Genomic DNA, 56,965 nt, shown 5'->3' with positions numbered 1-56,965 from the left:
CAAGTTAATGTGCTTTCTTCTTTTTTGGCAACAGGTCTGGTATGTCTGTTATTCGTTTTTAACAGGAATAAAACAGAACAGAAAACGATATTACGTTATTATTATGGTTTTAGTATCGCATTACTGGCGGGCATAATCGTCGTGCTTCAATCCCGAGCCGCTTTTATTGGTGTCATTGGCGGTGCAGGTATTGTTCTGTGGAAGGGGTTCACAGAAAAACGTACCAGATCTTATACTGCTCTTATACTGTTGCTGACAGGCACTGGATGCGGGCTTTTCATCCTGTATGTTTTACCCATTTTTTTCCCTGGCCCGCTTCTGCCCGTTATCGTTAAAACCTCATCGAATAGCGCCCGTTTTTATATGATGCGGTTGACAACAGAATTAATCATGCAGTCACCTATTACAGGGCAGGGTTATGGCAGCTTTGAGGCGGTTTTTGGTCAACTGGCCTCGACTGTCTGGCCCGGTCTTGAAGCCGCTACGGTAACGCATCCTCACAACGAATTACTTTTTGCCTGGGTAGAAGGTGGAGTCATCGCTCTGTGTGGGGGAGTGCTAATCGTTGCTGGTGTCATCAGGCAACTATGGGAACGAGGGGCACTAAAGTGGTATGGTGTGGCGTTTTTATTGCCTGTAGCAGTACATATGAATCTGGAATATCCTCTTTATCAGTCGGCAGCTTATGCTCTGGTAATAGTGCTATTACTGCTCGCTGCTGGCGTTGCTGCATCACCTGTTAAAGAAGAAATAATGAAGAATGGAGTGCAAATAAAACCGAGATTTTTACGGGCAAGAATTTTTTGGGGATCATTGTCCCTTTTTATGATTTATTTTTCGTTCACCGGTTTGATAACGCAGCAAAAGTTGACACAAATTGAAAAAAATGGCCTGCAGGCATTTGTGGTAGAGCCCGAAAAAACGATGTCGGCCTTTCCAAATCGCTATAGCCAGCGAGCACGCGTTGATTTTGATTATCATGTGGCTCTGCTTTTAAGATTTAATAAAGATCGCGATCTCACACTGCTGTATGCTTTTCAAAAATGGGCAGACGATTTCTTAAAAACTCATAATGATCCAAATATTTATAACAGCATGATTAGAATAGCGCTTCTTCAGCAGCCTTCGCAGTACCGTTATCTCTGTAATGAGGCTTATGGACGCTGGCCGAAAGATAAAAGATTTATTTGTGATCATTCGGGTGGGAAATGAAAAAAATCTCTTTCATAATTAATTTATCAAAAACTATGGGCCTTAAATGCTTAGTGATGTTGAGGGAATCAGATTCCAACCTCTTGTTGCTCTCAAAACTGGAGAGATTATTGCTTGTGAAGTATTGTCAAGCATCAAAAACAGTAATCCTGAAAAATGGTTCTCACAACTGTCTTCTGGTAAGGTTTTTTCTTTATTTCTATGGCAGATGGAATATTTAGCAAAATTTCCTGGTGAGTACTGGCTTAATTTACCCGTGAAGATATTTTGTAATACCCATAAGATTAAGCAACTTGTAAACATAAATCATGATAATCGTATTATTTTGGAGGTTCAGGATCCCGAAAACCTGCCCCACCTTTCCTGGGATGAGCTTACCGCTTTTAAAAAAGGCGTTGATGTTCTCAGACAGGCAGGATGGCGTATCTGGTTGGATGATGTCACTTCTACGCTTATCCCTTTAATCAGCAGGATGCCTTTACAAGTAAATGGGATAAAAATTGACCGAAATGAAATTAAAGATTCAGGCAGAATCGTTGCCCTCATCTCAAAAGCTTCTGTAATTTACCCACAGATTCTGGTTGAAGGTATTGAAACGCAGCAAGAAAGACAACGTATTCTGCTTACACATGCGCAGTACGGGCAAGGTTTCCTGTGGCCGGAAAGAAAGGTATTACTCAATGCGCCCAAAAAAATGTATTAATTCAAAATCAGAAAATGTGCCGATGACTTCGTTAACTGTTTTCATTCATGTATTGCAATGTCTGGCATACTTCGGACAGGTCTTAAGCTGTCTTCAGACATGTTTAATACTCAGTAAACTTGCATGAACAGTTTTGACTGGCAGCCGGTGGACCTGGCATCTCCCCCTTTTATCCATCGACGAATCTACACGTTACCCTCTTTTGTCGTTTATCTGAAAACTCAACGTAACAGACGTGTAGCGGCGTTTAGGTAGTAATCAGTCAGTAAGTGTTAATAAAAAAAGCTTTATTAAACTGCTACAAAAACTTACGATTGATAAGAATTTTTTTAGGATAAAACCCATATGAAAAAAGCAATCGCAGTCGTTTTGTTAGCATTCGTCCTCACTGGATGTGGAGAGCCTAAGATCGATGGTTCTTCCGAAGAGGCTTTTCAGACATCGCTTCAAAAAGTTCGGGAGTCACTTGCAGAGGATAAGCGCGCCGCGTTTAACGATGCTATTCAGGTTGTCGCCTTCAGCCAGGTCAGCATGAAAGAGCTGATGCAGGCGGGCAGCGGTGATGAAGGTGGACGCGCGCTGATTGATAAAAAGATCAAAGGCGCACTGGCCGGTAAGACCGGCGAAGAAGTTATTGAGTACGCAGATAAGATTAAAAAAGAGCGCGCAGCCAACTAATCTCAGCGTGTTTGTTTCTTAGCCCGGCTTATTTACGGTCTGATTAACCTGTTACTACACTATGAGGCATACTTAGTATGCCTCTTTTTTACGCCATCTTTACAGGAATCTTGATGCCGACGGTCTACAGGCGTTTTGTTGGCATTGAACTGCCAACCGCGTCGGGCAAAAAGCGGTAAGTATTCGGGTAAGGGCAATCCGCACCAATAAGATGACGGGCTGCACTAACTGGAAGCCTTGTGGCACACAAGCGTTGCATGATCCCACCACGAATTCTGATTAACTGAAAAATAACGGATGTTAAAACCGGCTGCTGTGATTTCTGCGGTCAGGTCGTCCAGCGGTTTCAGCGTGCGCCAGGGAATGCCGTCTTTCAGTAACAGGTGCTGTCCAGGGTCATAACGCAGAGATTCGCTTATTTGTTTAGGCGAACCACACATGCTGCTGATAATTAACGCGCCGTCACAGGCCAGTACACGGCGCACGGCTTTAAGGCAATGTGTACGTTGTGTTCCCACCAGACAATGAAAGCAGCTGCCGTCAACGATGACATCGAACTGAGCATCGTTATAGAGAGAAAGGTCGCATACGTTGCCTTGGTTAAAATGACCGACCAGACCTGCTTCCCTGAAGCGTTCCCGGGCCCAGCAAATCGCCACGTCTGAGATATCGACCCCGTAAACGACGAATGATTGTCGGGCAAAATAATGTGATGCCATGGCACCATTGCCACATCCGAGCTCAAGAACAGTCCCTTTGTCAGGAAGCCATGCTGCTTCTTCAAGCTCATAAAGCACCTCGCTGAGCCGCTGACGGGCTCGCGAAAAGCCGCTTCCTGTCCAGGATTCATAGCCCTCATTTTTGAGGCGCCGATAGATATCGTCATAGCTTTCCACGACCGCCCATCTCCTCCTGCCGTCACTGAATCCTCTTCTGACGCATTTTCTACAGGCTATGCGTGACCCGTATCTGACTTTTCGGTCGTTGTGTCGTTTCTCACATGATGAAATGCCGCCATGGCCAGGTGCGGATTAAACGGGTTTCATTTCTCAGCAGGAATAATCGAAATCTGCCCGTTACTTTCCAGAATGGCATAGCGAATTTCATCGAGTTCGCACAGCCCATGATTTTGTCGCGCGACCAGCAAAATATCATCCTCGCTGACGTTCACTTTTTTCATCTTATCGGGAAAAGGCTGGCCGTTTTCAACCAGAATGGCCGGGCTGCCATCAATTAGTTGTTCAAACCCTTTGTGTTTCCTCTTGATGTAACCAAACAGCATATCCATTACTATCAGTGTGATAATGGTGATCATTGCGCCGGTGACGGAGAAATCGCTTCCCAGCAGCGCCTGTTGAGTTGCCTCACTGATGATGAGGAGCAGGATCAGATCAAAACTGGTCATCTGAAGCAGGGCTCTTCGCCCGGCTATTTTGAACACAAGGAGGAGGATCAGGTATATCGCAGCGGCTCTGAGGACCATTTCCATAAAGGTTACCTACGGATAAATAAACTGGCTGAAATGGATTTCGGGTTCATTGTTGACCTGCAGGGTATTACTAAAAGCGCCCGGCTTCCTTGGGGTAAGGGCCAGCCAGACTGAGAAGGTCGGCTGTTTGTCGGCGTGGTTATAGACCAGGTAGACATAACCCTTTTCGCTGTACATCCGGTCAGGCTGAGGTTTAATGCTGCCAATCTGAAATTCGTCCAGAAACGTTTTTCCAAAGCTGAGAATATAGTCCGGTGCGTTGAGCTCTTTGATGGAGACTTTGATTTCGTTTTCGCTGGTCAGGCGGCCAAACCGATCGTAATCGAGACGTAAGGTGTGCGTTTTATTCTGCAGGTGCTGCTCGCTAAACAGGCCGTTAGAAAATAACCCCAGCACTGCCGCCACAACAATACTTGTCAGTAAAATAAACCCTGCACGACTAAACTGATATTCAAAATTAAGGTTTTTTATATTTTCCTTAATACGGGGTTTTCTGAGCATCATGCATCAATACCTCAGCGTTTAATGGCCGCCCGGCCTCGCGAAGGCCGCCAAAAATCAGTCGGTTATATGACAAGAAGCGTAGCACTGGCCCTGGTGCTGTCAAACCCATCCCTTGGGCGAATAAAGGTCAAAATCCTCTGTATCCAGGCTGTGGACGGCGGCATTTCAAAGGGGAAAACGAAGCCATCCCGCTTTTATTTCGCTGACCCCTGCGCATCAATTTAACATTTTGACCACTTCCGGCGACGGGCTCATTTTTCTGCTTTACCTGCCAGGAAGGACTTGCGTATTGTGAAGGCCTGTCCCTCTGTCGCCCCTTTCACTATGACCGACCCGATTGTGACGATGTATCGCTCTCCCTTTGTTCTGTTAGCCATGATTGTTGGCCTGGCGATCAGTTTTACTGCTCAGGCACAAATGGGCGATCGACGAACGGTAACACAACCGGTTTATCCGCCGGTCTGCCAGCGTATCCCGGCCATGGATCAATATAATGTCAGTCAGACTATTCAACAGGCGCTGGATAGCTGCCCGCCCGGCAAAATGGTGCTGTTAGTACCCTCAACCCGTGCGAAGGTATTTTATAGCGGGCCACTGTCTTTGCCTTCGGGTGTCAGTCTGGGCATTGATAAGGGAGCGGTGTTGCGCGCGCTTCCGGATCCACGATTGTATGATAACGGGCGCGGAAGCTGTGGCACGCTGGATTCGCAGGGCAACGGTTGCAGGGCGTTTATTACTCTCAGTCATGTCCGCGGTAGCGGAATATACGGGCAGGGCATGATCGACGGGCAGGGTGGAGCCTCTGTCACCGGTAAGACGCAAACCTGGTGGCAACTGGCGGCCAGCGCCAAAAGTGATGACGCAAAGCAAAATGCGCCGCGGCTGATCCAGGTTGATCACGCCCGGGATATCACGCTGTATCAGATCACCCTGAAGAATGCGCCAAACTTTCACGTGGCTGTCAGTGACAGTGAGGGCATTACGCTATGGGGCATCACCATCGACACGCCCGCGACCGCACGAAACACCGACGGTGTGGATCCCATGGGGTCCAGCGATGTTACGTTAATCAACAGTCGGATCAGTACCGGTGATGACAATGTGGCGATTAAAGCCGGAAACGCACCGGCCTCGCATATTTCCATCGTGAATAACCAGTTTGGCTCTGGTCATGGTATGTCGATTGGCAGTGAAATAAACCGAGGCGTCAGCGATGTGCTGGTGAACGGGCTGACGTTAACCGGCACGACCAATGGCCTGCGCATCAAAAGCGACCGCTCGCGCGGTGGGCAGGTGCGGGCGGTTCGCTACCAAAACATTTGTATGCAGGATGTGGACAATCCCGTGGTCATTGATACGCATTATGATCCGCACGCCAGCGGCACGATGATCCCCGATTACCGGGATATCACCTTCGACAACGTCAGGACAGGCAACGGAAAAATTACGCTGGACGGGTACAGCGAGACGTTTCCGCTTGAGATGACGATAAAAAATGTCTCTATCGCTGAGCAGGCCACGGTAGTACAACGCTTTGCCATTATTCATGGTCAATTTACGCGGGCGCCTCAGACTGCGTGCCGTTAAACAGGTCGAGGGTTGCGCTATTCCCTGAGCGCTTTTTTCTCTGCCGCAGTGCCAGCATCGCTGCTATCCGGCTCACCGTACAACTGGTTTGCCGTATCATTCGGCCAGGACTCAATGGCACCGCAGGAATAGGTGTAACTGCCTAACGCCAGTGTATAGCGCAGCACGTTCTTATCGTCTTTTGCTGCGCCCCAGATCACCTCCAGCACAGCGTTATGCGTTTCGATAAAGTGCTTCGACAACTGATCGAACTTCACGGGCACGAAGCGGGAATAGCTATTGTCTGCAGTAAACGGGCTGCTGGACATGAACAGATCGGTTTCGCCACTTTCCCGGTTTTTCAGGCCCATAAGCATGATGTTATCGGTCGTTTTCAGCAGTTGCAGTGTGATGTCCTGTCTACAGCGCTGGTGCGCGCTGGCCTGCAAATTTCCCAGCAGCGGTGCGCGTAACGGCTGAGCGAGCACATTGCCAGCCAGCCATCCTGTCGCTGTTAACGTCAGTAATGCTTTAGAAATCGGTTTCATACTCTTAATAAATGAGTCGGTGGACAAAGCGCAAAGCATGAAGCGTTGCGCAGCGTGGTACCTTGATCTGCCACAGAGTAGGGTGCAACTGGCTGAAAAGTGAGGCGCTTACTGTTTTAGCGAGGGGTTTTATCGCGGCGTTCGGATCTGACGAGATAACATATGCTCTCCTGACGGTGTGCCCTGATGCTGTTGCTATGAACAGCGTGAAGCGGGGCAGCAGAGGCCAACACAACAGACGCGAACACAGCCTGATAAGGTGCGGCATTGTTGTCGAAACAGTCTCTCTATGGCGGTAAGTAGCAGAACAGAGGGAGACAGGCCACGCCAGCCGAAAAGGCCATCCGGCTTCGCGCCGAATGACACAGTAATAGCTTCTACCGTCTCGTGAAACAGAGTCAGGCAGACGGAGGTCTACGTCGCTGAATTAGCGCTTGTTTCCTTAACGAACTCAGCGAATGATAGAGCCAATCGCATCGTATCTGAGTGAACATTATGTTGATCAGCACGGAAACCGAACGGACGCATATCGCGGACAGCCGTCTTGCCTGCACGCTTGCCGCTGTCGCCGGCGCGTTAAACACGGCTGCCTTTGAGATAGTCGGTTTCTTCTCGGCCAATATGACAGGCAACGTATCCTCACTGTCGGATTATCTGGCCAAAGCCAATGTGCATCAGGGCATCTTTTTCCTGCTGATTGTCTTCATGTTCATTTTTGGCGCGATGGTATCGACGCTGATTATTAATGCCGGACGCCGACGGCAGATTCGCACAATCTACGCTGTGAATATTCTGCTGGAAGGTGCGGCGCTGGTGGCGCTGGGCATAACCGAAGCCCATTACACGCTGGCGTCGTCCGGCGCGCTGTTGATTCTGAGCCTGAGTTTTTTGATGGGACTGCAAAATGCGGTGGTGACCCGCATCTCCAATGCGCGCGTCAGAACGACACATGTCTCCGGCACCTCCACCGACATTGGAATCGAACTGGCGATGCTGTTTGATGTGCTTCGGCGTAAGGCGTCGCCAAAAGACGCGCCGCTGTATGTTGAGCGCCTGCGGCTGCATACTTACACGATCCTCTCTTTCCTGGCGGGCGGGATCGCCGGCATCGGGCTCTGGCATTTACTCAATTACTACTTCCTGGTGCTGATTGGGCTGGGACTGGTCATCCTGGCGCTGAGCGCTATGCGCAAGCGCCCCGCACTACCTGTAAGCTCTTAAGGCTTTTCCCTGCTGGAGGGGGCGGGAGCCAGCACCCTCAACGCATCATTAAGCAGGCGGAAATGGGCTGGCGTTTGCCCGATGATCTCACCATCTGCATTAATAAAGTGTGGCCGACGCGTTTGCAGTGTCAGGGCGGTCGTGCTGAACGTGCGGACATTGCGCCAGCGGCCATGAGTGCCGCGTCGCAGCGAAGGAAACAGCAACAGCAGTTGCCAGCTGCGTTTGATTTCGAGGCTGTAGACGTCCAGCAAGCCATCGTCAGGCGCGGCGCTTTGCTGTACGGTCATTCCGCCACCATAAAAGCGCCCATTGCCAACCGACACCTGCACGGTTTTAATGGCGGTTGCCTTGCCGCCATGAATCAGCGTGGCGCGGAAAGGCCGACTTTGCCGCAGAATGCGCAACGCGGCAAAGGCATAACCCAGCACGCCCCAGCGCTTTTTCGCCTGTGCCGTAAGATTACGAGCCAACTCAGCCGAGAAACCAATACTGGAGACGTTGAGAAACAGGTGACCATTGACCTCACCGAGATCCACAGAGCGCGTATGGCCCTGGCAAATGACACTGACCGCCTGTTCCAGTTGAGTGGGAATCCCCAGCGTTCGCGCAAAATCATTGGCGGTGCCCAGCGGAAGAATCCCCAGCGGCAGCCCGGTGCGCATCAGTCCCGGCGCTGCCGCATTGAGCGTGCCGTCGCCGCCGCCCACAATCACCCAATCGATTTGGCCGGCGTAAGCAGAAATAAGATCGGGGTAACTACGTCGATCGCCCGGGGCGGGCAGGATTAGATCAATGCCCGCCTGCTGCAGCAGTTCTGTGGCGCGGGCGGCATCAATGCGGCCCTTGCGTGAACGTTGATTGATCAATAACAGCGCAGTCTTTACCCTGTGCGGCATGCTTAATCCGTTTAAGAGATGACGTGTTAACGAGACGATTAGCAGAAAGTACACATGCGGGATTCTCTGTTACAACCTTGCTTGCGCTACTTTACGTAACGGCAAAAAAACACGCGAGTGACTACACTGCCAGTAAACCCAATGACAGACGAGGATGCCGATGACAGAACATCAATTCAGAACGCTGCTGGCTGAGAAAGGCTTTGCAGAACCGGTCATTGTCGAACGTGAAGCCCACAGTGAACTGGACCAGCACGATCATCCTTTTGAGGCGATGGCGCTGATTCTTGAAGGGGATATCACCCTGTTTACCGAAGACGGTGTCCGTACCTACCAGGTAGGCGACATTTTTCATTTGCAGGCCGGGCAACCGCACCGCGAGACGTTTGGCGCGCAGGGCGTACGTTATCTGGCAGGAAGAAAGTTGTCGTGATCGTTGAGATAGAAAAAACAATGTTTGAGGACCTGTTTGCGCGCCTGTCGCGCTCGCCTTTTCGCCAGCGTTTTCGTCTGGGTCGTAAAGAATACGATTACTGTCTTGCGAAAGGGCAGGCCGGGGTGCAACAGCACGCCGCCGGGTTTATCCACCAGCGTCTGTCCGCCGCCCATCCGGTGAATGACGGCAAGCAAACGCCGATGCGCGGTCATCCGGTCTTTATTGCTCAGCATGCGACGGCGACCTGCTGTCGCGGATGCCTGGCAAAGTGGCACGGTATTGCGCAACATCAGACGCTGACTGATAATCAGCAGGCTTATGTGGTAGCCGTGATCATGGACTGGATTCACCAGGCTATGCAGCAACCCCCGCCTCCACGTCGCGTGCGCAAACCTGCGGCACCGGACCCGTCGCCTCAGCAACTCGATTTGTTATAGGCAACGATTATACCTCTGGTGTCCTTTTAACCAGTCAGGTTCGCTATATTTCATTTCAGGTCTATTCTTAAATCGTTCTTTGGTCTCCTGTGCCAGGATAATTACGCAAGACGACAAATTTCACACAAGAGGGAATTACGATGAAGAAAGCAATTATTGCACTGTCTGCTGTTTTACTGGCCTCGCCAGTTTTCGCTGCTACCACAACGGATGAAACTGTCGCTGAAGCGCATAAAGGCGCAGATACCGCTAAAGAAAAACTGCATCAGACGCAGCACAAAGGCCAGGAGCTGAAGCTGAAGTCTGAGCATGCAGCGGAAGGTAAGAGCAACGCCACCTCAAGCAAAATCTCTGAAGGTGCGCAGAAAGGCTGGCACAAAACCAAAGAAGGCACCGAGAAAGGCTGGGATAAAACCAAGCAGGGTGCCGAAGACCTGAAAAACAAAGCGACCAACTAAGCCGCTTTTGTGTAGAAAAAACCCACCGCTGGTGGGTTTTTTTATTCCCTATTTCTGTTCGGGGTCGGCCGGAACGGTCTTAGCCTGTAAGGCTTCGGCCTTTGCCGCCTCTGCTTCTGCGGCATCCTGCTGCGCCGTATCAGACTGTTTTTTCCCCTCTTCGATAAACTCTTCATCGATTTCCTCAATGTTTTCGCGGTTATCGCGTCCGGACAGTAAATTCCAGCAGGCAATGAACAGGGCAGCAATCACCGGGCCGATGACGAAACCGTTGATGCCGTAGATTTCCATTCCGCCCAGGGTGGCGATCAGGATCAGGTAATCAGGCATTTTGGTGTCTTTGCCGACCAGCAGTGGGCGCAGGATGTTATCCACCAGCCCGACGATGACTACAAAGAAGCCCACAAGAAACAGCCCCTTCCACAACGCCCCGGTTGCGAAGAAGAAAATCGCAGCGGGCACCCAGATAATAGCGGAGCCGACGGCAGGAATAAGCGACAGGAAACCCATCAAGGCCCCCCAGAGCAGGCTGCCATCAATATCGGTAATCCAGAAGGAGAGCCCACCTAAAATCCCCTGTACCACACCGACCACGACCGTGCCTTTTACCGTCGCGCGCGACACGGCGGCAAACTTCTTAAACAGATGGTGTTTTACATAGGTAGACAGCGGCAGCGCTTCCAGAATCAGATGGACCAGGTACGATCCATCTTTCAACAGGAAGAACAGCAGATAGAGCATGATGCCGAAGCCGACGGTGAAGCTGAATGTCCCCTTACCGATGATAAAGGCGCTACCGGCCAGGTACTGGCCGCCTTTGAGGGCAAAGGCCGACAGCTTTTGCTGAATCTGCGTAGCATTGTCCAGGTTGTTTTCTGCAAGGTAATGTTTGGCCCAGCCTGGCAGATGTTGCAGCAGATCGGCGAAAACGACCGGGAACTGGGCCGAGTTGGTTTGCAGCTTGTGGTAAACCGTATTTACTTCGACCACCAGCGATGACGCAATAATCGCTAAAGGCGTAAAGACGATCAGACAGATGCACAACAGCGTCAGCAGGGCGGCAAGCCCGTTACGATCGCCCAGCTTGCCTCGCAAATACGTTTTCAGCGGATGGAAGATCACGGCCAGCACGGCAGCCCAGAGAATCGGCGAGAAGTAAGGCGCTAATACCTCGAAAAAAGCCACCGTCGCGATGGCCAGTATCAGCAGGAAAAACCCGATAGTAAGTCCTTTAAAGCGCATAGGATAACCTCATGTAAACATCCCTTGATAAGCACGTATGCCGATGCGGGCATTGGCCACCCGAAAGTGTATGAATGTGGCATCGGGAATCAACGATCAATTCTGTTTTTATTTTCTCCTCACGCTGCGTTGGCCAGCGCATTCTTCAGTCGCAGACAACCGACGAGAGACAGGCCATGTCGCGCCCCCGGCCGCGGCCGCGAACGATGCCTACCTTAGCGTAGCGGGTTCGGGCGGTTTTGCTGGCGCAGCGCGACAGATTTCTGAGATAAGCCTGCCACTGACGGCTGACGCGCGGCCCAGGCTTGCGAAATAAAACTGTCATACAGCAATGCTAGCGTGACAACCGGCAAGGTCAGAGAAAAAAGGAATAATAATGAAAATACACATTACCCTGATTGCGGCGGCGCTGTTCGTGACGCAACAGGCGCAGGCAATCCCGTTGTCTGAAGCCAGTGCGCTGGCGAACAAAACGTCTCAGGGCTCATCCAGTCCGGTATTCAATGCGCTTGAACTGCAGGCGCTGGCGGCAGAGCGCACGGCCATCCAGAACGGTGCACCTACGCTCAGCCGTGACCAGCTAAAACAGGCGAAACAAAGTGACAAACTCGCCGACTATCGCTGGCTGAAAGCCAGTGGCTACAATTTCCAGACCCAACCCCTGCAACAGGCGGGCATTGCGCTGTTATCGGGATTCAGTACGCTGCCGGATAACGTGATGAACGCTAACCGGGCCACAGTGACATCAATTAATCTTAATGCCACGCAGGGCGAACGCCGTCAGGCGCTGGCGGACGCCGAAGGGATTAGTTATCTGTATTTCCTTGCCGATGCCCTGGGACCGCGCTTAGGTAAAGCTTTTCTTGCGGCCTATGAAAAAGGCGAGCTGAGTAAAGCTGCCGCGCTGATAAAAGCCAGTGAAGTCAGCACCAGCGCGGCAAAAAAACACTTCGACTATCCACGTCCTTTCCTGCACAAAGGCAATACGATTCATCTGGTGCCGGATGACACGGTGATCAAAGATAACCAGCCTTATACGGCCGATGGGGGTTCTTTTCCCAGCGGACATACCAATACCGGCTACACCGATGCGTTATTGCTGGCTGAGATGATCCCGGAACGTTTTGATGCGTTGCTGCAACGGGGCGCGCGTTACGGGTATTCGCGGCTGGTTCTGGGCGTACATTATCCGCTGGACGTGATGGGATCGCGCATGGTGGCCCAATATAACGTTGCACATTATCTGAATGATGCTGCTTACCGGACGTTATTCGCAGAGGCTCGCCAGCAACTGCGCAGTGCGCTGGAAAAAGAGTGTGGTACCACATTAGCGGTGTGCGCAAAACCTGCGGGACAGGATGATCCCTATGGCACTGGCAGCATGAAGCCGTTTTACCGTTTCACCATGAGCTATAACCTGCCGAAGGTGGCAGGCAATAAGGCCAGGTTAACGGTTCCCGACGGCGCAGAGGTGTTGCTGGAAACCGCCTTGCCTCAACTGTCGGCGAAGCAGCGCCGTGCGCTGATGGTGAAAAGCGCGTTACCCGCCGGTTACCCACTGGGTGGGCCGGGCGCGGATCAGGCATTCTGGCAGCGGCTGGATTTAGATGCGGCCTACGCCCAGGCGAAGCACCGTTAACCTGTAACGGGCGGGAAACCCCGCCCGTGTTTGCTACAGCGTCGCCTGGGTTGGCGTCATGCCCGGCACCAGAATTACTTTTCGGCACGCTTCTTCCCGTTTTTCAAAGATGGCATAGCCCCGTGCCGCATCCTCCAGCGGCATATGGTGCGTCACAATCTCTTCCGGGGTTAAATGCCCTTTTTCGATGAGGCTGAGCAGGTCGGGCAGATAAGCATGAACATGCGTCTGGCCCATTTTGAAGGTCAGGCCCTTGTCAAACGCATCGCCGAACAGGAAGCCGTGAATAAAGCCGGCGTACACACCGGGCACGCTGACAATCCCGCCCCGGCGAACGGCCGCAATACACTGACGTAACGCTTTCCCGCTGCTGCCTTCCAGTTTCAGGTTAGTTAATACCGTTTCTGTCAGGCTGCCCTTGGCTTCAAAACCAACGGCGTCAATGACCGCATCCACGCCGCGATGGCCCGCACTGTGCTCAATGATCCAGGCGGCGGGATCGTCAGTTTTATCGAAATTAATCGGAATCACACCATAACGTTCCCGGGCAAAGTCCAGCCGGTAGTCATTATGATCGATCATATAGATCTGTTCTGCGCCCTCCAGGCGGGCGCAGGCGGCGCTGAGTAAGCCGACGGGGCCAGCACCAAAGATCGCGACGCTTGAACCCGGCTTGATTTCAGCGTTTTTGACCGCCTGCCAGGCGGTCGGCAGGATATCAGACAGAAACAGCACTTTCTCGTCCGGGAGCGTTGCAGGCACTTTAAACGGACCGGTATTCGCTTTGGGAACACGGACATATTCCGCCTGACCGCCGGGGATACCGCCGTACAGTTTGCTGTAGCCAAACAGGGCCGCGGGTGGCGTAATTTTTTTGCGGTTTAAGATCGCGCCTCTTCCGCTGTTGGTGTTTTCGCACGCGGCGTACTGATGCAGATGACAAAAAAAGCAGTCGCCGCAGGCAATCACAAACGGAATCACCACCCGATCACCTTTTGCCACGGCGGTCACTGCGCGACCGGCTTCCACCACTTCGCCCATGAACTCGTGGCCAAAAATGTCGCCATGATCCGTACCCGGGATTTTTCCCCGGTACAGGTGCAGATCTGAGCCACAAATAGCCGTGGCGGTAACGCGAAGAATAATATCATCGGCCGCTTCCAGACCGGGATCGGCAACATTATCAACGCTGACTTTATGCGGACCATGCCAGGTTAAGGCTTTCATGTAGTTGACTCCTGTAAACCGGTGAAGGACAGCAACGGCGCGGTCGGCGATACCAGCCCGACAACAGTCGTCGCCAAAATTTGTAAGGGTGCTTGAAGTGTAGTGAGGGAAAAACGGGTAAGCAGAGCGGTGGGGTGAAACCATGAAACAACCACGGCCTGTAAAGCCTTTCCTGTAGGGGATGATGCGCATAACCCGCCCGGAATCTGCACGATATGACGCATTACTTGAACTCAGGTCGTCAGATAGTGTAAAAAAACGCACGCGCAATCGATTACGCAGCGGCAGCCTGAGGCATTCCTGTCGCCCGCGTTTACCTGTTCCCTCTGAGAACGGCCACACTTTTACCCGCAACTGGCCGCCTTTGCGGCTGATGCATACTCTGGAAAAGCTAATGAAAACCTCGCACACCCGCCCCCTGGAATCTGCCCGCATTACAGAAGAAACGGGCTGGCGTAAAACGGATACCGTCTGGATGCTGGGGCTTTACGGCACCGCAATCGGCGCAGGCGTCCTGTTTCTGCCCATCAATGCGGGGATGGGCGGTCTGTTGCCGCTGATAATTATGGCGCTGCTGGCTTTTCCGCTGACATTTTTTGCCCATCGCGCCTTAACGCGTTTCGTGCTGTCAGGCAGTCATCCGGCGGGCGACATCACGGATGTGGTGGAGGAGCATTTTGGGGCTGGCGCAGGCAGGTTGATCACGCTGCTCTATTTCTTTGCTATCTACCCCATTTTGCTGATGTACAGCGTGGCGATGACGAATACGGTCGAAAGCCTGATGGTCAATCAACTTGGGTTGACTGCGCCCCCGCGCGCCTTACTGGCGCTGCTGTTAATTGTGGGCATGATGACGGTGGTGCGCTTCGGCCAGACCATGATTGTCAAGGCGATGAGCGTGCTGGTTTATCCCTTCGTCGCGGTGCTGATGTTGATGGCCGTCTGCCTGATTCCTCACTGGCACGGCGCCGCACTACAAACGTTGCACAGCGGCGGCGGCAACCTGTGGAGCACGTTGTGGCTGGCCCTGCCGGTGATGGTCTTTTCTTTTAATCACTCGCCGATTATCTCATCATTTGCGGTGGCCAAACGTCAGGAATACGGCGCGCAGGCTGAGCAAAAATGCTCACGGATTCTGGCCTGCGCGCACCTGTTAATGGTGCTGACCGTCATGTTCTTTGTGTTCAGCTGTGTGCTGAGCCTGTCCCCTGATGACCTGCGGTCAGCGAAAGCTCAGAACATTACGATATTGTCCTATCTGGCGAACCATTTTAATGCGCCGCTGATCGCCTGGACGGGGCCGGTAATCGTCATGGTCGCAATCGCTAAATCCTTTCTCGGGCACTACTTAGGGGCACGCGAAGGGTTTAACGGCATCGTTAACAAAGCGCTGCGTAGCCGGGGCAAGACGATTGCGCCTCAGCGGCTGAATCGCCTGACGGCAGGCTTTATGCTGCTGACGACCTGGTTGGTGGCGACGCTCGATCCTAATATTCTGAGCATGATTGAAACCCTGGGCGGCCCGGTGATTGCGGTCATTCTGTTTTTAATGCCGATGTACGCTATTCATCGTGTTCCTGCCATGCGCCAATACAGCGGCAAGCTCAGTAATGTCTTTGTGGTGGCCAGTGGGCTGATTGCCATTTCCGCTATTTTCTATTCGCTTTTGCAGGCGTGACTGACGGGCGGCTGGCAACGCCGCCCTGTGTTTCTGCCGGACAGCGATCCTCCGTTCACGGCTTCAGACGTATTCGTTAAAAAAAGTTTTAAATTTTTTACGAATTTGCATGTTAAAGTTAACGAGAATAATTCTTATTCCTTAACAGGGTTACTAAACATGAAATTCGGTATTTTTGCAGCAACATTGTTGGCCTCAACCGTCTGTTCGGCAACGACGTATCCTGTCACCGTCACCGACATGGATGGCCAGCGTATCACGCTGCAGAAAGAGCCCCGGCACATCATTTTGCAGGACGGGCGCGACATTATGGCGCTGGCGTTGCTGGATCGTGATAATCCGTTCAAACGCGTCGTGGCCTGGAACAATCTGCCCAAAAAGCAGGACACGCAAACGTGGGCGCTGCTGGAGAAAACCTGGCCGCAGGCTGCCAGTATTGTGGATATGGGATTCAACGATCAGGGACAGGTGAACCTTGAAAGCGTGCTGGCGCAGAAGCCGGATCTGATGATTGCGCAACTGCGTGCCAAACCGGCGCTGATGCAATCTGGGGTACTGACCACGTTGAAAAGCCTGAATATCCCGGTCGTGTTTGTCGATGACGAACTGCATCCTAAGCAAAACACGGTGCCAGGGATAACGTTGCTGGGCAGCGTGCTGAACCGTGAAGCGGAGGCGAAAGCCTATACAGATTTTTATCAACAGCGCTGGCATGCGCTGCAAACGAAAATCGATCAGGTCAAAAACAAGCCTACCGTCTTTATTGAACCTATCGCCGGTAACAGCGACAGCTGCTGTTTTACCCACGCTCACAGCGGCTGGGGCGGGCTGGTTGAGGCGGTCGGCGGCAAAAATATTGGCTCGTCACTGCTGCCCGGTAATGCCGGTTTTGTGTCGCTGGAGAAGATCATCGCCATGAAGCCGGACGTTTACATCATGACTGGCTCGAAACGGTCCAACAGCAACGTGTTGCCGCTGGGCTACGGGGCGAATAAACAGGATGTCGCCACCACTTTTACCACATTACTAAAACGCACAGGGCTGGCGCAGATTGAGCCGGTGAAACAGGGAAAGACCTACGGGATTTATCACCACTTTTATAACCATCCCTACAACATTATTGGTATGGAAATTCTGGCAAAAGATCTTTATCCAAAGCAGTTTAGTGACCTGGATCCTACCGCGGATTACCACAACATTATCCGCCAGTTTACTAAATTACCGGATGCGCCCGTCATGCTGAGTTATCCCTGATACCTTTCCCTGAGGCGCGAACCTGTTGACCGCCGCGTGCAGGCTGAATTATGTGTTGAGTCAGCCTGCATAACGCGCTGCGGTTGAGGCTGATCCGCTTATCGGAAAGGATTCCGTTACGTTGCCGATGACCGCGCGCCTCTGGCTGACGCGCTTTCGTGCCGTTTAACATCATGGTCGGGCTGACCCTGCTCGCCTGATTACGCGTGAGTCTCTGCTGTCACCCTGTTGTTCTTCCACCTGCGGCGTCGTTCAGCGCGTCCTGAGACACGGCGCTTTCATCTGCTGACTTTTAAGAGTTTTGGCGATACTTATTGTGACGCCTCATGCCGATAGTAGTCATAACGGCGCGTCGTCGCCGTTACACTGGAGGCAGTACCATGAAAAAAATAAAATCAGTTTTAGTGAGTGTCCTTTTAGCATACAGCACCCTGTACAGCCTGCCGGGACTGGCGGATGGCCCCGGTGGTCCTGGTGGCCCATGGCATCATCCGGGACGCGGTCCTGATGGTTTCGGCCCGCCGGGCCTGCGACGCGAAGGACCGCCGGGACCGGGTGGACCGCCACCGCCTGATGCGCGTCGTGACTACGACCACGATCGGTTTGCGTGGGAAGGGCATGAATTCCGGCGCGGCCGACCCGTTCCACGGGAATATTGCGGCGACAGATACCGGATCGATGACTGGCGTGAGCGCGGGTTGAGAGAGCCACCGGAAGGGCAGCACTGGGCGGATATCGATGGTAACTATGTGCTGATTGCAGCGGCCACCGGCATTATCACCTCACTCATCCTCAACAACGCGTTTCATTGATCACCATACAGGGATGGCAGATGCCATCCCTTTTTTATGCCACATGCGCTGCATTATCAGGCTATTCTGACAGTGAATCCTGAACGTTTCCCTGCTAAGGAGTTCTGATGACCACGGTAAAAATGGTTGCCGTTGATATGGATGGCACCTTTCTGGATGACAAAAAGCAGTACAACCGCGCCCGTTTTCTTGCCTGTTACCACCAGCTCAGCCAGCGAAACATCAGGTTTGTGGTCGCCAGTGGCAATCAATACCACCAACTGCGGTCGTTTTTTCCTGAGATCGCCAGCGAGATCGCGTTCGTCGCTGAAAATGGCGCACTGATTATCGACAGGGATGAAGAGCTGTTCTGTGGCGCGTTCTCACGCAGCGACATCGATGCCGTGCTCGATACGTTGAAAAACGGACACTATCCCGACCTGCGTTATCTGCTTTGTGGACGAAACAGCGCCTATTATTTTGAGGGAATGGATGAAACGTGGCTGGTGAAGATGCGTCACTACTGTCACCGGCTTAAGCCAATACGTACGCTTGATGAGGTGGCTGACGATCGGATACTGAAATTTGCGCTGAATCTGTCAGACGATTACGTCGAGCCTTTAATGGCGGATATTGGTCGCCTGCACACAGGATCGGCAGCAGCCACATCCAGCGGTCACGGCTCGGTAGATTTAATCGTGCCCGGTCAGCATAAAGCCAATGGCCTGAACCTGCTGGCACAGCGCTGGGACATTTCCCACGATCAGGTGCTGGCCTTTGGTGATGGCGGTAACGATCTGGAAATGCTCCAGCAGTCCGGGTACAGCTTCGCCATGCGCAATGCGCCGCAACGGGTAAAGCAAACGGCGCGTTTTTTGGCTCCCGGAAACAATGAGGAAGGTGTCCTGCAGGTGATTGAACAGATGCTGGCAGGGGAAGCGCCGTTCAATACAGCGGCAGCGCAGCAGAGGTAGTGGCCTGATGCGGGCGGGCAAAACGCCCGCCCGTGGGCTACGCGGTGACGGCCCAGGCACGAACAAGCATGTCGTGCATCTCATCTTTACTGTAGCTGATCAGACTGTTTTTACTGTTCGCGCGGGCCAGAATCCAGGCCACGTCCGCTTCGCTCAGCGTCGGGCCATCCAGCCAGAATGCGGTAATCGCGGTACGTTGCAGCCAGGCTTTCAGGTCACGTGCCGGAGAGTCCGTGTGCGTGCCAAACAGCTGCTGATGCATGTCGGCCATCAACTGACGTTGTTCAGGATGCTGGCTCACGGCCAGATGGTCCAGAAACGTGAATAACAGCCTGCCGCAGACTTCGCCATGATGGAAAGGCTTTATCGCCCCCAACTCGCCCGCAATACCGTGAATCACGCCCAGACCGGCAGTGCTCAGGCTGACACCGCCCAGCCAGGAAGCCATCATCATCGCCTCACGCGCCCGATCGCCTGTTTCATCCAACTGGTTCAAGGCCGGCCAGGCCTGGATAAACTGACGCAGCCCGCTCAAGGCCATCTGACGGGTAAAGTGGTTGCCCTTGCCAGACAGGTAGGCTTCAAACAGATGTGTGAAGGCATCGATCCCGCAGGTCGCCAGCACAGTATCGGGGGCGCCTTTGAGTAAGTCGGGATCCAGGATGGCGACCTGCGGCACAAATACCGGATGACGCAGCGACGCTTTGATCTGGATATCCTGCTGGTCGGTCACCACCGCGTTTTGGGTAACTTCGCTGCCGGTGCCCGCCGTGGTCGGAACGGCGATGAGGGGAAGGGTAACCGGGTTGACCGCCGTATCGCCGACTTTTTCCAGATAACGGGCCGTGGAGAGTGGATGCTGAATCATGGCGCTAAAGGCTTTAGCCGCATCCAGTACGCTTCCGCCGCCTATCGCGACGACCCGATCAACATGCCCTCGCCAGCGGGTGACCCAGCCATCAATATCCGCCGGGGAAGCCTCATGGCTGACAATTTCATAACCCACAATATGATCGTTCAGGGTGGTTTTGATACGTGCATAAGCTTCCCCCTGCAAAAATGACCGGCCGCAAAAGAGCAGAGTGGCCTGGGGTTGGGCAGCCAGCAGAGGAATCAGCTTGCTGAGGCTTCCCCGGCCAAAAAGAGTATGTTGATTGCTGTACAGCTCACTCAGATTGTCACTCACCCGCGCATCCTTTTGTCTCTTCGCTAAGCTTTGAGTGTAACGAAAACCCAACGTCAGGCCTCAAGAAACTTTCTGATAGCGGTCGGTTAAAAAGTTGATCACCTTCGCAAAACGTAAATTCATCCCTGGCGGGGTGATGCGCGAGTCGGGATGTTACCCTTAACATGTTATCGGTAACAGGGTGTGTCAAAACATAAATGTCACGACATTTCCCTGATTTTAAGCGTCCTCCGGGATCACGATAACCAAGCGGCACTGACATCATTCAGGGCATCAGGTGGAGAAAAATTATGCCATTACTCTATGTGGCGATTGGCGTGGCATTACTGTTACTGCTGATGATTCGCTTTAAACTTAATGGTTTTATCGCGTTGATTCTGGTTGCGCTGGCGGTGGGCGTGATGCAGGGCATGCCGGTCAACAAAGTGATTATTTCAATTAAAAATGGCGTGGGCGGCACGCTGGGCGGTCTGGCGCTGATTATGGGCTTTGGCGCGATGCTCGGTAAACTGCTGGCCGACTGCGGCGGTGCGCAGCGTATTGCCACTACGTTGATTGCGAAGTTTGGCACGCGGCATATTCAGTGGGCGCTTGTGCTGACCGGTTTCATCGTGGGGTTTGCGCTGTTTTATGAAGTCGGTTTTGTCTTAATGCTGCCGCTGGTGTTTAGCGTCGCCGCATCAGCACGTGTCCCGCTGCTGTTTGTGGGCGTGCCGATGGCCGCGGCACTGTCCGTAACCCACGGTTTTCTGCCTCCCCATCCGGGCCCGACCGCCATTGCGACGCTGTTCAACGCAGATATGGGGAAAACGCTGCTGTTTGGCACCTTACTGGGCATTCCAACGGTGATTCTTGCGGGGCCGGTTTATGCCCGTTTCCTGAAAGGCATTGATAAACCGATTCCGGAAGGCCTGTACAACCCCAAAACATTCACGGAAGCGGAAATGCCGGGCTTTGGGGTCAGCGTCTGGACATCGCTTGTGCCTGTAATACTGATGGCGCTGCGCGCGGTGGCCGAAATGGTTCTGCCTAAAGGGCATGCCTTGCTCCCTTATGCTGAGTTCTTTGGCGATCCCATCATGGCGACACTGATTGCTGTGCTGATTGCTATCTTCACCTTCGGTCTGAATCGTGGTCGCAGTATGGAACAGGTCATGGATACCCTGAGCGACTCCATCAAGATTATCGCCATGATGCTGCTCATCATTGGCGGCGGCGGTGCCTTTAAACAGGTCCTGGTGGACAGCGGCGTGGATAAATACATCGCCGGTATGATGCATGCAACTAATCTGTCGCCTCTCTTCATGGCATGGTCAATCGCTGCTGTGTTACGTATTGCACTCGGATCCGCTACCGTTGCGGCCATTACGGCAGGCGGCATTGTGGCACCACTGATTGCGACCAGCGGTGCCAGCCCTGAACTGATGGTCATTGCGGTGGGCTCGGGCAGTGTGATTTTTTCACACGTTAACGATCCGGGGTTCTGGTTATTTAAAGAGTATTTTAACCTGACGATAGGCGAGACGCTTCGCTCCTGGTCTGCGCTGGAAACCATTATTTCGGTGTGTGGGCTGGTGGGCTGTTTGTTGCTCTCTTACGTGGTATAGAAATCAGAGCGTAGAAAACAAAAGGGCCGCACAGAACGGGCGGCCCAAAAGGTTAATCTGCATCTTCAAAACCCGCTTTCACCATTTCTTCTCGCAGTGCGCGGGCAATCTCACGGTTACCGCCTGTAACCGGATAAATCACATTGTTGACCACATCATCAAGGTAATGCTCCGCAAACTCTTGTCGGGTCAGTTGCGTGCCGCCTTCATCATTGATGGCGAAAAAACCTTTGATTTTGTCGCCGCTGTACTTTGCCTTAAGGCTGTAGCGGCCCATACTGGTATTAATACTGCTCATAAGGTCTCTCCCTGCTCTGCATTTGGACTGTCAACATTCTCGGGCTTTCCTGTCGGCATAAATTTTAGCCAGGAATAATCTGCAAAACGAAACGGCAGGCCGCACTAAAGCCACGCGATGCGATACTTCTCACAGAAAGAAACCGCTAAAACCGATTATTGCCTTCCGGTATGCGATCACGGCTGGCAAAAAGCAAACGGCAAAATCTCGCCTATACTGTCAGGGGATTGTTTTATTAGGTAAGGGATATGAAATGAAAATAATTTTGTGGATCATCGCCATCATTTTTATCGTCGGACTGCTGACGCTGACAGGCGTGTTTAAGCTCATCTTCTGATCGTGTTTTTACGGGCATCCAGACGGGTGCCCGATGCCTAAAATTTTCCTGTGTGTTGTTTCTCTCCCCTTCGTATTTCAGCCTGCATCTCTGCGTCATCCCGACCGGCTGTGCCATCCCCAGGTACGTTGTGGCCGCAATCGCTGTTCTTCTCATCAAGGCCCTCGTACGCCCGCACAAGCAGGATCAGCGCCCGGTTTCATAGAGGAGTAGGACAGGGACACACCATATTTTAGCGGGCTTCTCAGTAAGCCCGGTTGCCTGTAAGTTGCTGTTTCGCTAGCTGAAGGGCAGGTAAGCGGCTATTTGCCCTTGCCGTTTGGGATGTGTTCAGATTTTTTACGTTAAAATTTCCCCACTTTTCCGTAACATGAATGATAATTACATGCTGAAAATACCCGGAGAGGGACACGTATCCGGGATTGAGGCGTTTTTCCGTTACTGAGTTTCAGTGTGGAATACTGAATTTAATCGAAACGATACAGGTAGCATTGACGTGAATAAATCTCTTTTTTCAGGCCCCTTTTTGGCCCTGTTTGTCTCTTTTTCCCTCCAGGCCGCCACATTTACCCAGCAAATCAAATCCGGCTGGAACACCTTTAGCGATAATGTTCAGCAAACCTGGGAACAACCGCAGAGCATCGATCTTTATGTGCCTGCCATCACCTGGCACAACCGTTGGACCTATGACAGAGAGCATATTGATCGCTACAACGAACGTCCCTGGGGAGCGGGCGGTGGCGTTTCCCGTTACGACGAGAAAGGGAACTGGCATGGCCTTTATGCGATGGCGTTCAAAGACTCCTTTAATCATTGGGAACCCTTTACAGGCTATGGCTGGGAAGCGACCTGGCGCCCGCTCACTAATCAGGCATTTCATTATGGACTGGGCTATACGGTTGGGGTAACGGCAAGGGATAACTGGGGATATTATCCCATCCCGGCTATATTACCTCTGGCATCAGTAGGTTACGGCCCGGTGAACTTTCAAATGACTTACATTCCAGGGACTTATAACAACGGGAACGTGTATTTTGCCTGGGTGCGCTGGCAGTTTTAACTGTCCGCGCCAGTGAATAAGTCACCGAAGGGTAAATAAAATGGATATTTATCACTTTTTCATCAAATCAGGCTGGACAAAACCTTCAGCAATTGCTGTACTAGATGACGACACAGTTTAGTGTCCATTTTTCATGTAAAGGTAATATAGATGTCTAAGATTAAAGGTAACGTTAAGTGGTTTAATGAATCTAAAGGATTCGGTTTCATTACTCCTGAAGATGGCAGCAAAGATGTATTCGTACACTTCTCTGCGATCCAGAGCAATGGCTTCAAAACTCTGGCTGAAGGTCAGCGTGTAGAGTTTGAAATCACTGACGGCGCAAAAGGCCCATCTGCTGCTAACGTTATCAGTCTGTAAGTTAACAGTCAGAATTCTAAAAACCCGCCTTCTGGCGGGTTTTTTTATGCCTGCGTTAATCTGATTTTTGCTGCGGCGAGAATCCTGCTTGCGGTGTTGCTCACTTTAACCTCACGAACGGCTGCTTTCCTGCTGCCTTTCTTAATCCAGCCAGCCGCTTATCCGCCGTCAGGACGGTATTTCAGCGCATAAATTGCGCTACCAGTCACAGATAGCTCCTGTAACATAATTATAACAACCTCCCGAGGCAGCATTTTCGGGCTGATCGGGTTATAACTACCTTTCTACATCGCAGAGGAAGAGGTGACAGGATGAATATTCGCCCCGCCCAGGCCAGGGACAGTTTCGTGTTGAGCGCGCTGTTAAGTGAATTAGGTTATGGCGGCACAGAGTCGTTTATTGAACAGCGCCTTGCCCAGTTGATAACCGATCCCAGTGAAACGCTGCTGGTGGCCGAACACGGTAATCAGGTGCTGGGTTTTCTCTCTATGCACTTCATCCCACAACTGGCCCTGGCCGGTGATTTTGCCCGCATCAGCTATTTTTGTATTGCCGATGGTGAGCGCAGCAAAGGGGTGGGACAGACGCTGCTTAAGCAGGCTGAAGCGCTGGCGGCGCAACATGGCTGTGATCGCATGGAAGTACATTGTCATGCGTCACGCCTTAAAGCCAACCAGTTTTATGGCCGCGAAGGGTATGTTGAATCACCGCGCTACCATGTGAAAGCCTTACAGCCATTATAAGCGCCACAGCAGGGCTGCTGTCGGCAGGGAGGATGACGAATGAAAGTCGCGCTGGGTCAGTTTGTCGTTAAACGGGAATGGCAGGAGAATGCGCAAGCCTGTATAAACATGATGGCACAAGCCCGGGAAGCCAGCGCCGATCTGCTGGTGCTACCGGAGGCCGTGCTGGCCACAGATATGACCCACCCTGACTGGATACGGGAAGCGGCCCAACCGCTGAACGGCCCGTTTCTGACCCAGTTACTGACCACCAGCCAGGGGCAGGCGCTGACGACTGTGTTCGGGATGCATGTGCCGGGCGACAGCCATAAAGTCTTTAACGTTCTGGTGGCCATTCGCGACGGCAAGATTCTGGCGGAATACCGCAAGCTGCATCTGTACGACGCCTTTTCAATGCAGGAATCGGCGCGGGTTGAGGCCGGTCAGGACGTGCCGCCGTTGGTGCCCGTGGCGGGCATGAACGTTGGGCTGATGACCTGCTATGACGTGCGGTTTCCGGAAATGGCACGACGTCTGGTGCTGGATGGTGCTGACGTGCTGGTCGTGCCATCAGCGTGGGTCAGAGGACCGCTAAAAGAGATGCACTGGGATTTACTCACCCGAACGCGAGCGCTGGAAAATACCTGTTATGTATTGGCGGTGGGCGAGTGCGGCGCACGTAATATTGGCAACAGTATGGTGATCGATCCGCTGGGCGTACCCATAAGTCGCGCCGCGGAGTCGCCTGCTTTGATCGTTGCCGATCTGGACCCACAGCGCATTGCGGCGGCGCGGGCTCTGCTGCCGGTACTGGAGAACCGTCGCTTTGCCCGGCCAGAGCTGGATCAGGCGCGTTGATCCCCAAGGCGCAGGAGAACGGGCAAGGCGTAGCGCATAAAATGCGTCGGGCGTTTTCTTACTCTGTTACAGATTCCGCTTGAGGTTGCCCCTAAACTGCGCCTAAATAGTCATTACCGTTATTCGTCAGATTATAAGGTTAAATATGGAAGGTATCAGTATTGCCAAGCTGCTGATTATCGGTGCGCTTATCGTACTGCTTTTTGGCACCAACAAGTTACGCTCGCTGGGTGGCGATCTGGGCTCCGCAATCAAAGGCTTTAAAAAGGCTATGAAAGACGAAGATTCCAGTGCAGCACGTACCTCAGCGGAAGAAACCCCTGCAGAACGCGTTTCTCATAAAGAGTAAGACCGCGTCAGAATGACAGAAGTGTTACTTTTTATTTCTGACTGCAGAAAAAAACCAGATTGCGGACAATCTGGTTTTTGTTTTTTCTGCACCTGACACAACGGCAAATGCTTATTTCACTTCCAGCCCTTTTGCCTGCATATCCGCATGATAAGAAGAACGCACAAAGGGTCCACAGGCCGCGTGGGTAAAGCCCATCGCCAGCGCTTCTTCTTTCATTTCATCGAACTCCGCCGGGCTGACATAACGCTGAACAGGTAAATGGTGACGGCTGGGCTGCAAGTACTGTCCCAGAGTAAGCATTGTCACACCGTGACGACGCAGATCGCGCATAACCTCAATGATTTCAGCATTGGTTTCACCCAGACCAACCATTAAACCGGATTTCGTCGGTACATCAGGATGCGCCTCTTTAAAACGCTCCAGCAGCTTCAGCGACCATTCATAGTTGGCACCCGGACGCACCTGACGGTATACACGCGGCACGTTCTCAAGGTTGTGGTTAAACACATCCGGTGGGGTGGCGGTCAGAATCTCGAGCGCACGATCCATGCGACCACGGAAGTCGGGTACCAGCGTTTCGATCTTGATATTAGGGCTTTTTTCGCGGATGGCGGTAATACAGTCCGCAAAGTGCTGAGCACCGCCGTCGCGCAGATCGTCGCGGTCCACGGAGGTGATTACCACATAGCGCAATGCCATGTCGGCAATGGTCTGTGCCAGCTTACCGGGTTCATTCGCGTCGGGCGCGTTGGGGCGACCGTGTGCCACATCGCAGAACGGGCAACGTCGGGTACAAATTGCACCCAGAATCATAAAGGTGGCGGTACCGTGGTTAAAGCATTCGGCAAGGTTAGGGCAGGAGGCTTCTTCACAAACAGAGTGCAGACCGTTTTTACGCATCGCCGCTTTAATGCCCTGAATACGACTGGAGTCCGCAGGCAGTTTGATTTTCATCCACTCCGGCTTGCGTAAGATTTCTTGCCGGTCAACGGCCACGGTTTTCACCGGGATCAGCGCCATTTTGTCTGCGTCACGGTATTTGACGCCGCGTTCCATCTGAATTGGTTTACTCATAAATCAGCAGGTTCCGGTCGGATTGCGATTTGAAAGCTGTCTCACTCAACCCGAGAAGGCGGCTTTCAACTTTATTTGAAAAAAGTGCAAAAATTATATCATCTCAGCGGCCAGGAAGCAGCCACAGACGTGCGTGATAAGTTACATATTTGTAAATACGCACGCACCGTCAAGGTAAGGCCGGTTCCGCCTCATGCCATTCCACCTGCTGATAACCTAACTGGCGGGCGAAGGTCTCGGCAAGCCGTGGGCGGACATCCGCCAGCGTGACCTCCGGGCAAAAATGTTTTAACTGCGTCATGTGCATGCCCGCGTAACCGCAGGGGTTGATACGCAAAAACGGGCTGAGATCCATATCGACATTGAGAGCCAGCCCATGAAACGAGCACCCTTTGCGAATGCGCAGGCCCAGCGAGCAGATTTTTTCTTCTCCGACATAAACGCCGGGTGCATCGGCGCGCGCCCGAGCCGCCACACCAAAGCTGTCCAGTACGGCGATCACCGTTTCTTCTAACGCGGTGACAAGCTGACGCACGCCGGTTTTGCGACGTTTAACATCGATCAGCACATACATGATCTGCTGGCCCGGACCGTGATAGGTCACCTGGCCGCCGCGATCGCTCTGTACCACCGGAATCGAGCCGGGCATCAACAGGTGCTCGGCTTTGCCTGCCTGGCCCTGGGTAAAGACCGGCGGGTGTTCAACCAGCCAGACTTCATCACGGCTTTCGGCGTCGCGCTGGTCGGTGTAGCGATGCATCGCGTCTGAGGTTAACTGCCAGTCACATAAACCAGGCTGGCGAATAAGGAGCGTTTCAGCTGACAAAACGAATATCCGTTAAGAGGGCAGAGGCTGAGTATAACGCCGGCCGCGCGGAAGTGAAATGATGAGCGTAAAAGGAAGGCTGAGACATTTTCCGCCGCACCGGCGCGGTCTGCAAACAAAAACGGGCCAGCCGGTAGCACCGACATGGCCCGTTGGCAGTATGACTGACAGTGTTACAACACCATGCGCACGATTTCAATTTTGCCCAGTTCTTCATACAGGGTTTCAACCTGTTCGATATGTGTCGCATTAATGGTGACGTTGACCGAGTGATAGTTACCCTTGCTGCTCGGTTTCACCTCAGGGCTGTAATCGCCGGGAGCATGGCGCTGCACCACTTCAAGCACCAAATCAACCAGCTCCGGTTGTGCCAGCCCCATCACTTTATAGGTAAACGGGGTCGGGAATTCGAGCAGTTCATTCAGTTTGGTTTTCATAATCACTCCGGTACTTAAAAAACAGGCTCCCGCCGAAGCGGGAGCATCATATTAACCTGTAATGGGGGCGAAGTGGCGGTTTTTCAACCGCCGCCATGCACCTTTAACCAAACCAGTGATGGAACATCAGTTTGATGTAGTCAACGATACGGCTAAAGAAGCCGCCTTCAGAGACTTCGTTCAGCACCACCAGAGGGCGTTGATCGATGGTTTTGCCATCTAACTGGAAGTTGATGCTGCCCACAACCTGATTTTTCTTCAACGGTGCATGCAGTTCAGTATTGCTCAGCACATAGCTGGCTTTCAGGTCTTTCATACGGCCACGAGGAATGGTCAGATACGCATCTTTTTCCACGCCCAGCTGTACGCGATCGCTGTTACCAAACCACACGGGCTCAGAGGCAAACTCTTTGCCGGCTTTCAACGGTGCAACCGTTTCAAAGAAGCGGAAGCCCCAGGTCAGCAGCTTTTTGCTTTCGGTTTCACGGCCCTTAAAGGTATGTCCACCCATTACGGCGGAAATCAGGCGCATCTGACCTTCTGTCGCAGAGGCGACCAGGTTATAGCCCGCCGCTGCGGTGTGGCCGGTTTTGATCCCGTCGACCGACAGACTGGTATCCCACAGCAGACCATTACGGTTCATCTGGCGAATGTTGTTGAAGGTAAACTCTTTTTCTTTGTAAACCGCATACTCTTCCGGCACATCACGGATAAGCGCCTGACCAATCAACGCCATATCACGGGCGGAGCTGTATTGGCCTTCGGCGTCCAGGCCATGGACGGTCTGGAAGTGCGTGTTCTGCAGACCCAGCGCTTTCACGTAGTTGTTCATCAGCCCTACGAAAGCATCCTGGCTGCCGGCAACATAGTCCGCCATCGCGACGCAGGCATCATTACCAGACTGCAGGACGATACCGCGCGTTAACTGAGAAACCGGTACGCGATCGCCGGGTTTCAGGAACATCAGTGATGATCCTTTAAAGACCGGATTGCCCGTTGCCCAGGCATCCTGACCAACAGTCACCATGTCGTCCTGATGAATTTTCCCGGCTTTCACTGCCTGACCGATCACGTAGCTGGTCATCATCTTTGTCAGACTGGCAGGATCGCGGCGTGCATCGGCGTTCTTTTCAGCCAGCACTTTGCCTGAGTTGTAGTCGATAAGAACGTAGGCTTCCGCATCAATATCCGGAACGCCCGGAATCATGGTCTTAAGATTGACATCATCAGCAATGGCGGCATGGCTGAGAGAGAAAGCGATCAGTGATCCCACTGTCAGGCGTTTTAACAAACGAGAAGGTTTCAGCGTGTTCATGTGTGGGACGACAACATCCATGGGTTTAGGGTTAAAAAAAGTCATTCATCATAACAAATGCCTGATTAACAGGCATCCGGCTTGATAACTGGGTTGTTAACAGACGTTACCAGTCATGAGTAAAGCTGTTGTTTAACGACCTGCGGTGGTCACAAAAGCCGCGCTCTGACCCTCACGGCTCAGGCGCTGCTGTAGCGCCACAGCTTCGGCACGGGTTTTGTAACCGCCGAGCTGTACGCGATAAACGTTGTTCCCCGCGTTTTCCACTGCGCCGGGTACGCCGAAGCGCTGGCGCAGACTGCTGAGCAGCTGGCGCGCACGTGCTGCATCATTGATAGCGCTGACCTGGACGACATAGCCGGACAGCGAAGCGCTGCTGCTCTGGCTGGATGAAGCGGCGTGAGGCGCGGCGGCGCTGGCAACCACCGGTGCGGCAGTGGCGGGGGCCGCCTCTGGCTCACTGCCTTCCAGAACACCGCTCGGTAAGGGCTGAGGGGCCCCCAGAAAACCACTGCTCTGAACGGGCGCGCCCATGGCATTGTCCGTTTTCAGAGTCGCATTACTGATGGGCGACACGTCCTGTGCGGCAGGTGCCGTTTCCATTGCCGGTGCCGTTTGCGTCTGACCGCCGCCGTTCATGACGGAGGGCGAACTCATGACGGGGCCGTTCAGATCGGGGCGCGCGGGCAGGGCGTAACTCTGTTTTGCCACAACAGTGCCGATAGTACCCGGACCCGAGAGCGTGCCATCTGGCGCGACGCTGATGTAATCCACACGGACGCGGGTGTTATTGGAGATGTTCAGACGATCGCCGGCCGCACGCGACAGATCGATAATGCGTCCTGGCGTGTAAGGGCCACGATCGTTAACGCGCACGACAATCTGACGTCCGTTGGCCAGATTCGTGACGCGCACATAACTTGGCAGCGGCAGTGTCGGATGCGCGGCGGTCAGGGCATCCGGATCAAAAGCCTCGCCGATGGCGGTACGGCTGCCCTGGGCTTCGTCGCCATACCAGGCTGCTAATCCGACTTCACTGTAGTTAGCCGGATTTTTGATGATGTGATAAGTCTTGCCATTGACGCTGTAGTCCTGACTGGTCGACGGATTGACCGGCTCATAACGCGGCTCAACGCCAGGAATTTCCACCACCGGGCCATTGTAGGCGGGCTGGGGTGGAGCACTCTGCTGTTGCGGTTCCTGGGTAGAACATGCAGCCAACACCATTGAAGCCAATACAACGCCAAGCCAGTCCTTACGCATCTGCGACCTCTTAAACACTTTTAGATAACATTTTTCGGTGTGTGTGGATCGACATTACGATGCCAAATCCCGCCATAAGCACAATAAGCGCCGAGCCGCCATAGCTGACCAGCGGCAGCGGAACGCCAACCACCGGTAAGATACCACTAACCATGCCAATGTTAACGAAAACATAGACGAATAAAATCAACATTAATCCGCCCGCCATGACGCGCCCAAAGGTGGTCTGTGCCCGTGCGGCGACGATCAGGCCGCGCATGATTAACAGCAGGTAGAGCACCAGCAGTAACAACACGCCGACCAGACCCAGCTCTTCGGCCAGCACGGCAAAAATAAAGTCCGTATGACGTTCCGGCAAGAATTCCAGCTGTGACTGAGTACCGTGCAGCCAGCCTTTACCGCGCAAGCCGCCGGAGCCAATGGCGATTTTTGACTGAATGATGTGATAGCCCGCGCCCAATGGGTCGCTTTCCGGATCAAGCAGCATCATCACGCGGTCTCGCTGATAATCATGCATCAGGAAGAACCACAGGATAGGAATAAAGGCTGCGACCAGCAGGACGGCAATGCCAATCAGTTTCCAGCTCATGCCCGACAGAAACAACACAAACAGCCCGGACGCGGCGATGAGAATCGAGGTGCCGAGGTCAGGCTGTGCGGCCACCAGCAGTGTGGGAAGAAAAATCAGCACCAGCGCAATTGCGGTATTCTTCAGGGTAGGTGGACAGACATCGCGGTTAATAAAACGCGCCACCATTAACGGCACCGCAATTTTGGCGATCTCGGAAGGCTGAAAGCGGACAAACCCCAAATCCAGCCAGCGCTGTGCGCCTTTACTGATTTGCCCAAAAGCATCCACCGCGATCAGCAGAATGACGCAGATAATATACAGATAAGGTGCCCAGCCTTCATACACTCGCGGCGGGACCTGCGCCAGCACCAGCATCACCACTAATCCCATGGCGATCTGGCCCAGTTTACGTTCCATCATGCCGGGATCCTGGCCGCTGGCACTCCAGATAACAATGGCGCTGTAGGTCAGTAGCGCAAGGATGATCAGCATAAACAGCGGATCAATGTGCATGCGCATCCAGATCGTCCGCTTCTGCGGGCTGTCATTCATCGACATGATTATTCACCTTCATAGCCAGGTGGTGTAGGCGCAGCATCCGGCAGGACAGTATTGTTATCGCCTAACATAATGTGATCCAGAATCTGGCGCATGACCGTGCCCACTGCCGGACCGGCCCCGCCGTTTTCCAGAATCATGGTGACGGCAACGCGTGGTTTATCGTAAGGCGCGAAAGCGGTCATCAGCTTATGGTCACGTAAGCGTTCAGCGATTTTATGCGCATTATACGTTTCGTTCTCTTTCAGACCGAAGACCTGTGCGGTACCGGACTTCGCGGCAATTTTGTAAGGCGCATCGGCAAAGCTTTTGTGGGCCGTGCCGTTTGGCCGGTTGGCGACGCCGTACATGCCGTCTTTGGCAATTTCCCAGTAGCCAGAGTGGATATCGCCAATCGGCTGGGAAGGCGGCTGACGATAAGGCACCAGCGTACGGCCTTCACGGGTCGCGCGCAGCAAATGCGGCACTTTGATGATGCCGTCGTTGATAAGAATCATCATCGCTTTGTTCATCTGCAACGGTGTCGCTGTCCAGTAACCCTGACCGATGCCGACTGGAATGGTATCGCCTTGATACCAGGGCTTTTTAAAGCGACGCATTTTCCAGTCACGCGTCGGCATGTTGCCAGCGCTTTCCTGAGGCAGGTCAACGCCGGTGCGCATGCCATAGCCAAATTTCGTCATCCACTCCGACAGGCGATCGATGCCCATGTCATAGGCAACCTGATAAAAGAAGGTATCAGCGGACTCTTCCAGCGATTTGGTGACATTCAGGCGACCATGTCCCCATTTTTTCCAGTCACGGTAGCGTTTCTCGGAGCCGGGGAGTTGCCACCAGCCAGGATCGAACAGGCTGGTATTGCGGTTAATCACCCCCGCACTCAGGGCGGAGACGGCAACATAGGGTTTAACGGTAGAAGCAGGCGGATAAGCGGCCTGAATCGCGCGGTTATAGAGTGGGCGATTTTCATCGTTCAGCAAGCCGCGATAGTCTTTGCTGGAAATGCCGTCAACGAACAGGTTGGGATCGTAGCTGGGGGTCGACACCATCGCCAGAATCTCACCGGTGCGCGGATCGCTGACCACGACCGCTGCACGACTACCGGCCAGCAGCGTCTCGATATACTGCTGCAGTTTGAGATCGATAGTCAGATAAATATCACGACCGGCCTGGGGCGACTGCTCGTGCAACTGCCGTATGACCCGGCCACGGTTGTTAACTTCGACCTCTTCATAGCCGGTTTTGCCATGCAGCAGGTCTTCGTAATAGGCTTCGATACCGAGTTTGCCGATATCATGCGTCGCCGCATAGTTGGGCCATTTTCCCTCTTTATCCAGACGGGCTACGTCGCGGTCGTTAATTTTCGACACATAGCCCACAACATGAGTCAGTGTCTGGCCATAGGGATAGTAGCGGCGCTGGTAGCCTTTCACTTCTACGCCAGGAAAGCGATACTGATTTACCGCAAAGCGCGCCACCTGCACCTCATTCAACCCAGTTTTAACCGGAATCGACGTGAAGCGGCGTGAACGTTTACGCTCTTTTTCAAACGCCTCGATATCCTCATCGGTGAGTTCGAGGACCGGACGCAAATTTTGCAGGGTTTGTTTCAGGTCATCGACCTTTTCCGGCACCAGTTCTGCCTGGTAAATGGTCCGGTTCAGGGCCAGCGGCGTACCCGTGCGGTCATAGATGATGCCGCGGCTGGGCGCGACCGGCACCAGTTTGATTCGGTTTTCGTTGGAGCGGGTACTGTAATCGTCGAAACGTAAAATCTGCAGGTGATAGAGATTAACCACCAGCACGGAGGAGAGCAGTAAGACGCCGACAAAAGCAATAAAAGCCCTGCGGACAAAGACTTTTTGTTCGGCGCTGTAATCGCGAAAGGCGTTGCTTTGTAATTTCATCCGCTACTTGTAATGTCTGGAGTGAGCTTATCGGTTATTCACGATGATAAGGATGATTTGTCGTAATGCTCCATGCGCGATAGAGGCTTTCGGCAACCAGCACGCGCACCAGCGGATGAGGCAACGTTAAGGCCGAAAGCGACCAGCTCTGTTCCGCCGCCGCTTTGCAGGCTGGCGCTAACCCTTCCGGGCCGCCAATCAGCAGGCTGACATCGCGGCCATCCTGTTTCCAGCGTTCCAGCTGTTGGGCCAACTGTGGGGTTTCCCAGGGCTGTCCGGGAATATCCAGCGTGACAATCCGGTTGCCTTTACCTGTGGCGGCCAGCATCGCTTCACCTTCCTTTTCCAGGATGCGTTTGATGTCGGCATTTTTACCCCGTTTGCCCGCCGGAACTTCCGTCAGTTCAAACGGCATGTCTTTGGGAAAACGACGCAGGTATTCCATAAAACCGGTCTGCACCCAGTCAGGCATTTTGGTGCCGACGGCAACAAGCTGCAATTTCACCGCTTAACCCCAGAGCTTTTCCAGTTCATATAACTGACGGCTCTCTTCCTGCATCACATGCACGATGACTTCACCGAGGTCGACCACAACCCAGTCAGCGGCCGTCTTGCCTTCAACGCCCAGCGGCATCAGGCCGGCGGCGCGGGATTCCTGCTCAACGTGTTCAGCGATTGAGGTAACGTGGCGCGTCGAGGTGCCGGTGCAGATGATCATGAAATCAGTAATGCTTGATTTACCCTGAACGTCGAGGGTGACGATGTTCTGACCTTTCAAATCATCAATCTTATCAACAACGAACTCTTGGAGTGCTTTACCTTGCAAAAGGTTCCCCTTTAAAAACTGGTGAGAGCGGGCTGGCTGACGCCCGGGATACAGCCGAAAAATTTAGCGGCGTAGTATATCACGCCCATATCAGTCGCGATATAAGCCGGCGCGGTCGATATAGTCGATTACCGAGGCGGGCAGTAAATCGTCACAGGCGAGATGCTGATGACGACGCTTGCGAATTTCGGTAGCTGAAATGGCATAGCGCGGGGTTTCTGCCAGCCAGATGCCGCCGGCCGGACGCTGCTGCAGTTCCTGAGGATCGTGGATCACGTGTCTGTCCAGCCAGTCCTGCATGTCCGGCGTCGCCATCTCAGTCGGATAGCCTGGTCGCTGGCACACCAGCAGATGACACAGGCTCAGTAAATCCTGCCAGCGATGCCATTTTGCAAGCGTCAGTAATGAGTCCTGACCGATAATAAACCCTAACGGCTGATCGCCACGTTCAGCCCGTATGGCTTCTAACGTATCGACAGTCCATGAGGGCGTGTCCCGTTGCAGTTCGCGCGTATCGATATCAAAAAGCGGCCGATCGCGAATAGCGCACCGCAGCATCGCCAGGCGCTGTTGCGGACTGGCTTCCGGCTGCGGCCGGTGCGGCGGCACATTGTTGGGCAACAGGGTAACCCGGGCCAGGCCAGTTTGCTGCGCCAGCGCTTCTGCCGGGCGTAAATGGCCGAAATGGATCGGGTCGAAGGTGCCGCCAAACAGGGCGTGTAAATCAGACATGTGCAAAACTCGCGGGAAAAGCACGGTTGGCAATCAGCATCGACAGCGTTTGCAACTGTGGCCAGACCGATTGTCCATAATCCTGTTTCAGCGTAATTTCGATTTGCGTCAACAGATGGATTGCCTGTTGTAAGCGCGCTGCATCAAGGCGCTGCAACGCCTCAGTAAAGAGAGGACGGCGATTTTGCCAGATGCGCTGTTGATCCATCAGTGTACGCAGAGGTTGCTGTGTCTGATGACGTTGCAGGTGCAGCAGAGTCATCAGATCGCGCTGCAGCGTCCGCAGCAATATCGTCACTTCGCTGTCTTCACTTTCCAACTGTTGCAGGATATGCAGTGCGCGACGGCTCTTGCCTGCCAGTAGCGCGTCGACCCAGTGATAAGGCGTAAAGTGCGCGGCATCACTGACTGCGGCTTCAACGCGCGGTAGCGTGAGCTTGCCATCGGGCCACTGAAGAGACAGACGTTCAAGTGCCTGCGCCAGCGCCAGCAGGTTACCTTCGTAGCAGTAACAGAGTAGCTGGACCGCCGCATCGTCGATCGCGAGCCTCATCGCTTTGGCCCGGCTGGTGACCCAGCGCGGCAGTTGCGCCTGCTCCGGCGTCTGGCAGGGGACCAGCACCGCATGGGCTGACAGCGCTTTAAACCAGGCGCTGTTTTCCTGCGCTTTGCTGAGTTTCGCCATCCGGCAAATCAGCAAAATATCCTCATGAAGCAGCGAGGCGAGCGTGATCAGATGTTCGGCGATGGCGGCATTGGGACCATTTTCAGGAAACTGCAATGTAAGCGTCTGTCGCTGAGTAAACAGGCTCATTGACTGGCAACTGACAAACAGGCTGTCCCAGTCTGTTTGTGCATCCAGGGTAAAACTCACATGTTCTTCAAAGCCCTGCGCCACGGCGCTGGCGCGAATGGCATCCGCACTTTCCTGCAACAACAGAGGTTCATTGCCGGTTAATAAATAACAGGCGCGCAGCCCCTCACGGAGCTGCGCGCTGAGTTGTTCCGGATAAATCCTGATCATTGCGTCAGGGGTGCCGCGGAAGAGGCCGTTCCCGCAGCAGAGTGAACCGGTTTTGCCACCGTTGACGAAGAGGATGTCTGCGGGCTGTCCATCTGGGCCGCATGTACCGCCAACAGCTTACGAACCAGTTGTTCGGCTGCACGTTGACGCATCTCCTGGGTGATCATGTCCTGTTCCGCATCTTTCGCCAGGGCCGCGTTCGGGTTATCAAAGAACGAGCGATAAACGGTCGTGCTGATAGGGTAGATCCCTTTGTTGGGAATCAAGACCTGAGCCGTAACCACCATCGCCATCTGATATTCAGCGGTTGTGCCGCTGATGAAGACGGATGCGGTGCTTCGGCCCTGAGATTCCCCGCCCAGACGCAGGGTCGGTACGACCATGCTGTTTTTCTGCGTCGCTTCAACGATGTTAACGTTGTTGATTCGCAACTGCTGACGCACCACGCGCGTCAGCGGCCCGTAAGGATCGCCCGTTTCTAAGACCAGCGTTCGCAGTTCCGTCGGCACCTGAGTGGTGCCGCGCGGGTGAAAACCACAGCCAGCGGTGATCACCGCCGCCAGCATGACAAACAACCTGATAATCGGATGTCGCACAGTTCCTCCTGAACTTAACCCACAACCAGGTTAAGCAGTTTGCCCGGTACATAAATGACTTTACGAATGCTCACACCATCAAGGTATTTCGCCACCAGGGGCTCCTCAGCAGCGCGCGCCTGAACCTGCTCCTGTGTAGCCTCGGCTGCCACAGTAATTTTACCCCGCACTTTACCGTTGACCTGCACCACGACCAGCAGAGAATCTTCGACCATTGCGGCGTCATCCGCCACTGGCCATTCCGCATTGTCGATAGTGCCTTCGCCGCCCAGCGTCTGCCACAGCACGTAGCTGGCATGCGGGGTGAACGGATACAGCAAACGCGTCACGGCCAGTAAGGCCTCCTGCATCAACGCACGATCCTGCTCGCTGTCCTGCGGCGCACGCGCCAGCTTGTTCATCAGCTCCATGACCGCCGCAATCGCGGTGTTAAAGGTCTGGCGACGACCAATATCATCCGACACTTTGGCAATGGTTTTGTGCAGGTCGCGGCGCAACGCTTTCTGATCGTCATTCAGGCTGGCGACGTCCAGGGCAACCGTTGCACCTTTCTGTGAATGATCGTAGACCAGTTTCCAGACACGTTTCAGGAAGCGGTTTGCCCCTTCCACACCGGATTCCTGCCACTCCAGCGTCATATCCGCAGGCGAGGCAAACATCATGAACAGACGGACGGTATCGGCACCATAGCGCTCAACCATCAGTTGGGGATCGATGCCGTTGTTTTTCGACTTGGACATTTTGCTCATGCCCGCGTAAATCACCTCGCGGCCCTGAGTATCTACGGCTTTAACAATGCGGCCTTTCTCATCGCGCTCGACGGTCACGTCAACCGGCGAAACCCAGTTACGTTCGCCGTTAACGCCCAGATAATAGAACGCATCCGCTAACACCATGCCCTGGCACAGCAGACGTTTGGCTGGCTCATTCGAATTCACCAGGCCTGCATCACGCAGCAGTTTATGGAAGAAGCGGAAATACATCAGGTGCATGATGGCGTGTTCGATACCGCCGACATACTGATCTACCGGCAGCCAGTAGTTTGCTGCAGCCGGGTCCAGCATACCGTCCTTGTAGTCTGCACAGGTATAACGCGCGTAGTACCAAGACGATTCCATAAAGGTATCAAAGGTATCGGTTTCGCGCAGCGCAGGCTGACCGTTCACGGTGGTTTTTGCCCAGTCCGGATCGGCTTTAATCGGACTGGTAATGCCGTCCATGACCACGTCTTCCGGCAGAATCACCGGTAACTGGTCTTCTGGTGTCGGCATGACGGTGCCATCTTCCAGGGTTACCATCGGAATCGGCGCGCCCCAGTAACGCTGACGAGAAACGCCCCAGTCGCGCAGGCGATAGTTGACTTTACGCTCGCCAACGCCTTTTGCCGCCAGCGCATCTGCAATGGCGTTAAAACCGGCACTGTGATCCAGGCCGCTGCACTCGGCAGAGTTAAACAGCGTACCTTTGTCGGTCATCGCGGCGGCGCTGACGTCAGGCTCGCTGCCGTCCAGATTGAGGATAACCGGTTTGATCGGCAGATCGTATTTGGTCGCAAATTCCCAGTCGCGCTGGTCATGCGCCGGCACGGCCATGACCGCACCCGTACCGTATTCCATCAGGACGAAGTTCGCGACCCACACAGGAAGACGTTCACCCGTTAACGGATGCACGACAGACAGGCCTGTCGCCATGCCTTTCTTTTCCATGGTGGCCATATCGGCTTCGGCTACCTTGGTATTGCGGCATTCTGCGATAAAATCAGCCAGAGCAGGGTTGCTGGCCGCCGCCTGTGCCGCCAGCGGATGACCGGCGGCGACAGCGACATAGGTCGCGCCGTAGAAGGTGTCCGGACGCGTGGTATAAACTGTCACTTTTTCGCTGCTGTCTGCCACGTCAAAGGTGATTTCCACCCCTTCAGAACGGCCGATCCAGTTACGCTGCATGGTTTTGACCTGCTCAGGCCACTCTTCCAGCGTATCCAGATCGTTTAACAGCTCTTCGGCGTAATCAGTGATTTTAATGAACCACTGTGGGATCTCTTTGCGCTCGACTTTGGTGTCACAGCGCCAGCAGCAGCCATCGATAACCTGCTCGTTAGCCAGTACGGTCTGATCGTTCGGGCACCAGTTCACCGCCGAGGTTTTTTTGTACACCAGGCCTTTTTCATACAGTTTGGTGAAGAACCACTGTTCCCAGCGGTAATACTCCGGTTGACAGGTCGCCAGCTCGCGGCTCCAGTCATAGCCAAATCCCAGCAGCTTAAGCTGGTTTTTCATGTACGCGATGTTGTCATAAGTCCAGGGCGCCGGCGCGGTATTGTTTTTGACCGCCGCGCCTTCCGCAGGCAGACCGAAGGCGTCCCAGCCAATTGGCTGCAGCACGTTTTTGCCGAGCATGCGCTGATAACGCGCAATGACGTCGCCGATGGTGTAGTTACGAACGTGGCCCATGTGCAGGCGGCCAGAAGGATAGGGCAGCATAGACAGGCAGTAGTACTTCTCTTTGCCTTCCTGCTCAGTCACTTTAAACGTTTCGTTTTCATCCCACTGCTGCTGAACGCGGGATTCAATCTCTTCCGGGCGGTATTGCTCTTGCATGGCTGCCTGTGGTCCTTAATAGATGACACTTTGCTGACTTTACGATCCGCATAGCATACCCATAAGGCCGCACATCAACAACACTTCCCACTTTTGCGGGGCGATTTATCGTCAACGCATCCCTGCTTTCACTCTTTTACGCTTCCTTACCCAGCGAGCCGGGCAAATGTGACAAAGTAGCTAAACTTAGTACAGGTACTGAGCGCAAAAAGGAGAATAAAATGAATAAAGTGGCCCAGGAATATCACGCCTCACTGGCGGTATTAACCGAACGTCTTCGCCACGGCGATCGCGATCTGGATACATTAGTCGACGATCGGCGCCGTCATTTACAAGCGCACTCCGATCTGACGCCGGACGAAATCGATCGGGCGCTGACGTCGGTGCGTCGCGATCTGGCAGAGTTTGGCCGTAACTATGCAGAGGCGGAAGAGCCGGTCGCCGACTCCGTTTTTATGCGCGTGATTCGGGAAAGCATCTGGAAGGAGCTGGCAGATATTACGGATAAAAGTCAGTTAGAGTGGCGTGAGGTTTTTCAGGATTTGCAACATCACGGTGTGTACCAAAGTGGTGAGGTGGTGGGCCTGGGCAATCTGGTCTGCGAAAAATGCCACTTCACTCGCGCCATTTATACGCCGGAAACGCTGTCACGTTGCCCCGAATGCAATCACGATCAGTTTTATCGTCAGCCTTTTGAGCCGTAGAAGAAGCAGGCGGGCTTTGTGCCCGCCTGACGTTTAGTGCAGAATTTTTGCCAGGAAATCCTTTGCCCGCTCAGACTGTGGATTATTAAAGAAGTCATCTTTATGGGTGTCTTCGATAATTTTTCCTTCGTCCATAAAGATCACCCGATTGGCCACCTTACGGGCGAAGCCCATTTCATGTGTCACGACCATCATGGTCATGCCTTCCTGGGCCAGTTCGACCATAACGTCCAGCACTTCATTGATCATTTCGGGATCGAGTGCGGAGGTCGGCTCATCAAACAGCATGGCAATCGGATCCATACAGAGTGCCCGCGCAATCGCGACACGCTGCTGCTGACCGCCCGAGAGCTGGCCGGGAAATTTATCTGCATGCGCTGACAGGCCCACGCGAGTCAGCAATTTGAGGCCTTTCTCGCGGGCGGCGGTTTTGTCGCGCTTTAAGACTTTGACCTGCGCCAGCACCAGGTTATCAATAATGCTCAGGTGAGGGAACAGTTCGAAGTGCTGAAACACCATGCCGACCTTACTGCGCAGTTTGGCCAGATTGGTTTTTTTATTGTTCACTTCAGTACCGTTTACCGTAATGCTGCCCTGTTGCACAGGTTCCAGGCCATTCACGGTTTTGATCAGGGTCGATTTGCCCGAGCCTGACGGCCCGCATACCACAACCACTTCACCGGTCTTGACTTCGGTAGAGCAGTCGGTCAGCACCTGAAATTGACCATACCACTTAGAAACGTTTTTCAGGCTAATCATTTAAACCGTCCTTTTTCTTTTTAGATAGCTGACCAACAGTGACGCGCTCAGGCTGATCACGAAGTAGACCAGACCGGCAAACAACACCATCTCAACCTGGGTACCGTCACGCTCACCGATGGTGGAGGCGGTGCGGAAGAAGTCCGCCAGGCTCAGCACATACACTAACGAGGTATCCTGGAACAGGACGATGCCCTGGGTCAGTAACAGCGGAACCATGGCACGAAACGCCTGAGGCAGAATCACCAGGCGCATGGACTGCCACTGCGTCATGCCCAGCGCCAGCGCCGCGCTGGATTGCCCACGCGCAATACTGATGATGCCGGCGCGAATGATTTCCGAATAATACGCCGCTTCGAACAGCGAAAAGGCGACCATTGCCGAAATCAAACGAATGTCGGTTTTAGGGGAAATACCCAGCACCTGCTGCAGGAAACTCGGCACCACCAGATAAAACCACAGCAGGACCATAACCAGCGGTACCGAACGGAACAGGTTAACGTACAGTTTGGCAAACCAGCTGATGGGCCTGAAGGTCGACAAACGCATCACCGCCAGCAGCGTGCCCCACAGGATGCCGAAGACCACCGCCGTAAGCGTGATTTTAAAGGTAATGACCAGACCATTAAGCAGGTAAGGCAGGCTGGGAGGAATGGAACTCCAGTCAAACGCGTACATCACTTGCCTCCCATATTGCCGGGCAGACGCACTTTGCGCTCAACCAGGCTCATCAAAAACATAATCACCAGGTTGATGGCAATGTAGGCCAGCGTAATGGCCGTAAACGATTCATAAGCGTGTGCGGAATAGTCCAGCAGCTTGCCCGCCTGCGCAGCCATGTCCACCAGGCCGATCGTCGACGCAATCGCCGAGTTTTTAACCAGGTTAAGCATTTCTGACGTCATTGGCGGCACAATCACGCGGTAAGCATTAGGAAGCAACACGTAGCGATAGGTTTGTGGCAGCGTCAGGCCCATTGCCAGCCCGGCATTCTTTTGTCCCCGCGGCAAAGACTGAATCGCCGCGCGCACCTGCTCGCAGACGCGTGCGGCGGTAAACAGGCCCAGACAGATCACCGATGAGATAAAGAACTGCAGGTTGGGATCCAGCTCCGACTTAAACCACATGCCAAGCTTCTGACCAACCAGCTCTGGCGCCACCAGATACCAGAAAAAGAACTGCACGATCAGGGGGATGTTACGAAACAATTCCACATAGCAGGTGCCAATCGTTGCCAGCAGGCGATTAGGCACGGTACGCAGAATGCCAAAGAATGAACCTACGCAGAAAGCGATAATCCAGGCACAGCAGGAGACAGCAATTGTCACCTGAAAACCGGACCACAACCAGCCGAGATAGGTGGTATTTCCGAACGGGGCCTGTTCGAGAAAAATGCCCCAGTTCCAATCGATACCCATAACGAACTCCGGTAAAAAAGGGTAGCAGAGCTACCCTGAAGATTGATGAACGGCTTAATGCGCCTGAATCAGGGGAACGACCCGATCAGGCGGTCTGTCCACGCCGCGGTTTCAGCAATCGAGAGGGCGACAGCGCCGCCCTTGTTATCGTTGTTAATTCAGCGCTTTATCATTCGGCGTTTTGAACAGGGCTTTCATGTCATCAGACAATTCAAAGTTCATGTTCAGGTTTTTAGGAGGAATAGGCTGTTTAAACCAGGTGTCGAACCATTTTTCTGCCTGGCCGGAGGTCTGGGCTTTTGCAATGGTGTCATCAACCAGCTTTTTGAACTGCGGATCGTCTTTGCGCAGCATACAGCCATAAGCTTCTTTAGACTGTGGCGTACCGATAATGACCCAGTCATCCGGTTTTTTCGCTTTAGCGCGTTCGCCAGCCAGCAGGGCGTCATCCATCATAAAGGCCACGGCACGACCGGTTTCCAGCGTACGGAACGAATCACCATGGTCTTTGGCGCTGATGATGCGCATATCCATCTTTTTCTCGTCGTTCAGTTTATGCAGCAGCACTTCTGACGTCGTACCTGAGGTCACCACGACAGTCTTGCCTTTCAGATCGTCAAAATCCTTAATTGGGCTGCCTTTTTTAACCAGCAAGCGGGTACCGATAACAAAAATGGTGTCGGAAAAGGCCGCCTGTTTCTGGCGCTCAAGGTTATTGGTCGTTGAGCCACATTCGTAGTCATAGGTGCCGTTTTGCAGCAGCGGAATACGGTTCTGTGAAGTAATCGGGATCATTTTGATCTGCAGATCAGGTTTATTCAGCTTCGCTTTAATGGCATCAGCAATCGCGTTTGAATAAGCCTGTGAATAGCCAACGACTTTCTGTTGGTTGTCGTAATATGAAAAGGGAACTGACGATTCGCGATGCCCGATAACAATGACGCCACTGTCATTAATTTTTTTCAGGGTACCGCTGAGATCTTCCGCCTGGGCCGCTCCCGCTGCTGCGCTCAACAGCAAAAGAGATAATGCCACTTTGCGTAATTGCATGTTCCAACTCCTTCGTGTGGAAATTGCACAGGATCAACCCTGTACTGAGTGTGATGTTGTGTGTATTTTGCACTGCTTTTCTTATTATTCCCTCGCGCGTCTGCGCTTAAGAATATTCACTAACATAGCGGATTGTTAACCTAATGAAACAAAAAAGTTTCTTTTTTGCGATGGCATTCGCACCAAAAAAAGGCAATCGCGCGTCCATGCACGCGGAAGGTGCGCAGATTGAGCGTTAATGGTGCATTACGCCCATGCCATCGTGGGTAACAAGCCCCGCGTTGCAGGAATACAGAAACATTTAGCAATCATCGTGCCAGAATAAAATGACAGTGGGGTGAACGGGCGGTTTGACTGAAGAAGCAGAAGCAGAAGCAGAAGCAGAAGCAGAAGCAGAAGCAGAAGCAGAAGCAGAAGCAGAAACAAAAGCAGTAAAAGGGGGAAGGGAAACAGCGTGCGGATTAAGACACCGCGAAAGGCTGTGGCGAAGCAGCGCTTCACCACAGCGTGTCAGCGCTGACGTCGGATGAAGGCCAGTAACCCGGCCAGCACTGTCGCTATCCATACCGGCCAGAGCCCGGCTTTCGAGTATGGCGTTTCGCCGCGGGTAGGCGTTACCTTATCCACGAGTACGCCGCGCGTGAACTGCGGCAGAACCTTTTCCACATCGCCATTGGCATTCACCACGGCGGTTACGCCATTGTTGGTGCCGCGCAGCAGCGGTCTGCCCAGCTCAAGTGCGCGCATACGCGCCATCTGGAAGTGTTGCCAGGGACCAATCGAGTGACCAAACCAGGCATCATTAGAGACGGTCAGCAGAAAGTCGGTGTCCGGACGGAAGTTCGCCCGCACCTGCTCACCCAACACGATCTCGTAGCAAATCGCCGTCGTAAGGTGATAATTCGCCACATTGAGCTGAGGCTGCAAATAGGCACCGCGGCTGAAGGCAGACATCGGCAAATCGAAGAAGGGGGCAAGCGGGCGCAGCAAATCCGCCATGGGAACAAACTCACCAAACGGCACCAGATGGTTTTTCTGATAGCGGTTAGTGCTGAAGTAGTTGTAGGGCTTCGGCCCGCCCAGCACGATAACCGTGTTGTAATCATGATAACGATTCTGCTCCAGGCGCGAATCCACGATACCGGTCACCAGTGCGCTACCGCGCGCGCGGAGTTCGGCATCCAGCGAACGCAGGAACGGTTGCTGGTTACTTTCCAGATCGGTAATTGCCGACTCCGGCCAGATAATAATGGGGGCTTTCCCCATCAGCGGCTGGCTTAAATCGTTATAAATGCGCAGCGTGTTCAGCAACTGCTGCGGGTCCCACTTCATCGACTGGGGAATATCGCCCTGCACCAGCGCGACATCGACCGCCTGCTGGGGTAAAGGCTGATACCAGTGCAGATAACGCAACGGCCAGCATATTGCCAGTAACGCGAGCGCGCCCACCAGGCTTTTCACCTGACGTCGCTGCTGCGCATAAACCAGCAAACCCGCAATGACCATCAGCAGGAAGGTAATACTTTCCACGCCAGCCAGCGGCGCAATCCCCTTTAGCGGGCCATCAATCTGACTGTAGCCAAACTGCAACCACGGAAAGCCGGTTAAAATCCAGCCGCGCAAAAACTCCGTCACCTGCCATAACGCGGGAGCGGCCAGCGCCAGTCGCCACAGTGTGGGACGTGGCCAAATCCGGTTCAGGATGCCGGTAAACAGCGCCGGATAAATCGCGAGGTAAGCCGCCAGCAGGACCACCAGAAAAACGTTCACTGGGCCAGGCATGCCGCCAAAAGTGGCAATGCTGACATAAACCCAGTTAATACCGCTGCCAAACAGGCCAAACCCCCAACTGAAACCAATGGCGCTGGCCTGAGGACTGGTGCGGTTCAACGTCAGAAGTTGCAGGCCGAACAGCGAAAGCAGGGCGGCAGGCCAGAAATCATAAGGGGAAAAGGCGAGCGTGCCACAGGCGCCGCTCAGTAAAGCCAGCAGCAGACGGACCCGCTGCTGCTGGTAAAAGGAGGCAAATGCCATAGCGTTATTCGTCATCCAGTTGAGGTAGCGCCGAATTTTCCGGGATTTTTACGTGGACCTGAATGATACGGCGGCTGTCGGCCATGGCAACTTTGAACTGGTAACCATCAATGTCGATGCTTTCACCGCGCGCCGGCAGATGACCAAAGCCCTGCATTACCAGTCCACCAATGGTATCCACTTCGTCATCGCTGAACTGGGTGCCGAACACCTCATTGAAATCCTCAATGGGGGTTAACGCACGCACCGTGTAGGTCTGGCGGTTGAGCTGGCGGATATCCCGATCTTCCTCATCGTCATATTCGTCTTCAATTTCGCCAACAATCAGTTCGAGAATATCTTCAATCGTGACCAGTCCGGACACGCCACCAAACTCATCGATCACAATCGCCATATGATAGCGCTGGGAACGAAACTCTTTCAGCATACGGTCAACGCGCTTGCTCTCAGGCACAACCACCGCAGGACGCAGCACTTTTTCGACGCTGAAGGCTTCTGATTCGCTGCTCATAAACGGCAGCAGATCTTTCGCCATCAGGATGCCTTCAACATGGTCCTTGTCTTCGCTGATCACCGGAAAGCGGGAGTGTGCGGAGTCAATGATCACATCCAGGCACTCTTCGAGGTTCTGGTTGCGTTTCAGGGTGATCATCTGAGAGCGCGGAATCATGATGTCGCGTACGCGCTGTTCTGCAATATCCAGCACGCCTTCCAGCATGTCGCGGGTATCCTGATCAATCAGGTCCTTTTGATTGGAATCACGGATAAGGCTCAGGAGCTCGTCACGGTTTTTGGGTTCACCGTGAAACAGTTGGTTGAGCAGTAGGGAAAAAAATCCCTTTTTACTACTGGGTGCATCGCTGTTTTGAGAATGGTCGTCGCTCATGGCGGTTTTTAAAGATCTCTCTGGTCAGTAAGTGATGCTGCCGGTCGGGTTACCGGCAGCAGGATGGCCTGAGTCCACAACTCAGGCGTTTTCTTTCTCCGAAATGTACGGATCAGGATAACCAAGAGCAAGCATTATCTCGGTCTCCAGACCTTCCATCTCTTCGGCTTCGCTGTCTTCAATGTGATCATAACCCAACAGATGCAGCGTACCGTGAACCACCATGTGCGCCCAGTGGGCTTCGACGCTTTTCCCTTGTTCCTGCGCTTCCTGTTCCACGACCTGACGGCAGATGATCAAATCGCCCAGCAGGGGCAATTCAATACCGGGTGGCGCTTCAAAAGGAAATGACAACACATTGGTGGGTTTATCTTTACCACGGTAGGTCAGGTTAAGCTCATGGCTTTCTTGTTCATCCACCAGACGAATAGTCACTTCGCTTTCCGGCTGAAACGGCGTCACCGCAGCTTCCAGCCAGCGCTGAAACTGGCTTTCCGTGGGGAGATTTTCTGTTTGTTCACAGGCCAGCTGCAGGTCGAGAATCACGTCGCTCATGGTTTCTCCTGAACGCTATGTTGGGCAGCAAGGGCTTCACGCTTACGCTCTTCGGCCTGCTGATCGCGACGTTTCTGATCGGCTTCTTCCCAGGCTTCATAAGCGGTCACGATGCGTGCCACGACCGGATGACGCACAACGTCTTCACTGTGAAAGAAGTTAAAGCTGATTTCTTCCACTTCAGACAGGACCTCAATCGCGTGACGTAAACCCGATTTTGTGTGGCGCGGCAGGTCGATCTGCGTGACGTCGCCGGTGATGACCGCTTTTGAGTTAAAGCCGATACGGGTCAGAAACATCTTCATCTGCTCGATAGTGGTGTTCTGGCTTTCATCAAGAATGATAAACGCGTCATTCAGCGTACGGCCGCGCATATAGGCCAGCGGCGCGACTTCGATGACGTTGCGTTCCATCAGCTTCTCGACTTTTTCAAAGCCCAGCATCTCAAACAGGGCGTCGTAAAGCGGACGCAGGTAGGGGTCCACTTTCTGGCTCAAATCGCCCGGCAGGAAGCCCAGTTTTTCACCGGCCTCGACGGCGGGGCGCGTGAGCAGGATGCGACGAATCTCCTGGCGTTCGAGCGCATCGACCGCGGCAGCGACAGCCAGGTAGGTTTTACCGGTACCCGCCGGGCCCACGCCAAAGGTGATGTCGTGGTCGAGGATATTGGCAATATACTGTGCCTGATTTGGGGTGCGCGGCTTGATGACGCCACGCTTGGTCTTGATATTGACCGCTTTACCGTAGTCGGGCACGCTTTCTGCCGTTTGTTCCAGCACCCGGCTTTCTTTTATCGCCAGATGAATCTGCTCGGGTTCGATATCCGGAATTTCGCCGCGCACGGGCGCGGTATCGACATAAAGTGTTTTCAGGATCTCGACCGCGGCATTCACGCACAGCACCCGACCAACCAGTTTAAACTGATTGTCCCGGCGGTTTATCTCAATGCCAAGACGACGCTCCAGCTGTTTTACATTGTCATCAAATGGACCGCACAGGCTCATCAGACGGCGGTTATCAGCCGGTTCAAGGGCGATTTCACGGGTTTCAATATTCAAACGAATCCTTTGGGTCACTCAGGGCCAGTTGAAAGGGATTGCGGGTGCATCAGATGTGTTAAGCGGATGCATCATAACGAAATTATTTATGCGGTCATGCCGGGGCGCAAGCTTACGAGGTGATATTTGGGCGGCACCGGCAGAAACCAAGTGCAAAACAGCAGAATGTGCGGCAGCCGACGGTGAGCTGCCGCACATAACGGAAGATCAGGGCTGGAAGACGCCAACGCCGATATCATTTTCTTTGCGGGTACGGGCGATAACGGAGGCCGGGCTTTCAACCACACGTAAGCCCATTTCCTCTTCAGTCCGCACCAGCTTGCCGCGCAAGGAGTTGGTATAGACATCGACAATTTCAACGTCGACAAACTTACCTATCATCTCTACCGGACCTTCGAAATTCACCACTCGGTTGTTTTCGGTCCGGCCGGTCAGCTCCATCACGTTTTTACGTGAAATGCCTTCTACCAGAATCCGCTGCACGCTGCCAAGCATACGGCGGCTGATCGCCATGGCCTGCTGGTTGATGCGATCCTGCAGAATATACAGACGCTGTTTTTTCTCTTCGTCGCTGACGTCGTCAGGCAAGTCTGCCGCAGGTGTGCCCGGCCGCGCTGAGTAGATAAAGCTGTAGCTCATATCAAAGTTAATATCACCAATCAGCTTCATCGTTTGCTCAAAGTCCTGCTGTGTTTCACCCGGGAAACCCACGATAAAGTCAGAACTGATCTCAATGTCAGGGCGTGCAGCGCGCAGTTTGCGAATGATAGCCTTGTACTCCAGCGCAGTGTGCGCACGCTTCATCAGCGTCAGAATCCGGTCGGCGCCGCTCTGCACAGGCAGGTGGAGGAAGCTTACCAGCTCTGGCGTATCGCGATAGACATCAATGATGTCATCGGTGAACTCAATCGGATGGCTGGTGGTGAAGCGAATACGGTCAATGCCGTCAATCGCCGCCACCAGACGCAGCAGTTCAGCAAAGGTGCACACGTCGCCGTCAAATGTTTCGCCGCGATAAGCGTTCACGTTCTGCCCTAACAGGTTCACTTCGCGTACGCCCTGCGCAGCCAACTGCGCGATCTCCAGCAGAATATCGTCTGACGGACGGCTGACTTCTTCACCGCGCGTATAAGGCACCACGCAGAACGTACAATATTTGTTGCAGCCTTCCATGATGGAGACAAACGCGGTGGGGCCTTCGGCCCGCGGTTCTGGCAGGCGGTCGAATTTTTCAATTTCCGGGAAGCTGATGTCCACAACCGGACTTTTGCTGCCGCGCACGGTATTAATCATTTCAGGCAGGCGATGCAGGGTTTGCGGACCAAAGACAATGTCCACGCAAGGCGCACGCTGGCGAATATGATCCCCTTCCTGCGACGCGACGCAGCCGCCAACACCGATGATCAAATCCGGGTTGCGCTCTTTGAGTTTTTTCCAGCGCCCCAACTGGTGGAAAACCTTCTCCTGCGCTTTCTCGCGGATTGAGCAGGTGTTGAGCAGCAGAATATCCGCCTCTTCGGCTTCCTCTGTCAGGGTATAGCCGTGCGTGCTGTTCAGCAGGTCAGACATCTTAGATGAATCGTACTCATTCATCTGACATCCCCAGGTTTTGATATGCAGTTTTTTTGTCATCGAGCTAGCCATTAAATCAGTGCAGTGAAGTGCTGGGCGCGTATTGTAATGCTTTGCTGCGGATGTGACCAGCCTGAGGGCTTTTCTGATCGTGCCTCATTTTTCCGGTACACTTTGCAGGAATACCACCGCGCTGAAAAGGGGCGGCCTAAGAGAGGGATACAAGTGATGCAGGATAACCAGTTTGATGTGGTGATTGTCGGCGGCGGCATGGTCGGAGCGGCGCTGGCCTGTGGTTTAGCGCAGCACCGCTTCCGGGTGGCGGTGATTGAGCGGGCAACCCCGCCACCTTTCGATCCCGACAGCCTGCCGGACGTGCGCATTTCCGCTGTCGGCTCCTCGTCGGTGGCGCTCCTGAAACAACTGAACGTCTGGCAACGCGTGGAGGCGATGCGCTGTGCGCCTTACCGCAAACTGGAAACCTGGGAGTGGCAGACGGCGCAGGTCAGTTTCGATGCGGAGTCGCTGGGTTTGCCTGAACTGGGTTATATGGTGGAGAACTCGGTGCTGCAACGTGCGCTGTGGGAAGAGATGACGCAGCGAGGGATCACCTTGCTGTGTCCGGCGACGATGGAGGATCTTCAGCCCTGTAATGCGGGCTGGACGCTGTCATTAAGCAATGGCACGACCGTAACCGCAAAATTAGTGGTGGGGGCAGACGGCGCAAGCTCACAGGTGCGACAGATGGCGGGTATTGGGATTCACGGCTGGAGTTACGCACAGTCCTGCTTACTGATCAGCGTCACCTGCGAGCATCCGGCTGGCGATGCGACCTGGCAGCACTTTACGCCCGACGGTCCACGTGCTTTCCTGCCGCTGTTCGGTCATCATGCCTCGCTGGTATGGTATGACGCCGCCGCCCGTATCCGACAGTTACAGGCCATGCCTGTCGCGCAGCTGGAGAAAGAGATCGCCCATCACTTTCCGGCCCGACTGGGCCGTTTTCATGTGCATGCAGCCGGTGGCTTTCCCCTGGTGCGTCGTCATGCCGCGCGTTATGTCCTGCCGGGGCTGGCGCTGGTCGGCGATGCGGCGCACACCATTAATCCTCTGGCAGGGCAGGGCGTGAATCTGGGATATCGTGACATCGATGCGTTAATGGATGTAGTAATTGCTGCGCGTGACAACGCTGAAACCTGGTCGTCGGAACGGGTGCTGTTACGTTACCAGCGCCAGCGCCGCCACGATAATCTGCTGATGCAGAGCGGGATGGATCTGTTCTATTTTACGTTTAGCAACCGCGTCGGCCCGTTAAAGCTGGTACGCAATCTGGGATTGATCGCCGCTGAGCATTCCGGCGTGCTGAAACGTCAGGTCTTGCGCTATGCGTTAGGCTTGTAAGCCTCAGCCACGCGTCGCATGGATCTGACGCGTGGTCATGAGCCGGAAGCCAGAAACAAAAAAGCCCGCTATTGCGGGCTTTTTTGCTTAATTTGGCTGGGGTGCAGGGATTCGAACCCCGGAATGCTGGTATCAGAAACCAGTGCCTTACCGCTTGGCGACACCCCAATGGTGTCAAATCAAATTGTCTAAAATGGCTGGGGTGCAGGGATTCGAACCCCGGAATGCTGGTATCAGAAACCAGTGCCTTACCGCTTGGCGACACCCCAAGAAAATGGTGGCTACGACGGGAATCGAACCTGTGACCCCAGCATTATGAGTGCTGTGCTCTAACCAGCTGAGCTACGTAGCCAAATTGTATTGCCTTTCGATGATGGCTGGGATACCTGGATTCGAACCAGGGAATGCCGGTATCAAAAACCGGTGCCTTACCGCTTGGCGATATCCCATTCGTCCACTCGCAGCCGCGAGATACATCGAAATTGGCTGGGGTACCTGGATTCGAACCAGGGAATGCCGGTATCAAAAACCGGTGCCTTACCGCTTGGCGATACCCCATCCATGCTGCCGACTCGTGAAATGGTGCGGGAGGCGAGACTTGAACTCGCACACCTTGCGGCGCCAGAACCTAAATCTGGTGCGTCTACCAATTTCGCCACTCCCGCAAAAAAAAGATGGTGGCTACGACGGGAATCGAACCTGTGACCCCAGCATTATGAGTGCTGTGCTCTAACCAGCTGAGCTACGTAGCCATCTTTTTTCGCGCAACCTTCATCGGCGTTGCGGGGCGCATTATGCGGAGTTGACTACACAGCGTCAACAAGTTTTTTGCCGTTTTTTGCCTTCAAACGCCTGTTTGTCTGGCTTATAACCAGGGTGGTGCTTTATTCGGCAATTTTTCAGTGAATACAACGGCAACTCCACAAAAAATGGGCCATTACTGGCCCATCTGTTCACTCAGTATAGCACTTATTTGTAAGCGGACTGGTGCACGCCCACGGCACGTCCTGAAGGATCGTCCATGTTTTTGAAGGCTTCATCCCACTCAATCGCTTTTGCCGACGAACAGGCAACAGACGGCCCACCTGGCACGCACTCGGCAGCACTCGGCAGTGGGAACAGTTCTTCGAAAATTTCGCGATAGAGATACGCTTCTTTCGAACCCGGCGTGTTATACGGGAAGCGGAAATGCGCCGTCGCCAGTTGCTGATCGCTAATCTGCTTAGCCGCTACTTCTTTCAGCGTGTCAATCCAGCTGTAACCTACGCCGTCAGAGAACTGCTCTTTCTGACGCCAGGCAACGCTTTCCGGCAGATAGGAAGAGAAACATTCGCGCAGAATGTGTTTTTCCATTTTACCGTTGCTGCCGCACATCTTGTCCTGTGGGTTGATACGCATGGCGACATCCAGGAATTTCTTATCCAGGAACGGCACGCGCGCTTCTACGCCCCAGGCGGACATCGCTTTGTTGGCGCGAGCACAGTCAAACATGTGCAGAGCCAGCAGCTTACGCACGTTCTCTTCATGGAATTCTTTGGCATCAGGCGCTTTATGGAAATAGAGGTAGCCACCGAAGACTTCATCTGCGCCTTCGCCTGACAGCACCATTTTAATGCCCATCGCTTTGATCTTACGCGACATCAGGTACATCGGCGTGGAGGCACGAATGGTGGTCACATCGTAGGTCTCAATGTGGTAGATCACGTCACGAATAGCATCCAGACCTTCCTGCACCGTGAAGTGGATTTCATGGTGAACCGTACCCAGGTGCTCGGCAACCAGTTTGGCTGCTTTCAGATCCGGTGAGCCTTCCAGACCGACGGCAAAAGAGTGCAGCTGTGGCCACCAGGCATCGCTTTTGTCCTGATCTTCAACGCGCTTAGCGGCAAAACGCTTGGTCACGGCTGAAATAATAGAAGAATCCAGACCGCCAGACAGCAGCACGCCATAAGGAACGTCTGACATCAGATGACTTTTTACCGACTCTTCCAGCGCATGTTTCAGGCCAGCCGCGTCAGTCACGTTGTTTTCAACGTTTTTGTATTCCATCCAGTCACGCTGCCAGTAACGACGAATTTCACCGTCAGTACTGGAAAGGTAGCTTCCCGGTGGGAATTCTTTAATGGTGCGGCAAACCGGCACCAGTGCCTTCATTTCAGACGCCACAAACAGGTTGCCGTGCTCATCGTTGCCCATATACAGCGGAATGATACCGATATGGTCGCGACCAATCAGATACGTTTGCTTCACGGTGTCGTACAGGATAAAGGCAAACATGCCCTGCAACTCGTCCAGGAAATCGACGCCTTTTTCCTGATACAGCGCCAGAATGACTTCGCAGTCCGAACCGGTCTGGAAACTATAACGATCGCTTAACTCTGCGCGCAGGGCCTGATGGTTGTAGATTTCACCGTTGACGGCCAGAACGTGAGTGTGATCGGCGTTATACAGTGGCTGTGCACCGTTGTTGACGTCGACAATTGAGAGACGTTCGTGAGCAAGGATCGCGTGGTCGTCAGCATACACACCTGACCAGTCCGGCCCACGGTGACGCATTAAGCGTGAGCTTTCCAATGCTTTTTTACGTAACTCAACGGGATCGCTTTTCAGATCCAGCACACCAAAAATAGAACACATATCTGACTCCTGAACTCACCTGCGGCGATGTAATTTTACGTTTGTCCGGCAGCCGTTCGCTGCGTGATGTATAAGAAAATGCGTTATTTCAGGTACACAATGCAAGAGGAATCGTGTTTCACTGATAAAAAGGTTGTTGAATAACCCTGGATATTGAATTTTATCTAATGAAAGTGTCTTTTTATTGATGAATCGGCAATGAAAAGTAATTTTGGGGTGTTTTTTGAACGATCTCAAGCCAGCAGAGAGGGGCAACGAAGGGGGATGCACTGCCTGAGGCGGCAGTGCGTCATAAGCTGAACGTTTAGAAGAGATCGATATCGGCCACGGAAGGGAAAATCCAGTCAGGACGGAAAGGCATCGCGTCAATATCGCTCAGGGTTGACACCCCAGACAGGACAAGAATGGTTTCCAGCCCGGCCTGAAAACCGGCCAGAATATCGGTGCGAAGGTTGTCACCCACGATCACCGTGTCCTCTGAGTGCGCCTGCATTTTATTCAGCGCGGCACGCATGATATACGGGCTGGGTTTGCCGACATAAAACGGCCTGCGACCGGAGATCTTTTCAATACCGGCACACAAGGCACCGCAGGCGGGCACGAATCCCCTGGCGTGCGTGTCGGGGTTGGTGGCAATGAAACGCGCCCCGTTTGCCACAAAGAAAGCCGCCTTATGCATCATGTCCCAGTTAAACGACCGGGTTTCGCCCACGATGACAAAGTCCGGGTTAACGTCAGTGATGGTAAAGCCCGCTTTGTAGAGTTCGTGCACCAGCGCACCCTCACCAATGACATAGGCTTTTTTGCCTTCCTGACGACGCAGAAAGTCAGCGGTCGCCATGGCTGAGGTGTAAAACACCGAATCCGGTATGTCGATGCCCGCGGAGGAGAAGCGATTGGCTAAGTCCCGCGCCGTCTGGGAAGGGTAGTTGGTCAGCACCACTAATGGCATATCTTTAGCCAGAATGCGCTGCAAAAACTCTTTTGCACCGGGCACCGCGGTATTGTCGTGCATCAGCACGCCATCAATGTCACAAATTACATTTTTAATCGTCATAAATGTGTTCCGATGCGCGCTGTCAGAAAACAGGCTGCGCTTAGTCTTCCAAAAGATGTTGCAGCAGGATGCCGTTTAACATCGCTCGTTTCGCCAGCGCAAAGGCGCCGATCGCCGAGCGATGATCGAGTTGTGAACGCACCACAGGCAGATTTTTACGAAAGGCCGCCAGTGTCTGCGTATTAATGCAACTTTCAATCGCGGGTAGCAAGACACGTTCTGCTTCGGTGATCTCGCCTGCCAGCACGATTTTTTGCGGGTTAAACAGGTTGATCGCAATCGCAATCGCCTTACCCAGATAACGCCCCACATGCTCGACAACTTCGCAGGCTAACGCATCGCCCTGATTGGCGGCCTGGCAGATATGCTGCATCTGGCACGCCGCCTGAGTCAGGATGCTCGGGTAGCCTTTATTCAGTAGCTCGCTTACACGATGTTCAATGGCGCTGTTTGCCGCAATGGTTTCAAGACAGCCAAAGTTGCCACAGTGGCAGCGTTCCCCCAGGGGATCGACCTGAATATGACCGATTTCACCGACATTGCCATTACTGCCCAAAAAAATCTGCCCGTTGGCGATAATGCCTGCGCCGGTTCCCCGATGCAGGCGCACTAATATCGAGTCGGCACAATCGCGCGTTGCGCCAAAATAGTGCTCAGCCAGCGCCAGGCTGCGAATATCATGGCCCACAAAACTGGTGACGTTAAACCGGTGCTTTAGATTAGCAACCAGCGGCCACTGATTCACATGAATATGCGGCATGTAGCGGATTACGCCATTAAGCGGATCAACGAGGCCGGGCAAAATCACGGAAATCGCGATTAGCTCGCGAATTTTCGCTTCACTCTGCTGGATAAAATGCGCAATGGCATCGAACAACGCCTGTTCGAGTGCTTCCTGCGTGCGCTGGGGCAGGGGATAATCCTGCTGAGCCAGGGATTTACCGCTTAAATCGAACAGGGTTAGCGTGGCATCATTGCGGCCAAGGCGCACACCGATGGTGTGAAAGTGGCGGGTTTCCGTCACGATAGAAATGGCGCGGCGACCGCCAGTGGACGCCTGCTGGTCCACTTCTTTAATCAAACCGCGCTCAATAAGCTGACGTGTAATTTTGGTGACACTGGCGGGAGCAAGTTGGCTTAAATCCGCAATCTGAATACGTGAAATCGGCCCTTGCTGGTCGATTAACCGGTAGACGGCCGCGCTATTCAGTTGTTTGACAAGATCGACATTTCCAATTTGAGTCTGGCCGCCAGTGGTCATTCAGTGCTTACTCGCTCAGGACGTTATCTCCATTGACTAACGTCTTAATAATTTTAAAGTCGCGTGTAAAAACCGTCAGGTTGGCGAGTTTCCCTGCCTGAATCGTACCTGACTGTTTTTCAACGCCCATTGCCTGTGCGGGATAAAGTGATGCCATGCGCAGGGCTTCATCCAACGCAATGCCCGCATGCTCAACGCAGTTTTGTACGGCTTCAATCATTGTCAGTGCTGAACCGCTTAGCGTGCCCTGCTCATCCACGCACAACCCGTTACGATAATAGATTGTTTTACCAGCAAAAATAAACTTATCGATAGCAGCGCCCGCCGGTGCTGTCGCGTCGGTGACCAACACCAGTTTGTCACCTTTGATGCGTTTAGCATTGCGGACGTTAGCGTAATGGACATGTAAACCATCTGCAATAATGCCGCAGTATACATCAGGCGCATCAAACAGCGCACCGATGAGGCCGGGCTCACGTCCGGCAAAGGCAGGCATCGCATTATAGAGGTGCGTGGCGAACGTAATGCCCGCCGCAAACCCCGCTTTTGCCTCTTCATAAGTGGCACTGGAATGTCCGGCTGAGACCACGATACCCGCTTCGCTCAGTTGGCGAATCACCGCGCTGCCCACCACTTCGGGTGCCAGCGTAACTTTGCTGATCACGTCTGCGTTGTCGCAAAGGAATTGCACCATCTGCGCATCGGGCTCACGGATCAGGGCAGGGTTATGTGTGCCCTTTTTCGCCACACTCAGCCAGGGGCCTTCCAGATGTAAGCCCAGCATAACGTGAGGATACTTCTGCAAAAAGGCGCGCATTGTTTCCACCGCGCGCACCATCAGTGCGTCACTGCTGGTAATCAGCGTAGGCAGAAAGCTGGTACAGCCCGATTTCACATTGGCGCGATGCATGGTTTCCAGCGTTTCCACGCTGATGGCGTCTATATCGTCATTAAACTGGACGCCGCCACAGCCGTTAAGCTGCAGGTCGATAAAGCCGGGCGCGATAATGGCGCCGCTTACGTCCTGCTGTTCAATGCCTGACGGCAAGGCAGTAACAGGGCAAACCCGTTCAATGCGTCCGTCAGCGATCACCACGGCATGGTGATCCAG

Annotated in this window: 56 protein-coding genes and 7 tRNA genes (2 of these 63 cut by a window edge); 21 read left to right on the top strand and 42 right to left on the bottom strand. The window is 53.5% G+C overall.

Annotation, left to right across the window (positions count from 1 at the left end):
• The 3 genes from RAC65_RS07880 to RAC65_RS07870 form a co-directional block, all read left to right on the top strand.
• Positions 1 to 1,212, top strand: partial view of a Wzy polymerase domain-containing protein gene (locus RAC65_RS07880; protein ID WP_375096553.1) — the 3' portion only. 501 nt of this gene lie to the left of the window's left edge; only the last 1,212 of its 1,713 coding nucleotides appear in the window; the start codon falls outside the window, past its left edge; its stop codon occupies positions 1,210 to 1,212.
• Between the two features lie 46 nt (positions 1,213 to 1,258).
• Positions 1,259 to 1,915, top strand: coding sequence for an EAL domain-containing protein (locus RAC65_RS07875; RefSeq protein WP_033737426.1), 657 nt, complete (start codon positions 1,259 to 1,261; stop codon positions 1,913 to 1,915).
• Positions 1,916 to 2,260: 345 nt separating this feature from the next.
• Entirely contained in the window at positions 2,261 to 2,593 is a 333-nt protein-coding gene (locus RAC65_RS07870) for a DUF6694 family lipoprotein (protein ID WP_033737428.1), read from the top strand.
• Between the two features lie 224 nt (positions 2,594 to 2,817).
• Here RAC65_RS07870 and RAC65_RS07865 read toward each other — a convergent pair whose 3' ends face one another.
• The 3 genes from RAC65_RS07865 to RAC65_RS07855 all read right to left on the bottom strand — a co-directional run bounded on the left by RAC65_RS07865 (position 2,818) and on the right by RAC65_RS07855 (position 4,586).
• On the bottom strand, positions 2,818 to 3,489 hold the full coding sequence (locus tag RAC65_RS07865) for a class I SAM-dependent methyltransferase (RefSeq protein ID WP_058701118.1): 672 nt from the start codon (positions 3,487 to 3,489) through the stop codon (positions 2,818 to 2,820).
• Positions 3,490 to 3,635: 146 nt separating this feature from the next.
• Complete coding sequence (locus tag RAC65_RS07860) at positions 3,636 to 4,082, bottom strand: DUF421 domain-containing protein (RefSeq protein WP_033737433.1); 447 nt, start codon at positions 4,080 to 4,082, stop codon at positions 3,636 to 3,638.
• Positions 4,083 to 4,091: 9 nt separating this feature from the next.
• The gene (locus tag RAC65_RS07855; protein ID WP_054688007.1) at positions 4,092 to 4,586 is read right to left on the bottom strand and encodes a hypothetical protein; all 495 of its coding nucleotides are present in this window, start codon (positions 4,584 to 4,586) and stop codon (positions 4,092 to 4,094) included.
• Positions 4,587 to 4,877: 291 nt separating this feature from the next.
• Here RAC65_RS07855 and RAC65_RS07850 point away from each other — a divergent pair, with 291 nt between their 5' ends.
• Positions 4,878 to 6,173, top strand: coding sequence for a glycoside hydrolase family 28 protein (locus RAC65_RS07850; protein WP_241492890.1), 1,296 nt, complete (start codon positions 4,878 to 4,880; stop codon positions 6,171 to 6,173).
• A gap of 17 nt (positions 6,174 to 6,190) precedes the next feature.
• Here the strand turns inward: RAC65_RS07850 and RAC65_RS07845 are convergent, their stop codons facing one another.
• A complete protein-coding gene (locus RAC65_RS07845; protein WP_058701117.1) occupies positions 6,191 to 6,700 on the bottom strand; it encodes a hypothetical protein in 510 nt (169 codons plus the stop codon).
• Positions 6,701 to 7,195: 495 nt separating this feature from the next.
• On the opposite strand from RAC65_RS07845, the gene RAC65_RS07840 reads away from it, so the two are divergent.
• Complete coding sequence (locus RAC65_RS07840; protein WP_058701116.1) at positions 7,196 to 7,921, top strand: YoaK family protein; 726 nt, start codon at positions 7,196 to 7,198, stop codon at positions 7,919 to 7,921.
• Here the strand turns inward: RAC65_RS07840 and RAC65_RS07835 are convergent.
• Entirely contained in the window at positions 7,918 to 8,820 is a 903-nt protein-coding gene (locus RAC65_RS07835; protein WP_058701115.1) for a lipid kinase, read from the bottom strand. The two genes, RAC65_RS07840 and RAC65_RS07835, sit on opposite strands and share 4 nt — an antisense overlap.
• A gap of 160 nt (positions 8,821 to 8,980) precedes the next feature.
• Between RAC65_RS07835 and RAC65_RS07830 the strand changes: the two genes are divergently transcribed.
• From RAC65_RS07830 to RAC65_RS07820, 3 genes are all read left to right on the top strand, one after another.
• Complete coding sequence (locus tag RAC65_RS07830) at positions 8,981 to 9,253, top strand: cupin domain-containing protein (protein ID WP_033737438.1); 273 nt, start codon at positions 8,981 to 8,983, stop codon at positions 9,251 to 9,253.
• A gap of 20 nt (positions 9,254 to 9,273) precedes the next feature.
• Positions 9,274 to 9,693 carry a DUF4186 domain-containing protein gene (locus tag RAC65_RS07825; protein ID WP_039342914.1) on the top strand — a complete coding sequence of 140 codons (420 nt, stop codon included), beginning with the start codon at positions 9,274 to 9,276 and terminating at the stop codon, positions 9,691 to 9,693.
• A gap of 140 nt (positions 9,694 to 9,833) precedes the next feature.
• Positions 9,834 to 10,151, top strand: coding sequence for a hypothetical protein (locus tag RAC65_RS07820; RefSeq protein ID WP_033737439.1), 318 nt, complete (start codon positions 9,834 to 9,836; stop codon positions 10,149 to 10,151).
• Positions 10,152 to 10,199: 48 nt separating this feature from the next.
• On the opposite strand, the gene RAC65_RS07815 is transcribed toward RAC65_RS07820, so the two are convergent.
• A complete protein-coding gene (locus tag RAC65_RS07815) occupies positions 10,200 to 11,393 on the bottom strand; it encodes an AI-2E family transporter (RefSeq protein WP_058701114.1) in 1,194 nt (397 codons plus the stop codon).
• 376 nt (positions 11,394 to 11,769) lie between these two features.
• Between RAC65_RS07815 and RAC65_RS07810 the strand changes: the two genes are divergently transcribed.
• Positions 11,770 to 13,032: a phosphatase PAP2 family protein gene (locus RAC65_RS07810; protein WP_058701113.1), complete on the top strand. Its 1,263-nt coding sequence runs from the start codon at positions 11,770 to 11,772 to the stop codon at positions 13,030 to 13,032.
• A gap of 33 nt (positions 13,033 to 13,065) precedes the next feature.
• Here the strand turns inward: RAC65_RS07810 and RAC65_RS07805 are convergent, their stop codons facing one another.
• Positions 13,066 to 14,259 (bottom strand): zinc-dependent alcohol dehydrogenase, encoded by a 1,194-nt coding sequence (locus tag RAC65_RS07805; protein WP_054634334.1) that lies wholly within the window; start codon positions 14,257 to 14,259, stop codon positions 13,066 to 13,068.
• A gap of 394 nt (positions 14,260 to 14,653) precedes the next feature.
• On the opposite strand from RAC65_RS07805, the gene RAC65_RS07800 reads away from it, so the two are divergent.
• The 4 genes from RAC65_RS07800 to RAC65_RS07785 all read left to right on the top strand — a co-directional run bounded on the left by RAC65_RS07800 (position 14,654) and on the right by RAC65_RS07785 (position 18,956).
• Positions 14,654 to 15,937 carry an HAAAP family serine/threonine permease gene (locus RAC65_RS07800; protein WP_375096552.1) on the top strand — a complete coding sequence of 428 codons (1,284 nt, stop codon included), beginning with the start codon at positions 14,654 to 14,656 and terminating at the stop codon, positions 15,935 to 15,937.
• Positions 15,938 to 16,096: 159 nt separating this feature from the next.
• Complete coding sequence (locus RAC65_RS07795; RefSeq protein WP_039342958.1) at positions 16,097 to 17,191, top strand: ABC transporter substrate-binding protein; 1,095 nt, start codon at positions 16,097 to 16,099, stop codon at positions 17,189 to 17,191.
• 380 nt (positions 17,192 to 17,571) lie between these two features.
• Positions 17,572 to 18,003 (top strand): RcnB family protein, encoded by a 432-nt coding sequence (locus RAC65_RS07790; protein ID WP_033737446.1) that lies wholly within the window; start codon positions 17,572 to 17,574, stop codon positions 18,001 to 18,003.
• Positions 18,004 to 18,110: 107 nt separating this feature from the next.
• Positions 18,111 to 18,956 (top strand): Cof-type HAD-IIB family hydrolase, encoded by an 846-nt coding sequence (locus tag RAC65_RS07785; RefSeq protein ID WP_375096551.1) that lies wholly within the window; start codon positions 18,111 to 18,113, stop codon positions 18,954 to 18,956.
• Positions 18,957 to 18,993: 37 nt separating this feature from the next.
• On the opposite strand, the gene RAC65_RS07780 is transcribed toward RAC65_RS07785, so the two are convergent.
• The gene (locus tag RAC65_RS07780) at positions 18,994 to 20,142 is read right to left on the bottom strand and encodes an iron-containing alcohol dehydrogenase (protein ID WP_205954311.1); all 1,149 of its coding nucleotides are present in this window, start codon (positions 20,140 to 20,142) and stop codon (positions 18,994 to 18,996) included.
• Between the two features lie 290 nt (positions 20,143 to 20,432).
• Between RAC65_RS07780 and gntT the strand changes: the two genes are divergently transcribed.
• Positions 20,433 to 21,749, top strand: coding sequence for a gluconate transporter (gntT, locus tag RAC65_RS07775; protein WP_039342906.1), 1,317 nt, complete (start codon positions 20,433 to 20,435; stop codon positions 21,747 to 21,749).
• 52 nt (positions 21,750 to 21,801) lie between these two features.
• On the opposite strand, the gene RAC65_RS07770 is transcribed toward gntT, so the two are convergent.
• Entirely contained in the window at positions 21,802 to 22,047 is a 246-nt protein-coding gene (locus RAC65_RS07770; protein WP_006118397.1) for a hypothetical protein, read from the bottom strand.
• An 863-nt stretch (positions 22,048 to 22,910) separates the two neighbouring features.
• Here RAC65_RS07770 and pagP point away from each other — a divergent pair.
• From pagP to tatE, 5 genes are all read left to right on the top strand, one after another.
• Complete coding sequence (pagP, locus tag RAC65_RS07765) at positions 22,911 to 23,444, top strand: lipid IV(A) palmitoyltransferase PagP (RefSeq protein ID WP_110267826.1); 534 nt, start codon at positions 22,911 to 22,913, stop codon at positions 23,442 to 23,444.
• Positions 23,445 to 23,594: 150 nt separating this feature from the next.
• A complete protein-coding gene (cspE, locus tag RAC65_RS07760; protein ID WP_006118399.1) occupies positions 23,595 to 23,804 on the top strand; it encodes a transcription antiterminator/RNA stability regulator CspE in 210 nt (69 codons plus the stop codon).
• Between the two features lie 311 nt (positions 23,805 to 24,115).
• Positions 24,116 to 24,547 carry a GNAT family N-acetyltransferase gene (locus RAC65_RS07755; RefSeq protein WP_033737452.1) on the top strand — a complete coding sequence of 144 codons (432 nt, stop codon included), beginning with the start codon at positions 24,116 to 24,118 and terminating at the stop codon, positions 24,545 to 24,547.
• Positions 24,548 to 24,586: 39 nt separating this feature from the next.
• Positions 24,587 to 25,384: a deaminated glutathione amidase gene (locus RAC65_RS07750; protein ID WP_375096550.1), complete on the top strand. Its 798-nt coding sequence runs from the start codon at positions 24,587 to 24,589 to the stop codon at positions 25,382 to 25,384.
• A gap of 145 nt (positions 25,385 to 25,529) precedes the next feature.
• Positions 25,530 to 25,733 carry a twin-arginine translocase subunit TatE gene (gene tatE / locus RAC65_RS07745; RefSeq protein ID WP_006118401.1) on the top strand — a complete coding sequence of 68 codons (204 nt, stop codon included), beginning with the start codon at positions 25,530 to 25,532 and terminating at the stop codon, positions 25,731 to 25,733.
• 111 nt (positions 25,734 to 25,844) lie between these two features.
• On the opposite strand, the gene lipA is transcribed toward tatE, so the two are convergent.
• The 13 genes from lipA to leuS form a co-directional block, all read right to left on the bottom strand.
• Positions 25,845 to 26,810, bottom strand: coding sequence for a lipoyl synthase (gene lipA / locus RAC65_RS07740; protein WP_006118402.1), 966 nt, complete (start codon positions 26,808 to 26,810; stop codon positions 25,845 to 25,847).
• 169 nt (positions 26,811 to 26,979) lie between these two features.
• The gene (gene lipB, locus RAC65_RS07735; protein ID WP_006118403.1) at positions 26,980 to 27,636 is read right to left on the bottom strand and encodes a lipoyl(octanoyl) transferase LipB; all 657 of its coding nucleotides are present in this window, start codon (positions 27,634 to 27,636) and stop codon (positions 26,980 to 26,982) included.
• 173 nt (positions 27,637 to 27,809) lie between these two features.
• Positions 27,810 to 28,073 (bottom strand): DUF493 family protein YbeD, encoded by a 264-nt coding sequence (gene ybeD, locus RAC65_RS07730; protein WP_006118404.1) that lies wholly within the window; start codon positions 28,071 to 28,073, stop codon positions 27,810 to 27,812.
• A 103-nt stretch (positions 28,074 to 28,176) separates the two neighbouring features.
• Positions 28,177 to 29,388, bottom strand: coding sequence for a D-alanyl-D-alanine carboxypeptidase DacA (gene dacA, locus RAC65_RS07725; RefSeq protein WP_006118405.1), 1,212 nt, complete (start codon positions 29,386 to 29,388; stop codon positions 28,177 to 28,179).
• A 132-nt stretch (positions 29,389 to 29,520) separates the two neighbouring features.
• Positions 29,521 to 30,651 (bottom strand): endolytic peptidoglycan transglycosylase RlpA, encoded by a 1,131-nt coding sequence (gene rlpA / locus RAC65_RS07720; protein ID WP_375096549.1) that lies wholly within the window; start codon positions 30,649 to 30,651, stop codon positions 29,521 to 29,523.
• Positions 30,652 to 30,661: 10 nt separating this feature from the next.
• Complete coding sequence (mrdB, locus tag RAC65_RS07715; protein WP_006118407.1) at positions 30,662 to 31,774, bottom strand: peptidoglycan glycosyltransferase MrdB; 1,113 nt, start codon at positions 31,772 to 31,774, stop codon at positions 30,662 to 30,664.
• An 8-nt stretch (positions 31,775 to 31,782) separates the two neighbouring features.
• Positions 31,783 to 33,687 (bottom strand): peptidoglycan DD-transpeptidase MrdA, encoded by a 1,905-nt coding sequence (mrdA, locus tag RAC65_RS07710; RefSeq protein WP_033737455.1) that lies wholly within the window; start codon positions 33,685 to 33,687, stop codon positions 31,783 to 31,785.
• Positions 33,688 to 33,721: 34 nt separating this feature from the next.
• Positions 33,722 to 34,192, bottom strand: coding sequence for a 23S rRNA (pseudouridine(1915)-N(3))-methyltransferase RlmH (gene rlmH, locus RAC65_RS07705; protein WP_006118409.1), 471 nt, complete (start codon positions 34,190 to 34,192; stop codon positions 33,722 to 33,724).
• Positions 34,193 to 34,195: 3 nt separating this feature from the next.
• Positions 34,196 to 34,513: a ribosome silencing factor gene (gene rsfS / locus RAC65_RS07700; protein WP_006118410.1), complete on the bottom strand. Its 318-nt coding sequence runs from the start codon at positions 34,511 to 34,513 to the stop codon at positions 34,196 to 34,198.
• 90 nt (positions 34,514 to 34,603) lie between these two features.
• A complete protein-coding gene (gene nadD, locus RAC65_RS07695; protein ID WP_324020233.1) occupies positions 34,604 to 35,245 on the bottom strand; it encodes a nicotinate-nucleotide adenylyltransferase in 642 nt (213 codons plus the stop codon).
• Complete coding sequence (gene holA, locus RAC65_RS07690) at positions 35,238 to 36,269, bottom strand: DNA polymerase III subunit delta (protein WP_039342893.1); 1,032 nt, start codon at positions 36,267 to 36,269, stop codon at positions 35,238 to 35,240. Before holA ends, nadD begins: the two co-directional genes overlap by 8 nt.
• Positions 36,266 to 36,865, bottom strand: a complete 600-nt coding sequence (gene lptE, locus RAC65_RS07685; RefSeq protein ID WP_006118413.1) for an LPS assembly lipoprotein LptE — start codon at positions 36,863 to 36,865, stop codon at positions 36,266 to 36,268. The genes holA and lptE overlap by 4 nt, the downstream gene beginning before the upstream one ends.
• Before the next feature lie 14 nt (positions 36,866 to 36,879).
• Entirely contained in the window at positions 36,880 to 39,462 is a 2,583-nt protein-coding gene (leuS, locus tag RAC65_RS07680; RefSeq protein WP_039342889.1) for a leucine--tRNA ligase, read from the bottom strand.
• Positions 39,463 to 39,683: 221 nt separating this feature from the next.
• Between leuS and RAC65_RS07675 the strand changes: the two genes are divergently transcribed.
• Entirely contained in the window at positions 39,684 to 40,166 is a 483-nt protein-coding gene (locus RAC65_RS07675; protein WP_006118415.1) for a zinc ribbon-containing protein, read from the top strand.
• 33 nt (positions 40,167 to 40,199) lie between these two features.
• Here RAC65_RS07675 and RAC65_RS07670 read toward each other — a convergent pair whose 3' ends face one another.
• The 9 genes from RAC65_RS07670 to miaB form a co-directional block, all read right to left on the bottom strand.
• Positions 40,200 to 40,925: an amino acid ABC transporter ATP-binding protein gene (locus tag RAC65_RS07670; protein ID WP_039342886.1), complete on the bottom strand. Its 726-nt coding sequence runs from the start codon at positions 40,923 to 40,925 to the stop codon at positions 40,200 to 40,202.
• Positions 40,926 to 41,603, bottom strand: coding sequence for a glutamate/aspartate ABC transporter permease GltK (gltK, locus tag RAC65_RS07665; protein ID WP_006118417.1), 678 nt, complete (start codon positions 41,601 to 41,603; stop codon positions 40,926 to 40,928). It abuts the gene before it with no gap.
• The gene (locus RAC65_RS07660) at positions 41,603 to 42,343 is read right to left on the bottom strand and encodes an amino acid ABC transporter permease (RefSeq protein ID WP_006118418.1); all 741 of its coding nucleotides are present in this window, start codon (positions 42,341 to 42,343) and stop codon (positions 41,603 to 41,605) included. The genes gltK and RAC65_RS07660 overlap by 1 nt, the downstream gene beginning before the upstream one ends.
• 153 nt (positions 42,344 to 42,496) lie before the next feature.
• A complete protein-coding gene (locus tag RAC65_RS07655; RefSeq protein ID WP_033739290.1) occupies positions 42,497 to 43,393 on the bottom strand; it encodes an amino acid ABC transporter substrate-binding protein in 897 nt (298 codons plus the stop codon).
• 510 nt (positions 43,394 to 43,903) lie between these two features.
• Complete coding sequence (lnt, locus tag RAC65_RS07650; RefSeq protein WP_058701174.1) at positions 43,904 to 45,427, bottom strand: apolipoprotein N-acyltransferase; 1,524 nt, start codon at positions 45,425 to 45,427, stop codon at positions 43,904 to 43,906.
• Positions 45,428 to 45,431: 4 nt separating this feature from the next.
• Positions 45,432 to 46,313, bottom strand: coding sequence for a CNNM family magnesium/cobalt transport protein CorC (corC, locus tag RAC65_RS07645; RefSeq protein WP_033739293.1), 882 nt, complete (start codon positions 46,311 to 46,313; stop codon positions 45,432 to 45,434).
• Between the two features lie 81 nt (positions 46,314 to 46,394).
• Entirely contained in the window at positions 46,395 to 46,868 is a 474-nt protein-coding gene (gene ybeY, locus RAC65_RS07640) for an rRNA maturation RNase YbeY (RefSeq protein WP_033739295.1), read from the bottom strand.
• A complete protein-coding gene (locus tag RAC65_RS07635; RefSeq protein ID WP_033739297.1) occupies positions 46,865 to 47,926 on the bottom strand; it encodes a PhoH family protein in 1,062 nt (353 codons plus the stop codon). Before RAC65_RS07635 ends, ybeY begins: the two co-directional genes overlap by 4 nt.
• Before the next feature lie 207 nt (positions 47,927 to 48,133).
• Positions 48,134 to 49,558, bottom strand: a complete 1,425-nt coding sequence (gene miaB, locus RAC65_RS07630) for a tRNA (N6-isopentenyl adenosine(37)-C2)-methylthiotransferase MiaB (protein WP_033739300.1) — start codon at positions 49,556 to 49,558, stop codon at positions 48,134 to 48,136.
• A 168-nt stretch (positions 49,559 to 49,726) separates the two neighbouring features.
• Between miaB and ubiF the strand changes: the two genes are divergently transcribed.
• A complete protein-coding gene (ubiF, locus tag RAC65_RS07625; RefSeq protein WP_058701106.1) occupies positions 49,727 to 50,899 on the top strand; it encodes a 3-demethoxyubiquinol 3-hydroxylase in 1,173 nt (390 codons plus the stop codon).
• A gap of 93 nt (positions 50,900 to 50,992) precedes the next feature.
• Here ubiF and RAC65_RS07620 read toward each other — a convergent pair.
• From RAC65_RS07620 to nagA, 11 genes are all read right to left on the bottom strand, one after another.
• Positions 50,993 to 51,067, bottom strand: a tRNA-Gln gene (locus RAC65_RS07620).
• 26 nt (positions 51,068 to 51,093) lie between these two features.
• Positions 51,094 to 51,168, bottom strand: a tRNA-Gln gene (locus tag RAC65_RS07615).
• A 6-nt stretch (positions 51,169 to 51,174) separates the two neighbouring features.
• Positions 51,175 to 51,251: transfer RNA gene (locus RAC65_RS07610), tRNA-Met, on the bottom strand.
• 22 nt (positions 51,252 to 51,273) lie between these two features.
• Positions 51,274 to 51,348: transfer RNA gene (locus tag RAC65_RS07605), tRNA-Gln, on the bottom strand.
• 34 nt (positions 51,349 to 51,382) lie between these two features.
• Positions 51,383 to 51,457, bottom strand: a tRNA-Gln gene (locus tag RAC65_RS07600).
• A gap of 22 nt (positions 51,458 to 51,479) precedes the next feature.
• Positions 51,480 to 51,564 (bottom strand) — tRNA-Leu (locus tag RAC65_RS07595).
• Between the two features lie 10 nt (positions 51,565 to 51,574).
• Positions 51,575 to 51,651 (bottom strand) — tRNA-Met (locus RAC65_RS07590).
• A gap of 217 nt (positions 51,652 to 51,868) precedes the next feature.
• Complete coding sequence (asnB, locus tag RAC65_RS07585; RefSeq protein ID WP_006118422.1) at positions 51,869 to 53,536, bottom strand: asparagine synthase B; 1,668 nt, start codon at positions 53,534 to 53,536, stop codon at positions 51,869 to 51,871.
• 304 nt (positions 53,537 to 53,840) lie between these two features.
• The gene (locus RAC65_RS07580) at positions 53,841 to 54,593 is read right to left on the bottom strand and encodes an HAD-IIA family hydrolase (protein WP_033739305.1); all 753 of its coding nucleotides are present in this window, start codon (positions 54,591 to 54,593) and stop codon (positions 53,841 to 53,843) included.
• 40 nt (positions 54,594 to 54,633) lie between these two features.
• On the bottom strand, positions 54,634 to 55,854 hold the full coding sequence (locus tag RAC65_RS07575; protein ID WP_033739308.1) for an N-acetylglucosamine repressor: 1,221 nt from the start codon (positions 55,852 to 55,854) through the stop codon (positions 54,634 to 54,636).
• Positions 55,855 to 55,861: 7 nt separating this feature from the next.
• A protein-coding gene (gene nagA, locus RAC65_RS07570; RefSeq protein ID WP_033739310.1) for an N-acetylglucosamine-6-phosphate deacetylase crosses the window boundary here: on the bottom strand, positions 55,862 to 56,965 show its 3' portion. Its footprint extends 45 nt past the window's final position; only the last 1,104 of its 1,149 coding nucleotides appear in the window; the start codon falls outside the window, past its right edge; its stop codon occupies positions 55,862 to 55,864.

This window comes from Pantoea sp. BS_8, from assembly GCF_041954965.1.
GTDB lineage: Bacteria > Pseudomonadota > Gammaproteobacteria > Enterobacterales > Enterobacteriaceae > Pantoea > Pantoea stewartii.
This window is presented reverse-complemented; position numbering and strand designations above follow the sequence as displayed.

Coding starts and splice junctions, on each gene's coding strand:
- mrdA (WP_033737455.1), bottom strand. CDS start 33,687: ATGAAATTACAAAGCAACGCCTTTCGCGATTACAGCGCCGAACAAAAA.
- RAC65_RS07770 (WP_006118397.1), bottom strand. CDS start 22,047: ATGAGCAGTATTAATACCAGTATGGGCCGCTACAGCCTTAAGGCAAAG.
- rlpA (WP_375096549.1), bottom strand. CDS start 30,651: ATGCGTAAGGACTGGCTTGGCGTTGTATTGGCTTCAATGGTGTTGGCT.
- RAC65_RS07860 (WP_033737433.1), bottom strand. CDS start 4,082: ATGGAAATGGTCCTCAGAGCCGCTGCGATATACCTGATCCTCCTCCTT.
- RAC65_RS07810 (WP_058701113.1), top strand. CDS start 11,770: ATGAAAATACACATTACCCTGATTGCGGCGGCGCTGTTCGTGACGCAA.
- RAC65_RS07795 (WP_039342958.1), top strand. CDS start 16,097: ATGAAATTCGGTATTTTTGCAGCAACATTGTTGGCCTCAACCGTCTGT.
- gltK (WP_006118417.1), bottom strand. CDS start 41,603: ATGTACGCGTTTGACTGGAGTTCCATTCCTCCCAGCCTGCCTTACCTG.
- RAC65_RS07660 (WP_006118418.1), bottom strand. CDS start 42,343: ATGGGTATCGATTGGAACTGGGGCATTTTTCTCGAACAGGCCCCGTTC.
- RAC65_RS07785 (WP_375096551.1), top strand. CDS start 18,111: ATGACCACGGTAAAAATGGTTGCCGTTGATATGGATGGCACCTTTCTG.
- RAC65_RS07655 (WP_033739290.1), bottom strand. CDS start 43,393: ATGCAATTACGCAAAGTGGCATTATCTCTTTTGCTGTTGAGCGCAGCA.
- RAC65_RS07805 (WP_054634334.1), bottom strand. CDS start 14,259: ATGAAAGCCTTAACCTGGCATGGTCCGCATAAAGTCAGCGTTGATAAT.
- ybeD (WP_006118404.1), bottom strand. CDS start 28,073: ATGAAAACCAAACTGAATGAACTGCTCGAATTCCCGACCCCGTTTACC.
- RAC65_RS07825 (WP_039342914.1), top strand. CDS start 9,274: ATGTTTGAGGACCTGTTTGCGCGCCTGTCGCGCTCGCCTTTTCGCCAG.
- nadD (WP_324020233.1), bottom strand. CDS start 35,245: ATGTCTGATTTACACGCCCTGTTTGGCGGCACCTTCGACCCGATCCAT.
- asnB (WP_006118422.1), bottom strand. CDS start 53,536: ATGTGTTCTATTTTTGGTGTGCTGGATCTGAAAAGCGATCCCGTTGAG.
- RAC65_RS07855 (WP_054688007.1), bottom strand. CDS start 4,586: ATGATGCTCAGAAAACCCCGTATTAAGGAAAATATAAAAAACCTTAAT.
- corC (WP_033739293.1), bottom strand. CDS start 46,313: ATGAGCGACGACCATTCTCAAAACAGCGATGCACCCAGTAGTAAAAAG.
- RAC65_RS07750 (WP_375096550.1), top strand. CDS start 24,587: ATGAAAGTCGCGCTGGGTCAGTTTGTCGTTAAACGGGAATGGCAGGAG.
- ubiF (WP_058701106.1), top strand. CDS start 49,727: ATGCAGGATAACCAGTTTGATGTGGTGATTGTCGGCGGCGGCATGGTC.
- RAC65_RS07875 (WP_033737426.1), top strand. CDS start 1,259: ATGCTTAGTGATGTTGAGGGAATCAGATTCCAACCTCTTGTTGCTCTC.
- holA (WP_039342893.1), bottom strand. CDS start 36,269: ATGATCAGGATTTATCCGGAACAACTCAGCGCGCAGCTCCGTGAGGGG.
- RAC65_RS07815 (WP_058701114.1), bottom strand. CDS start 11,393: ATGCGCTTTAAAGGACTTACTATCGGGTTTTTCCTGCTGATACTGGCC.
- RAC65_RS07870 (WP_033737428.1), top strand. CDS start 2,261: ATGAAAAAAGCAATCGCAGTCGTTTTGTTAGCATTCGTCCTCACTGGA.
- gntT (WP_039342906.1), top strand. CDS start 20,433: ATGCCATTACTCTATGTGGCGATTGGCGTGGCATTACTGTTACTGCTG.
- lnt (WP_058701174.1), bottom strand. CDS start 45,427: ATGGCATTTGCCTCCTTTTACCAGCAGCAGCGGGTCCGTCTGCTGCTG.
- RAC65_RS07800 (WP_375096552.1), top strand. CDS start 14,654: ATGAAAACCTCGCACACCCGCCCCCTGGAATCTGCCCGCATTACAGAA.
- RAC65_RS07830 (WP_033737438.1), top strand. CDS start 8,981: ATGACAGAACATCAATTCAGAACGCTGCTGGCTGAGAAAGGCTTTGCA.
- RAC65_RS07580 (WP_033739305.1), bottom strand. CDS start 54,593: ATGACGATTAAAAATGTAATTTGTGACATTGATGGCGTGCTGATGCAC.
- RAC65_RS07835 (WP_058701115.1), bottom strand. CDS start 8,820: ATGCCGCACAGGGTAAAGACTGCGCTGTTATTGATCAATCAACGTTCA.
- RAC65_RS07845 (WP_058701117.1), bottom strand. CDS start 6,700: ATGAAACCGATTTCTAAAGCATTACTGACGTTAACAGCGACAGGATGG.
- lipA (WP_006118402.1), bottom strand. CDS start 26,810: ATGAGTAAACCAATTCAGATGGAACGCGGCGTCAAATACCGTGACGCA.
- RAC65_RS07675 (WP_006118415.1), top strand. CDS start 39,684: ATGAATAAAGTGGCCCAGGAATATCACGCCTCACTGGCGGTATTAACC.
- mrdB (WP_006118407.1), bottom strand. CDS start 31,774: ATGAATGACAGCCCGCAGAAGCGGACGATCTGGATGCGCATGCACATT.
- RAC65_RS07790 (WP_033737446.1), top strand. CDS start 17,572: ATGAAAAAAATAAAATCAGTTTTAGTGAGTGTCCTTTTAGCATACAGC.
- miaB (WP_033739300.1), bottom strand. CDS start 49,558: ATGACAAAAAAACTGCATATCAAAACCTGGGGATGTCAGATGAATGAG.
- RAC65_RS07820 (WP_033737439.1), top strand. CDS start 9,834: ATGAAGAAAGCAATTATTGCACTGTCTGCTGTTTTACTGGCCTCGCCA.
- cspE (WP_006118399.1), top strand. CDS start 23,595: ATGTCTAAGATTAAAGGTAACGTTAAGTGGTTTAATGAATCTAAAGGA.
- RAC65_RS07670 (WP_039342886.1), bottom strand. CDS start 40,925: ATGATTAGCCTGAAAAACGTTTCTAAGTGGTATGGTCAATTTCAGGTG.
- RAC65_RS07840 (WP_058701116.1), top strand. CDS start 7,196: ATGTTGATCAGCACGGAAACCGAACGGACGCATATCGCGGACAGCCGT.
- RAC65_RS07575 (WP_033739308.1), bottom strand. CDS start 55,854: ATGACCACTGGCGGCCAGACTCAAATTGGAAATGTCGATCTTGTCAAA.
- tatE (WP_006118401.1), top strand. CDS start 25,530: ATGGAAGGTATCAGTATTGCCAAGCTGCTGATTATCGGTGCGCTTATC.
- dacA (WP_006118405.1), bottom strand. CDS start 29,388: ATGAACACGCTGAAACCTTCTCGTTTGTTAAAACGCCTGACAGTGGGA.
- ybeY (WP_033739295.1), bottom strand. CDS start 46,868: ATGAGCGACGTGATTCTCGACCTGCAGCTGGCCTGTGAACAAACAGAA.
- RAC65_RS07755 (WP_033737452.1), top strand. CDS start 24,116: ATGAATATTCGCCCCGCCCAGGCCAGGGACAGTTTCGTGTTGAGCGCG.
- leuS (WP_039342889.1), bottom strand. CDS start 39,462: ATGCAAGAGCAATACCGCCCGGAAGAGATTGAATCCCGCGTTCAGCAG.